The sequence below is a fragment of the Qipengyuania nanhaisediminis genome (assembly GCF_900115585.1).
Classification (GTDB): Bacteria; Pseudomonadota; Alphaproteobacteria; order Sphingomonadales; family Sphingomonadaceae; genus Qipengyuania; species Qipengyuania nanhaisediminis.
The window spans coordinates 1-55,947 of record NZ_FOWZ01000001.1 but is presented as its reverse complement, the minus strand read 5'-3'; the positions used below and the strand labels follow the sequence as shown (position 1 = coordinate 55,947).

Below are 55,947 nucleotides of genomic sequence, written 5' to 3'. Positions count from 1 at the left end.
GCCTTCGCGCGATATGCGCGGCTGGCATTCGCAAATCGCCGACGACAAGGCGATGCTGCGCGGTGCGCGCGATTTGACCAAGGATATCGCCGAACACCGTGCTTCGATCTACTGGACCGACATGGTCGGCTCGGCACTGCTGGGTTACGGCTCGCTTGCAGGGGCCATCCTGACGCAGAGCACCGCGCTGGCAGTCGTCCTGTCGATCGTATCGGTGCTGGCGCTTTATCGCGCACTTCTGTTCATCCACGAAATCTCGCACTTCCGGAACGGGGCACTGCCCGGTTTCCGCGGAGCGTGGAACGCGCTGGTCGGCATCCCGATGCTGACGCCGTCCTTCATGTACGAGCAGGTGCACACGCTGCACCACAAGCGCACCCAATACGGCACGGTCGAGGATCCGGAATACCTCCCGCTCGCCCTGATGAAACCGTGGAGCCTGCCGCTGTTCGTCATTATCGCGATCCTTGCGCCGGTGGCATTGCTGTTCCGCTTTGCGGTGCTCGTGCCGCTGGGCGCGATCATCCCTCCGATCCGCCGCCTGACCTGGCAGCGCGCCAGCGCGCTGGCGATCAATCCGGAATTCCGCCGTCGCCCGCCCGAAGGCGACCTACGTCCGCGGGTCATGCTGCTGGAGCTGGGCGGATTCATCTGGTCGTGGATGCTGATCGCCAGCGTCTTCGCCTTCGGCTGGAAACCGCTGCTCTTCGCCCTGGGCGTTGCCTCCGTCGTCGCACTGCTCAACCAGCTGCGTACGCTGGTCGCGCATCTGTGGGAGAACGAGGGCGAGGCCATGACTGTCACTGCGCAGTTCCTGGACAGCGTGAATGTGCCGCCGCCGGGTGTTATCGCCGAAATCTGGGCCCCGGTGGGCTTGCGCTATCACGCGCTGCACCACCTCATGCCGTCGATGCCCTACCACTCGTTGCCCGAAGCGCACCGCCGCCTCGTGCGCGAACTCGGCACGGAATCGACCTATCACGGTGCGAACCACGCCGGGATGGGCGTGCTGGTCGCGCGCATTGCCCGCAGCACGATGGGTGGCCGCAAGGGCTGAGCGCCCTCAGTCTAAAAACCTGATCATCGCGCAGCGTCGCTCGCGCGGGAGGCCGTGCGCGACCTCCTGCTCGATATCGGCTTTCAAGCGCGGATGGGCATCGAGGTCCTCGACCGTCTCGAAACCCAGCCGCGCATAGAAGGGCGCATTCCATGCCACGTCGGTAAAGGTCGTCAGCGTGAGCGCGGCAAACCCGCTGTTGAGCGCATCGACGCCGATGGCCCGCAGCAGCACTGCGCCGATCCCCTGCCCCTGCATGTCGGGGTGAACCGAAAGCTCGCGGATGTGCAGTTCGCGGCGGTGCGGCTGGGTCGACAGGAAACCGACGATGCGCCCGTCGCTTTCGGCCACCAGGCAATGCCCCTTGCGGATCATGGCGCGCTGCGCGTCCGCCGGGATCGGGTCCATATCGGCTATGCCGGTGAGGCCGTCCACTTCCAGGAAGAGCCTGCCGGCCGCGCGTTCGATGGCTGGCAGGTGCTCGGCATCTTCCGGCTTTGCGAGCCGGATGCTCCAGCCGGTCATTCCTCGGTCCGGATCAGGACGGTTTCACCGATCAGGAGGAAGAGGAAGAAGGGCGCCCAGGCGGCGAGGAAGGGCGGATACCCGCCGAAATTGCCCATCGCCAGCGCGGCGTTGTCGACCACGAAATAGGCAAAGCCCAGCGCCATCCCGATCAGGGCGCGCACGAAAAGCTGGCCCGATCGCGCCAGTCCAAAGGCGGCCACTGCGCCGAGCAGAGGCATGAGGAACGAAGACAGCGGGCCGGACAGCTTGTGCCACCACTTCGCACGCATTTCGCCCGTGCGCCTGCCAGCTTCTTCATAGGCGTCGATGGTCGGGCCCAGCTCCCAGAAGGGCACGGCATCGGGATCGATCCGGGCAAGGTCGATCTGGTCGGGGGTGAGGCCTTCACCCACAACGATCTCGTCACCCGTGGCGTAATTGGCCGTGGCCACTTCGAAGCGTTCGATACCTTCCAGCTTCCAGCCCGGCGCCGCGTAGGTGGCGCGGTCCGCGACGATCTGTTCGAGGATCGCGCCTTCTGCGTTGCGACGATAGAAAGTGACCTTGCGCATGGCGATGGCATTGCCGCGTCCGGCCAGTTGGGCGGCGGTCATCACGTTTTCGCCATCGGTCAGGTAGACATTGGCGCGCACGTTCGATTCTTCCGGAATAGGCCCGTATTCCGCCGCTTCCCACGCCTTGAGGGTCGCCGTTGCGCGCGTCACCAGACGCTCGTTGAAGGCGAAGCTGAAGCCGGCCACGACCAGCGCCGTCAGCAGCAGCGGGGCAAGCACCTGGTGGGCGGACAATCCGGCCGCCTTCATGGCAATAACCTCGCTGTTCTGGTTGAGCGTGACCAGCGAGATGAGTGTTGCCAGCAGCACCGAATAGGGCAGGAAGCGCTGGATCAGCTGCGGTATCCTGAGGCTGGCATAAGTCAGCAATTCGCCCTGGCCGTTGCCTTCGACCGCCAGGATCTTGCCGCTGTTCGACAGCAGGTCGAGCATCATCAGCACCAGCACCAGCATGACCAACACCGCCAGGATGCGGACCACGAACAGTTTCGCGAGGTAGAGCGTCAGCGTGCGCGAGGGGAAGAAGTCGAGTTGCATCGATCAGCCCTCCGCCGCCAGATCGTCGTCCGTGTGGACATGGTGTCGGCGCTTGCGCCTGAACAGCTTGCCGATCTTCTTGGAAATCTTTGCGAACCAGTTTTCCAGCGCGCCGATCGCCTGTCCGCCCGGCACGAAGGCCACGCGCCAGTACATCCACAATATCAGCGCGGCGAAGACCACGAATGGTCCCCACAGGGCAAGGATCGGATCGGCAAGGCCAAGTGCGGCCACGTCCTCTCCGTACTGGTTTATCTTGTGATAGGCGACGACCATGATGATCGACAGGAAGACGCCCAGCGCGCTGGTCGATCGCTTTGGCGGTATGCCGAGTGCGACGGCGAGCAGCGGCATCAGCGCCATCATCACCACCTCGACCAGGCGGAAATTGAAGCTGGCCTGGCTGGCGTCGCGCTTGTCCTCGGTCTGGTTGTCGGCCCAACCGATGCGCAGCAATTCGGGCAGGATGTATTCGCGCTCGTCCTCGCCGCGCGCCCTGAATTCCTCGATCGCAGGCAGGTCGATGGGCAGGTCGTGGCGGGTGAAAGTTAGGACACGGGGCGTCTGGCCCCCGGTGTCCTGGATGATGGTGCCTTCGGTGAGGCGCAGAATGATCGTGTCGGGATCGTCGGTCGTGGCGAGGAAGGAGCCTTCGCGCGCAGAGATCGACAGCACCTGCCCCTTGTCGTTGGCGACGCGCGCGAAAATGCCGATCAGGCGGCGGCCGTCGTCTTCGCTTTCCTCGATGCGCAGCGCCATGCGGTCAGCGAGCGTGGTGAACTCGCCCACCTTGATCGAGGCTCCGAGAGCGCCGGAGCGAAGCTCGTATTCGAGGCGCTCGTATGTGAAGCGGCTGACAGGCTGGACGAAGAATACCAGCGCCACGTTGATGGCCATGAAGACCATGGTGATGATGTAGGGCACCCGCAGGAGGCGGCCGTAACTGAGGCCGACCGCGCGGAAGACGTCGAGCTCGCTCGTGGTGGCTAGCTTGCGGAAAGCAAGGAGGATGCCGAGCAGCAGGCCCAGCGGGATCGCGAGGCTGGCATATTCGGGAACGAGCGTCGCCAGCATCTTGAAGACGACACCAATCGGCCCGCCTTCCACCGCCACGAAATCGAGCAAGCGCAGCATCTTGTCGAGGGTGAGCAGCGATGCCGCGAGGGCGAAGACGCCCAGCATCGGCACGATCACCAGCCGGAAGATATAGCGGTCGATGGCGGGAAGGAAATTGAGCACGCGGTTTCCGGTTTCTTGGGCGTTGAGGGCGGCTCTAGCGAGAAATTACCCTCTCGTCATGCCCTACCGGAAAGGAGGAGGGGAATGGCTGTCAGGCCTTTTCGAGCGTGCACTGAAGCGGGTGCTGGTTCTCGCGGGCGAAATCCATCACCTGGTTCACCTTGGTCTCCGCCACTTCATAGGGAAAGACGCCGCAGACGCCGACACCTTTCTGGTGGACGTGGAGCATGACGCGGGTCGCTTCTTCCATGTTCATGCGGAAGAAGCGCTTCAGCACGATCACGACGAATTCCATCGGCGTGTAATCGTCGTTCAGCAGCAGGACCTTGTACTGGCTCGGCTTCTTGGGCTTGGTGCGGGTCTTGGTCGCGAGACCGGTCTGGCCTTCGCCCTCGCGGGTATCGTCGTCGTCGCCATTAGCGGCGCGGATAGCGGGGAAGGCGGTGTAGTCGGTCATCAGAAGCGGCAATATCGTATCGTTTCACCAAATCGCAAGGCGTCAGTCTCCCCGTGCGCCGTCGCGGGTTAAGAAAACGTCGAAACGCGCGCCTACTGGCCCGAAAAAGGAAACGGGCCGAACGACAGTGATGTCGTCCGACCCGTCCTGTCCAACCACCGGGCGAGGGAGAGAGGAGAGAGAGCCCGGCGGATTGAAGTCAGTTTGCCTTAGGCAGCCTTGCGGACCTTTTCGGCAGCGAGGCTGAAGCGGCTCGAAAGCGGAGCGAAAGCTTCGTTGGCCAGCTTGACCATGGCTTCGGTGTTCTTCGAAGTGGTCGAAACCATCGCGTCGAAGTTACGACGTGCGATTTCACCCTGGAGCTGGAAGAGTTCGGTCGGCGACTTGATCGCAGCGAACTTCTTGACGTCGCCCTGGACGGTTTCGGCAGCCGACTTGGCTTCTTCGACATAGGTGCGGCCCATGTCCTGCATGCCGTTGGCGAGGATCTTGCCGGATTCGACGAGGGCTTCGAAGTTGCCCTTCTGGAATTCGACGACGTCCTGGGTCATTTCGGCACCCTTGTCGTAAGCGGCCTTGGCACGGGTCTGCACGTCGGCAGCAACTTCCTTCGCCTTGGCGGTGTAATCGGTGGTCTTTGCGTTCTTGGCAGTGGCCATGATGGTATCCTTCAACTTGGAAATCGGGGTGGTAGCGGTCGCGGGCTTCTTGGCTGCGGCCTTGGTCTTCGCAGGCGCTGCCTTCTTGGCGGCGACCTTCTTCACAGTGGCCTTCTTCTTGGCCGGTGCCTTCTTAACAGCGACCTTCTTGGCCTTGGCCGGAGCGGCCTTCTTCTTGGCGACCGGCTTCTTCTTTGCAGGTGCGGCAACGGCCTTGGCGACCTTGTCTGCCTTGACCGGTGCACTCGTGTCCGCTTCGACTGCCTTTTCGACGGCCTTTACGTTCACTTCGCCCTTGGCCGCATCAGCAGCCTTCTTTTCCGCTGCGTCGGCAAATGCCTTCTCTGCGGCGGCGTCAATTTTGCTCTGGCTGTCAGCCATGGGAAACCTCGTTTTGTTGCAGTGCACAAAATAGGCATTGCAACTGCGAAGTCAAGGATTTTTTGTGCAGTGCACAATAAGTCGCGACGAGGCGTGTTTTCAGCAGGTTATACCGCAATTAGCGGGTGGCGACGTAGCGTCCCGGCGCGTTTTCGATGACCTTGTCGCCCTTTCCGCCCGGCTTTCGTTTGCCGGTCGCAGGCACGGTTTCGCCGTCCTGTTCGCGCAGCCAGTCGATCCAGTCCGGCCACCAGCTTCCCGGATGCTCTTCCGCTCCCTCGCGGAATTCGGCGAGGCTGCGGGGTGAGCCGTCATTGGTCCAGTACTGGTACTTGCCGGAGGAGGGCGGATTGACCACGCCTGCGATATGGCCCGACCCGGCCAGCACGAAGCGCAAGGGCCCGCCGAAATGTTCGGTGATCCGCCAGACGCTTTCGGCCGGCGCAATGTGGTCTTCCTTGCCCGCCTGTACATAGGTGGGGGTGTTCACCCGGCCGAGATCGACCGGCGTATTGTCGACCGTCAGCGCGTCGCCTTCGACCAGCCGGTTGTCGCGATAGAGGTCGCGCAAATACTGCTGGTGCCACTTGGCGGGAAGATTGGTGACGTCCCCGTTCCAGTGCAAAAGGTCGAAAGCCGGATAATCTTCGCCCAGCAGGTAGTTGTTGACCACGTAGTTCCAGATCAGGTCCGTGCCGCGCAGCAGGTTGAAGGTCGCGGCCATGTAGCGCCCGTCGAGATAGCCGTCGGGCGACAGGCCCTTGATCGCGGCCAGCTGCTGGTCGTCGATGAAATTGAGCAGTTCGCCCGCCTTCTCGAAATCGACCTGGGCGGTGAAGAAGGTGGCGCTCCTGACCTTGTCCTCCTGCTCGCGGCGGTGGAGGATCGCCAGCGTGGCGGCCAGCGTGGTTCCGGCAACGCAATAGCCGATCGCATGGACGCTCGGCACGTCCAGCCGCTCGCGCACATGGTCGATCGCGTCGATCTGCGCGCGCACGTAATCGTCCCAGATCACGTCCTTCATGCTGGCGTCGGCCGATTTCCAGCTGACCATGAAAACGGTCACGCCCTGGTCGACCGCCCATTTCACGAAGCTCTTCTTCGCGTTGAGATCGAGGATGTAGAACCGGTTGATCCACGGCGGGAAGATGATGAGCGGCGTTTCCATGACCTTGTCGGTCGTGGGGGAATACTGGATCAGCTGGTAGAGCGTGGTCTCGTGCACCACCTTGCCGGGCGTGGTGGCGATATTCTCGCCCAGGGTGAACGCGCTTGCATCGGTGTGCGACAGCTGGCCCCGGCGCATGTCGGCCAGCATGTGCTCCATGCCCTTGACGAGGTTGTCGCCGCGGGTTTCCAGCGTGCGCTCCATCACCACCGGATTGAGGAGCGGGAAATTGGCGGGGCTCGCCGCTTCGGTGATTGCCTTGGTGGTGAAGCGCAATTGCTCGCGCTGCTGCGGATTGAGATTGTCCGCCTTCTCGACCATTTCCGCAACGCGTTCGGCCAGGAACAGATAGGTCTGGTGGATCAGGGCGTAGGCGGGATGGGCGCGCCATTTCTCGTCGGCGAAGCGGCGATCCTTGCGCGGCAGCTCGACCTCGCCGCCGTGCTTTTCCGCTGCCTTGGGGCCAAGGCCGTACTGGCCCAGCACGTCTTCCCACAGGCGCATGCCCTCTTCCATCAGGGCTTTCTGCTGTTCGGCCTGCGCCAGCGGCATCTTCTGATACCAGTCGGTCGCCAGCGCCATCCAGCGCGCGGGATCGAAATAGGGCACCAGCGCCTGAGGGTTGGCGAGTTGTTCCGACTGGTACTGCAGCCACATGGCCTGAAGCTTGGCCCCGACTTCTGCCCAATGCTTTGCATCTTCGGGCGATACTGCGCCGTCGATCCCCTTGGCCGCGTCCATCGTTCCCATCATCGGCGCGAACATGGCGCGCTTTAGCTTGGCGGGGCCTTCGTACATATTGGTGAAGGGATCGGGCGTATCGGTCATGGCAATCCTCTGGCGTCGAAGCGCGTCTTTAGTCACTTACACGATAATTCGCACACTTGTGATAGCGAGCGGCTTTGCGCTTGCATCGTGAATAGGTAATCAATGTGACGACGCAAATCACTTTCGGCCAGCGTTAAGGCCGGCGTCGCAGGAGCAATGAATGTCCGACGAATTCTACCGCATCAAACGTATGCCGCCCTATGTCATCGCAGAGGTCAATGCGATGCGCCACGCGGCACGTCAGGCGGGTCGCGACATCATCGACCTCGGCATGGGCAATCCCGACCAGCCACCTCCGCAGCATGTGATCGACAAGCTGTGCGAAGTCGCGGCCAAGCCCGATGCGCACGGCTATTCGCAGTCGAAGGGTATTCCCGGCCTGCGCCGCGCCCAGGCAAATTACTACCAGCGCCGTTTCGGGGTCGAGCTCGATCCCGAACGGGAAGTGGTCGTCACGATGGGCTCGAAAGAGGGCCTGTCCTCGATGGCGACGGCCATCAGCGCGCCGGGCGATGTGATCCTTGCCCCGAGCCCGGCCTATCCGATCCACACCTACGGCTTCATGATCGCCGGGGCGACGATCCGCAGCGTGCCGACGACGCCGGACGAACATTACTGGCGCGCGCTCGACAATGCGATGGCCTATACGGTGCCGCGCCCCACCGTGCTGGTGTGCAATTATCCCAGCAATCCGACGGCCGAGACGGTCGATCTCGAATTCTACGAACGGCTGGTGGCCTGGGCGAAGAAAAACGAGGTCTGGGTGCTGTCCGACCTCGCCTATTCCGAGCTTTACTATGACGGCAAACCGACGCGCTCGATCCTGGAGGTGCCGGGTGCCAAGGACGTCGCGGTGGAGTTTACCTCCATGTCGAAGACCTTTTCCATGGCGGGCTGGCGGATCGGGTTCTGCGTCGGCAACCAGAAACTGATCGCGGCGCTGACGCGCGTGAAAAGCTATCTCGATTATGGCGCTTTCACGCCCGTGCAGGCGGCTGCCTGTGCCGCACTCAACGGGCCGGAAGACGTGATCGCCCAGAACCGCGCACGCTATCAGGCCCGCCGCGATGTCATGGTCGAAAGCTTCACACGGGCGGGCTGGGAGATCCCTACACCGCCTGCCAGTATGTTTACCTGGGCCAAGCTGCCGCCGGGTTTCGAACATATGGGCAGCCTCGAGTTCTCGAAGCAGCTGCTCCAGCATGCCGAAGTTGCCGTCGCGGCCGGCGTGGGCTTCGGCGAGGAGGGCGAGGGATATGTCCGCATCGCCATGGTCGAGAACGAGCAGCGCATCCGGCAGGCAGCGCGTAACGTAAAGCGATTCCTGGCCGAGCACGCCCGCTAGGTATTCGTCCGGATTGGGACGGGCATAAACCTTTCATATTGGGTAAGTCGACGGGAGGCCGTAGGAGACAGGCCGTGTCGCAACCCAATTTCATCTGGCTGTCCATGTCTACCAGTCCGCCCGGCAGGTGGGACTTGCGCCTGCTCGACTGGCGAATGACGCCTGCGTTCAGGGCAGACGACACGATCGCGGGACAACCGCTGCTGATCGACTGGCGAATCGGGGGGCGTTGCCCCGACTGGAAATTCGTCGCGGACCGGAAATGCGCCGTCATCGTCGGGGCCGACGATGCCGACACCCGCGCGAGCCTCCTCGAGCAAGGCTTTGCAGACGCCCTGTCGAGCCAGGTCGCAATGGTCGAACTCGGCGCGCGCATGCTCAAGCTCGAAGGGCTGGGAGAGATGATCCCGCAACACCGCATCATCGGCGCCGTCCGGCTCGACCTGTTCTATCGCGATGCCTATGTCGACGGCCGCTGGATCGGGCTGCACCCGCGCGAATTCGCGCTGATGTGGCGGCTGGCCGCCGATCCAGGACAAAGGGTCGACAAGCCGGCCTTGCTCAAGGACGTCTGGCGCCTGCGCCACGAACCCGAAACCAACTCGCTAGAGGTGCATGTGTCACGCCTCAGGGCCAAGCTGGCCGTCTCGGGCCTCGGCTGGCTGGTCCAGACCCATCCCGACGGGGGCTACTTCATCTGCACCGAAGCGCGCTCCACCTTCCCCGCTTTCGCCCGCGAGCGCAGGTCCATGCTGGACACCGCACCCACCATGTCGCAAGGTCGCCGCTCCAGCCAGCCAGACCTTGTGGAGTGTCATGTCCAGCGAACGCGTAACGATTGAACTCGCCGATAACGGCGTTGCCCAGGTCCGCCTGAACCGTCCGGACAAGATGAATGCACTGGACCCGGCGATGTTCGAAGCGATCATCGCCGCGGGCGAAGAATTGCGCGCGATGAAGGGCCTGCGCGCTGTCGTTCTGGCAGGCGAAGGCCGCAGCTTTTGCGCAGGTCTCGACGTGTCGAGCTTCACCGCTGCGCCCGATGGAGAGCGCAAGCCCCTGACCGAGCGCACGCATGGCAATGCAAACACCTTCCAGGAAGTCGCCATGACCTGGCGCAAGTGCCCGGTGCCGGTCATCGCGGCCGTGCACGGCGTCTGCTTCGGCGGCGGCATGCAGATCGCGAGCGGGGCGGACATCCGCGTCGTCCATCCTGCCAGCCGCATGGCGATCATGGAAATGAAATGGGGCCTCGTGCCCGACATGGGCGGATACCATCTGTGGCGCGGTCTTGTGCGCGACGATGTCTTGCGCGAACTGGTCTACACCAACCGCGAGTTCACCGGTGAAGAGGCGCAAGGTTACGGCCTCGCCACCTTCGTCAGCGAAGATCCGCTCGGCAAGGCGAACGACATCGCCAACGAAATTGCCAATCGCAATCCCGAGGCCATCCGCGGCGCCAAGCGCCTGTCCGAAGCCATGCTGGAAAAACCGGGCGACGACATCCTGATGGAAGAAAGCGTCGAGCAGGCCGCTATCATGCGCAAGCCCAACCAGGTCGAGGCGGTCATGGCGGGGATGCAGAAGCGCCCCGCGAAATTCACCGACGTGTGAGACGGGCGGGCTAGCGCGCCCATGACGGTTCGGCGTCCCGCGTCAGTCCTCTTCGCCGAAATTCCAGCCCTGCAATTCTGCCAGCACTGTGCGCAGGCTTTCCAGCTTTGCGTTTCCCAACTCGCTGGCGAACCGGGTTTCGAGAGCGAGGCTCGATTCTACCAGCGCCTGTGATGCCGCCTGGCCCCGATCGGTGAGGGCGACCAATCGCGCGCGCCCGTCTGCCGGATCCTCGCGGATTTCCGCCAGGCCCTTATCCTCGAGCTGGCGGACCAGATAGGTCATGCTCTGCTTGGTGATCCCGGCACGCTCCGCAAGGTCGACGATCCGCGTGCCGCCTTCGTCGATGTGTCGGAAAACCGGGGAGTGCGAAGGCCTGACTTCCGGAAAACCCCGGTCCGCGAGATCGGCATAGGTCAGCCTTTGCCAGAGGCCGTATGACTGGCTGAGCAGGCGACCAATGCGGGGGTCCAAGGCATCACTCATATGCCGCACTTGCCATTAGACAGACATTCTGTCTATTATCTCCGGCAACAAACTGGGGATAGGGCATGGCGACGATCGAACAGAACCTCGCAACGGTGGCGGCGCATATCGAGAACGAGGCGCGCGACCCGGCGGCGATCCTGTCGCTCTATACCGACGACATCGTACAGGAATTCCCCACGCGCGGGCTGCGCTTCGAAGGGAAGGCCGCGATCGAGGCGAATTATCGCCGCATGTTCGAAGCGATCGAGGACGTCGAACTGATCCCTTTCGAACGGTTCGCCACCGAAGATCGCGTGGTCGACGACATGCTCGTCTACTTCACGCTTGCAGGCGAAGGGATGGACGGGGCACCGGTGTCCATCGGCAGTCCCGTCGCTCTGCGGCTCGTCCACGTGTTCCACATGCGCGATGGCCTCATATCGCGGGAGATCGTCCACGAGAACTGGCAGGTGCGATCGGCCGAATAACCGCCGAAGCTGCCAGTCGCATCAACGCAAATCGGAGAACAAGACCAGAGAAGAACGGGCGCGCAACCTGACCACAAATGGGAAGAACGAAATGACCAAATCACTCAAGCTATGCGCCCTGATGTCCGTCGCCCTTGCGACCAACGCCCTTGCCGAAGTGCCGCGCGACCAGCCCGACCAGTCTCTCCAGCAACTGGCCCGGCAGCTAGAGCCCTACAAGAGCGTCGAATACGCCATGGACCAGGGGTACATCAAAACCTCTGCCTGCGAAGTGCATCCGACGCTGGGCGCGATGGGCTTCCACTATGTCCGCCCCGACCTTCTCGGCCTGACCCCGCCCGTGGATGGGCGCGTGAACGGAACCGGCACCTACACCGGGGTCAATCCTCCGCCGATCCTCCTTTACGCACCAGATGGCCACGGCGGCGAAAAGCTGGTCGGCATCGAACTGCTGGTTTTTGCCGAGGCATGGCATGCCGAAACCAAGCAGGCGCCGAAATTCCGCGGCCGCGAATACGACTACATGGCCGACGATCCGGCAACACCGCAGGACGAAGCCCATGGCTTCATGCCGCATTACGACCTGCATATCTGGCTGTACGAAAGCAATCCGAGCGGCATGTACGCGCAGTGGAACCCGGACCTCGATTGCAACAACCTCGGCATCGTCCACTTCGACGATCATTGAGCCCGCAAGCGAAGCCCGTCCGTTCGCCGGGGTGGACGGACGGGCGGCTCGCGATCCGATAGCGGACCTCAAGCGGAAGAATCCTGCGGCGCGATTGCTGGCACAGCCGATGGGGTTATAAGCCGTCCGCATGTTAAGAAATGCAGTCGGCTATCTCTCCCTTTTGCGCGCGCTCTTCTTCGCGAAGAGGGGAAACGCGTCGAGGGCGAGAAAGGAGTTCCAGACAGCCCAAGCGCGATTGCGAGCACAGCCCGAGTTCGCGGATGCATTCGACGCTCGCATTCTGATGATGGAAGGTCGCGGCGATGACGCACGCCTTAAACTCTCACAGACCATGAAGGCTCTGGAAACGAGGCGCGATGACAATGGCAGATACATATCGCTCTATTGTCGGCACTTCCTTGAAATCTACGACCGCGATGGTTCGGCGAGAGCCAGGAAAACGGAAGCGGATACCCTCTCACCGAGCGGCCATCTTCTTCAGTTTCTGCCCTTCTTTAGCAAGGAATCCATATCGCGCATCATAGATGAGCAGGCCGCAACCCAGGACAGAGCATTGTAGGCGGCGATCAGCTTCATCGAGCTTTTCGGATTGCAAGAGTTTCGGAACATCGGCTTTCTCGCACCGTTGGTTGGCTGAGGCAGTGCCCAGAAAATGACAGCACGCCTTAACCCCCAAACCAGCAGACTCCTAGGAAGGAGAAAGCCATGAACCATCAAACCACAACACTCGAACGTCCGACCGACGGCGACGTCGAGCACGACGAGACGGCCGCCCTTATCGCATCCGACAAGGTTGAAGGCACGACAGTCTACAACAAGGATGGCGAAAAGCTGGGGCAGATCGAGAACTTCATGGTCGGCAAACGAACCGGCCGCGTGGAGTACGCCGTGCTTAGCTTCGGCGGCATTCTGGGTCTTGGGAAGAACCATTACCCCATTCCCTGGGACCGCTTAGACTACAACGTCCATTTGCGCGGTTATGTTGTCGATATCGACAAGGACCGCCTGAAGGACGCGCCATCCTACGATGGTGAACAGCCGCCGCAATTCGGTGCCGACTATGCGGTCGGTGTCCGCAGTTACTATGGCGTCCCATACTGAGCGTGATTCCTAACGGGCGGCGAGTGCCGCCCGTTTCGGTCCAAATCCCTATCAATTTCAGTGATTAAAGGCCGGGATCATGGCCACTGCGGAGCGGCAAGCAGACCGGAATTAGCCTCTCTCGCTCCATGATGGTACAATGAGATCTCGCGGGTGATACAAACAGGCGGACCAAGCTTCACTTCACCCGCTTTACTGTGCACTCATTTTCATGAGCTTGGCCCCGACTGGAGGCCCCATGCCTTGTCTCATACTCGAATTTCAGAACCTCGATGGCGAAGCTATCGATACGGTGACGATCGAAGGCGACAATCCGACACACGCATTGAGTTATCTCGAAGAAAGAGAGACGCCGTTCCCGGTAAAGCTGTGGCGCGAACGCTATCGCGGCCGGGAATATCTCGGTGAAGTCCAGCGGGATCGCGCTGGCGTCTGGCACATCCTGGAAACCGAGCCAATTGCTCGAGAGCGCTGATGTTCAAACTCGCAATCTTCGTACTGGTCGCGGGTGCCGCTGCCATAACCTACGCGCGCAGGAACAAGTCGCCCCCGCGAAATGCTGCGTTCGATAAAGACCAACCCCACGCCAGTCATACCGATGTCCGCGATGCCGGACCTCAGGCCATGAGGGACAAACCTCGCAGGGAATGGACGGAGACAGACGAGGATCTGGATGAGAGCTTTCCTGCCAGCGACCCACCGGGCGGATATTGAACCTTGAGGTAAACGGCCTTTCCTACTCGCGCGGAATTTGCCTTATCCTGGTGAATGAACAAGCATCAGCCCATCGCATCGCTCGTGCCGGCAGGCAAAGCCTTCGCCGCGCCCGGACACTCCACCCCTGTCATCGAGACCCAGCGCCACGACGGCTGGACGTCCGCGCGGCAGGCGGCGTTCCTGCGCGAACTGGCGGCAACGCATAATGTCACTGCCGCCGCGCAGGCGGTCGGGATGAGCCGCCAGTCCGCCTACAAGCTACGGGCGCGCCTGCGCGGACAGCCGTTCGACAAGGGGTGGGAAGCCGCCTTCGTCCAGCGTTTCGACGTGCTTGCCGAAGCCGCGCTCGACCGCGCGCTGAACGGCGTGGAAGTGCCGCACTACCACAAGGGTGAACTGATCGGCACGTCGCGCCGTTCCGACGAACGGCTAACGCTGGGGCTGCTCGCCATGCGGTCCCACTTCGTGCGCCGGCCGGAGTGGGCCGACCATCCCGCCTATGCCTACGAACCCGACGAAGTGCGTGAGCTTGCCGACCGGGTCGAGCATGGGCCGGAAAGCTGGCTCGAGGACGCCGATGCGGAACTTGAGCTGCGGTATGAGGAGGATGGGGAGGCAGGCGCCGAATGAGGCGAGTGAAAACGGGGCGCGCGGGTGTCACCCTGTCCTGCATCGGATTATCGCTCTGTTTTCAGTGCCTTGAGGTGCAAAACCGAAGGCGACACACTGTCGCCTTCGTCACCCGAAAATGGCGACGCTCTGCATTCCGTCGAGCACCTGCTTGCCGTCCGCATTCCACAGGCGCAGCCGTTCCGACGAATAGCCGTCGTCCGCGTGCTGGCTGGCGTTTTCGGACAGCCACCAGCCATCGCGCGTCGTCGGCGCAGGCTCCAGCAGGTTGAAGGACCAGTTGATCGAACTGATCGGGCCTTGGCGCTTCATGGCGCGCATGGCACCCGGCGGCATGACATCGCCGAGCAGGATAAGCTCGCTGACTGGATCGAGGCCCTCGCGGTCCTCCAGCCGCGCCCAGCGGCGCACGACCGGATCGCCGGGCCCGCGAATGTCCTGCGCGCGGCGGATTTCGAAATTGTGCTGGATGAAAGCGGGGCCCTTGCCCTTCATCGCGGTCTCCGCTTCCTCGGGCGGTCCGGGCCAGTCGGCAATCGGTGCGGCCGGGTGGGTCGCATTCGCCTCTCGCGAAGTGCCGAAGAGCCAGAAGGCGGTGAGCGTGCACTTGCCCTCGCACCAGATTTCGCTGCGTACCTGCGCGACATTGCGGCCCTGGCGCACGATCTCGCGGCGCAATTCGGCCTCAGGCGCGGTCGGGGCGACGAAGGCCACCTGTGCGGCGCGCAAGGGGGGCAGGTCGGGAAAGGCGCGGACTGCGGCCGTATAGGCGATCAGCGCCGAGGCGCCGCCATACAGCGTCCGTCCCTGCAACCAGTGGTCGAGGTTGTCGAAGCGGGTGTGACCGCCATCGGGAGTGATCGGATCGATCAGGCTGGCAATGCTCATGCACGCTTCATTGCCGCTGGTCGCGCCTTCGTCCAGACTGACGTTACGGAAGGCAGGTCGAGCAAAGGCGATTGCAATGCCAGCGCAGAATCGCTAGTGGGCCGCTTCCCGTTCCGAGAGGTCGGGCGAGGCCCGATGGCGGAGTGGTTACGCAGAGGACTGCAAATCCTTGCACGCCGGTTCGATTCCGGCTCGGGCCTCCAGATTTTCGTTTCCGAAAGTCTCCGAAAACCCCGTAAGCCTAGAGCTTGCGGGGTTTTTCTTGTTTCCATCGTTTCGGAAAATCTCTAGAAAAGTCGAGTTGCCTTGACAAAAAGAGATGGTAAAAGAGATGGCTGGAACGGGAAATCGGCTCACTAAAAGCCTCATCAAGGCGCTTCCGAACGGGACGGTGAAAGGGGATGGGGGCAACCTCTGGATCGCGTCTAGCAAGACCGGGCGCAAGCGGTGGGAGTTTCGCTATACCTTCGGAGGCAAGCGCCATTGCATGGGACTTGGTCCGTGGCCGGAGGTCGATCTGGTCGAAGCCCGCGACAAGGCGTTTGAGAACCGCAAGTTGCTCATTAGCGGGATTGATCCTCTTGCCGAGAAACAGATGCACAAACCTCGCAAGATAACGACCTTTCGTGAGGTCGCAGAGGAGGCAATCGAGCGGTTCAAGGAGGGCTGGAAAAGCGAGAAGCAAGAGCCGCAATGGCGCAACTCTCTCACGCGATATGCTTACCCTATACTCGGTGAGATGCACGTCGCTTCCGTTACGCCGGAGCACGTCCGCGATGCGATTCAACCAATATGGATCGAGAAGCCAGATATGGCCTCGCGGGTGCAAAATCGGATCGAGCGCATCCTTGATCTAGCCACCGTGCTCAAGCTGCGGGCAGGGGATAATCCGGCGAGGTTAAAGGGCAACCTTGAACACCTACTCCCGAAGGTTGAGAAGGAGGAAAAGCACCATGCCGCCCTGCCTCATGAAGACCTCGCTTCCTTCATGCGAGAGCTTCGGGCGGAGGAAGGGATGCAGGCGAGAGCGCAAGAGCTTCTTATCCTGACATCGGGTCGCACAGCCGAAGCGACCGGGGCCAGGTGGGAGGAGTTCGACTTGGACGACGCACTTTGGGTGATCCCCGGCGCGCGCATGAAGAAGAAGCAGGATCACCGAGTTGCCCTCAGCCGACAAGCGGTCACGCTCCTTCAGAACCTTTGGGAGCTTCGTGACGAAAGCAACCCCCACGTCTTCCATTCGGATATGTCCGCTGCTGGACATATCGCTGATGACCTCCGGCGGCTCCGCATTCGCATGGGTCGCACGGATATTACCACTCACGGTTTCCGTTCCACCTTTCGCGATTGGGTGAACGATGAAACCGACTATCACGATGACCTCGCTGGCAAGGCGCAATCGCACCGAGACAGCAACAAGACGCGGGCAGCTTATCGCCGCACCGATATGCTCAAGAAGCGCCGCCCGCTGATGCAGGATTGGGCAGACTTTTGCGACGGGAAGCGGGTTGCTGCGAACGCAGCCGAAGGCGGCGCAAAATGACCGGTCGCATCTACAAGCCCGGTGAGATCGATGACGACGCATACGGCCCCGCGCCGGTCGAAGCCCCCCTTCCGAAGTGGAACCCAGAAAGCGAGGCCGATCGCCGCCACTTTATTTGGTGGTGTTGCGAGATGCTAGAGCGTGACCGGCTGGATAGTGGGGAGGCGATTGGAGCTTCCGACGTTGATAGGCCTGAGGTCTATTGGCTGCGCGACTTGCTGGACAAGCCAACCTTCGAAGCCTTGCGAGCCGATCTGCCCTTCATGACGTGGGAGGAGTTCAAGCGGCAGCGGTATGGCGACGATGCCGAGCCTAGCGATCCCCCAAACAAGCCAGGGACTAAAGCCGATCCGAAGGTTGCTGCTGCCATCATCGAGAACGCTAAATTGACGAAGCTGTTTGATCGCTTCTTCGGCAGCGTCCGCCGGGCAAGCAGGCCTAGCCGCTCTGAAATCCTCCAAGTGCGGCACGGCCTATCCGAAGGCCAAGTCATCACTCTCGAAGGCTACATTTTCAAAGCCAAGTAGCGGGATCGATAACCCGGAGTTCCTGAGGCCGAACGGCTCGAACATCGGGGTTAGAGTGCATCGACCGCCCCGGACTTCCGGGCGATCTTACGGGTGTTCGAAAGGTTTACCGAAACGCCCGGAGATTTAGCATGAGTGAAGTAGTAGCGTCGCCCGGTAGGCGCGTAGTCAAACTACAGTGGATCATCGAAAACAAGTCCATGTCCAAGGCCTCGATATATCGAGCGATGGAGCATGAAGGCTTTCCTACAGCGATCAAGCTGACCGGCAGATCGGTGGGCTGGTTCTTGGACGAGGTTGAGGACTGGTTCGCCAATCGACCGCGCGGCATCTCGCCATGCGCCGACAACGACCAGTATCAAACCTCCGCCTATCTGACCTCGCGCCCCGGATCGTAATTCATGTGGCGCGATGAGGAGCCGCCGGAGCCTCGATACGATGGCCCCTTCTGCCAAATCAGCCGGGATGGTGTCTTTTACGTGGTTGCTATCGAGCCTCGCCTAGCCGGGGCCGGGGAGCCGCAGTCTTACTCATGCAAGAGCGCCGCTTGGGGACAGATGCTCGCATGGGCGCAGCAATTCCGCCTCCCGGTGCGCGACCTCACCAATCCGAAAGTCGGGCCGAGAGCCTAGGCAAAAATTCTTCGGAATTAGTGCTTCGAATTGAAGTGCTTAGGCAAAATAAGGACGCTCGAAAGGAGCGAAATATGACCCAATTCTATCGCAAAGCCGCCTGCAATATCGTGAAGCAGGGCCACCCCTCATTCGACCGTCAGGCCGAAAGCGATCAGGCCGCAGCCGGGGGCTTTCGCCCGGAGCCGTTTGCTGGCCAACTTCGCTACGGTCCGAAAGAACTTATCGCTCTCGAACACCAGCAAGCGTTGAAGGCTGAGGGCTATTCCGTTCGCCTCGCTGGCGACCGGGCCACCCGGCTTCATCGAGGCATTGTCGCCAACCCGGAAGCCGAACGCCTCGCACTGGTGACGCTCGACAACGGCAATCGGTTCGCGGTCAACTTTGACGAGTTCGACCTGACCACCGGCTACTGTTCGGGATCGATGATCCGGGAAGCCATCATCATCGACGTTCGCAACCTCCGGGCGCGGATTGCTCGCATGATCGAGGATGCCGCGGCAGTCGTGGGGGAGCCGGATGATGGCGAGTAAGAGTGAAACGCCCCCTGACCGGGGGGAGGGGCCAGAGGGCGCAGCTCACCGAAGCCAGCCCCCTTTTGCGGCCGATCCGATTCAGAAGGAAACGAGCGACAACGGGCTGTTGCCCTCCGTCTTGCTCAAGTTCCTTCGAGACGAGGGGGCGGAGGTCACGAACCTAGGAAGCGCGTCCATCTCGCGTGAAGAGGATGGCTATCCCAAGCCGGTCGGCGGCTACAAGTTCTCGGCCAAGGGCATCTCCGCTTGGGGCATGGCCGAAGCGCCGGAGGAAAAGCTGGCCGAGCAGATTACCGAGGCGCTTGCCGAAGCGAACCTGCCGAAGCCTACCGCGATGCTGGCGCTCCCGGATAATCCGCCCGGTGTCGTCATGTCCGATCCGAACACCTTCATCTGTCACAACCTCAAAGGCGAGATTGTGATGGTTCATCAGCGTTACGAAACGAAGGACGGCGGCAAGGGCTTCATCCCTTGGACCCGCTGGTCCGATGGCCGTTGGCGCAAGATGGAGCCGGAGGTCATGCCGTTTTGGGGCGTTCCCGGCGCGAAGGACAAAGCAGTTCTCTACATCCACGAAGGCGCGAAGGCCGCAAAGCGGATGCAGCGCATGATTGCGGGCGCGATCCCTTCGGATACGTTCCCGTGGTTCGAGGAGATGCGATACGGCCACCACATCGGCTGGATCGGCGGCATCTGGGCGCTCAATCGATCCGATTGGGAAGGCCTCGCAAAGATGGGCTGGAGCACGGTGATCGTGGTCGCGGATAATGATGGGGGCGGGGTGCGCGTCGCGGCTCAAGCCTCGCGCTTCTTCACCTGCCCAACCTTCATGCTCCGCTTCGGGGAAGATCACCCGGCGCGCTTCGATTGCGGCGATCCGACACCACCCAGCCTAGTGGATGAAACGGGCAACTACATCGGCCCGTCCTATGCGGATTGCCTTCACCCCTATGACCGGGCGACTGACCTAGTTCGAATGCCAGACCGGGAAGGGCGGATGCGCTCCGTTCCGGTTCTCCGAAAAGCGTTCATTGAAAGCATCGCGGTCGTGACCGAGACGCAGCAAGTGTTCCATCGATCGCATCCCGCCCGCGCGATGGACAAGAAGCCGTTCAACGATAGCGTCAGGCCGCGCTCCGACACACCCGACACCTATAGCCTTATCACGCAGCAGCCGCAGTGCGTTTGCGAGGCGAGGGTATATAGCCCTGACCGGCCTCCGGGGCCGCTAACCGATGGCGGGAGGATGGTTTGGAACGCCTATGAGCCTTCCCCCATCGCTGCGACCGCTGGCGATCCTGCACCGTTTTTCGCTTACCTAGAGCACCTGTTCCCTATCGAGGCTGAGCGGTTCGAGGTCATGCGCTGGATAGCCACGCTGATCGCGCGCCGGGACATTCGGATGCACTATTCACTGCTTCTGATTTCCAAGACGCAGGGCGTGGGTAAATCGACCTTGGGCGTGATCCTCTCCGGCCTGTTGGGCGAGAGCAACGTAGCCTTCCCCGGCCAGAATGCATTCGAGAGCCAGTTCAATTCGTGGGCGAACGGGCGGCTCCTGGTATTCGTCAACGAGATTTACACGAACGGGAATGCGAAGGTTTACGACCACCTCAAGAACTTCATCACTGACGATGAAATTGAGATCAACGAGAAGCACGTTCGACCATACCGGATCAAGAATTGGTCGGTGATCGCCGCGTGTTCGAACTCAAGGAAGGCGCTGTTCCTGCCCGATGAAGATCGTCGCTGGCTCGTGCCTACGGTGTCGGAGGAGCTACGTGACCGGGCCGAGTGGCGCGACCTCTACGCATGGCTCAACGCCGGGGGGCTAGGGATCATTCGCGCGTGGGCCGAGGAATTTGCTCGCGACCATGCCGTGAAGAAAGGCGAGCGTCCCCCGGCCACCGCTGCGAAGCGAGCGATTGTCGCTGAGAACAAGTCGGAGGGACGATTGTTCGCGCGGGACTTCGGTGAGGAGTTCGCGGACATGGATCCATCGGTCTGCCGCGTGAGCGAAATTCGCGCTTGGATCGCAGGGAAACGCGGCATCGATCTGGGCCATGCGAACCTCGAAAAAGAGCGCCTGATTATCGATGAACTGGAGGCTGTCGAGGGACTGACCATCTGGAAAGGCGATGCGCGGCCCAAGATCGGAGGGCGGCGCGGAGAGAAGGCGACGGTTGTGTTCAACTTCGTGCCGGAGCCGGGGGCGACGTGGGGCCAATTGGAGGATCGACTTAAGACACTGAAGGAGCTGGGTTTCGAGCCTCCAATGTAGAGGGAAACGACTACCACGAAGGCGTTCCCCGTTCCCCGATATACCCCCCGAAATAATTTACGCGAGGAGAACGGGAGAGAAGGGAGAAGGGGATAGAGCCGAGCTAATTAGAAACGCCCCCCCAAACGGGGAACGGGGAACGCCCCCGAAACAGAGGAAAGAGATGTGGAACATTCCATGAACGACATTGCTGATTTTGAGGAGCATATCGCTTCCCTCATTGCGGGCAGGGGTGAGCCGGATCGCTCCGATCTAGAAGTCTTCCTGCGCCGCCATCCCGGCATGACAGTGCGGGATTGGAAAGGCCTTGGCCCCTCCATCCCCCTCGATCCAGCAGGGTGGGAGAAGCCGTGGCATCGACTGCGAGGCGATGAGGTGAAGGAGGAGGCGGTTCGAGCTTTTGCCCGCGAGCTTCCCCGCAATCTGCGTCAGGCCGCAGCCCGCCACCCGGACCTGATCTGGAACCCCCTCGCTCGCAAGTATCGGGTGCGCCAGCACGGTGACCGGGAGGGGGGTCAGAAAAGCCTGAGCACGACCCACCCTCAGACCGGCGGCTCTGTCGAAGAAACTAACTAAGGTGCAGAAACATCACGAATTTTGAGGAGATGACCATGACCGATAAACCCAAAAAGCCCCGTCGCACGCGCGTGGATAGTCAAGCCGGAGTTGCTGCCGCGATGGTGGCCGGTGGGAAGAAAATCACCTTGCCCGTTGGTCTGACCCTGACCGCCGCCGAGCGGCGCGTATTCGTCGAGCTTTGCGAAGAACACAGCAAGAGCGAACTGACCAGTCACCGCATCCGTTTGCTTGTCTCGCTCGCCCGCAATCTGATTGCCCTCGACAACGAACAGAAGGCCATCGTGCGGGAAGGCTCCGTGCTCGTGAACAGCCACGGCAACGCTTACCCGAACCCCCGCGTCAAAGTGACGACCGGGCTGCACAATTCGATCCTTTCGATGCGGCGCTCTCTCGGCATCCACACCCGCGCCTTGGAAGGCGGGAGCAATCAGAAAGCCGCTGTCCGCCGCGCGCACAACAAGGCCAATGAAGCCGACCGCGCAAACTACGACAGCAACCTTATCAACTTCCCAAAGCCACAGGAGCCGCACGATGATTATTGAACCCGAAACCCTCGCCACGCGCGGAGAGGTAATCGCCATGATCCACGGCCTGCACCTCTCCCTTGCCGAGAAGTGCCGGATCGAACCGGGCGCAGACAACGAAGATGTGGCTATCGCGGCGCTCTATGGCGCGCTGGACGCTTCGACCATCCTCATGTCCGGCGACAAGGATGCGGGCATCGGTTGGCTCCGGGCTGCGCTCGATGTGATCGAAGCCGGTCAGGCCTTTGTCGCGGAGACGATCCAATGAGCGGTCCAAACCTCTCGATTGGTGACCGGCTTGAGGGTGAAAGCCGCCGGGTCAAAATTCGGGTTCTCGAACTGCTGGACGAAATGAGCGCGCCGATGTCGCGACAGGCAATCGAGGAAGCTTTGCGGCCGTCCGGCCTTACGCGGTCACAGCGGCGAAAAGCAGCGCAAGCTCTACGTCAGCTTCCGATCATAGCGATTGGTAGTCAAAATGTCTGATTCTGGGTGGAAAGCGGTCACGAGCCAACAGCATTCAATTATCGCGTCATGGTAGGCGCTTGATTGGCCACACCCCTGTCATTGAACCATTTTCTCACGCTTGGAGTAAAGAGGAGCGCGGCTGCGATCACGGTGGCTAGATCGCGTATGACTGAGACAATTCCCACAGGTTCGAAGGAGACACCGGACCAAAACAGCGAGAACAAGGCTGAGGCTGCGAAGATAGCAAAAATCCATTTCGCCACACTGTTGCGACCGCGAGAAATCAAGAGTGCGAGAGCGAGCATTGCGCCGCTGATCACTACAGCTATGGTTACGACGTAGGCTGTCTGTGTGCCGCCTTGGGTTACCTCTGGCCATGTAAGCCCCAAGTTCACAAAGCCCAATAGGATTGTCGCTATGGCAATCTTTTCGAACCATTCGATTGCAGCTGGCCTCATACCTACTCCCCCTTTTGTTGAATGTACTATAGTCGCCCAACTTTAACGTCCGCAATCGGGTCGCTAGCAGAATGTCCGCTTTTCGGAAAATTTTCTCGTAAGCGGCCTTTCCTTTGAAGCATCCTCAATAGACCTTCACCCTAGATCGAAGGCTCCGAACGGCAAGCTCCGACGCTGCCGGGACGCGCAGTAGGTCAGGCATGACTTTTGACGCTGCCGAAAACGGGTTGAGGCATCCGGCCTCGATCCCTTCACCACATTCGTTTTCGGAGCTACCGATGCAAAATTTCAACCTACCTCGCGCCCTGCGTGGCGCGGTTCGCGCTGAGGAAACCCCTCAACAGCTTTTCGCGCAGATCAACGGTGCGATTGGCGACCTTCGTCAGCGGCATGACGACAACATCAGCGATGTTCGCGAGCACGTCGATAACCTGACCACTGCTATGAACGCGATGCAGGGCCAAATTGACGGGGGCATTAAGCCTTCCGGTGGATCCATGATCGCGGTCGATGCGGATTACACCAAGACTTTCGCTAGCTTCATTCGAAAGGGCGATGGCGAAGGCAAGCTTTCCGAGCTTCAGGGTGCGGGCGACCGGGCGGCGATCCAAGCGGCCCTGTCAGTCGGCTCCGACACGAATGGCGGCTATCTTGCCCCGGTCGAGTGGGACCGTCAGATCAGCAAGGAACAGGTTTCGACCTCGCCCATGCGAAAGCTGGCGAAAGTCGTCACTACATCGGTCGGCGCGTTCAGCACGCTTTGGGAAATCGGCAATCCTGCTTCGGGCTGGGTGGGCGAGACTGCAGCACGTCCTCAAACGACTACCCCGCAGTTCGCTTCGATCACCTTTGCTTCGGGCGAAATCTACGCCAACCCGGCGGCGACGCAGCGCATTCTCGATGATGCTGCAATCGACATCGGGAAGTGGCTGGTCGATGCGCTCCGGGTCGAATTCAACCGACAGGAAAACATCGCCTTCCTTTCCGGCGATGGGGTGAACAAGCCCTCCGGCTTGCTGACCTACATTACTGGCGGGGCAAATGATGGGACGCACCCCGGCGGCAACCTCACGGTGGTCGATGAAGCCATTGCGGTCGATGCTCTTATCGACTTCATGTATGGCTTGGGCGCTCCCTATCGTCAGAACGCCACCTGGGTCATGTCGAGCCTCACGGCTGCGGCGCTCACCCGTCTCAAGGACGCTGACGGCAACCTGATCTGGCGTGAGAGCCTTATCGTTGGTCAGCCGGCCACGCTGCTGGGCCGTCCGGTCGAAATCGATGAAGGTATGCCGGGGCCGACCGCTGGCAATATCGCCATCGCTTTCGGAGATTTCCGGGCCGGGTATCTGGTGAATGACCGCTACAGTTCGCTGCGGCTGCTGCGCGATCCCTTCACCAACAAGCCCTATGTCCACTTCTACGCGACGAAACGCGCGGGTGGGGGTGTTCTTGATCCGAACGCTATCCGGCTTCTCCGCATCCCGGTCTAAGCGCCTAGGATCGTGCAGGAGCACAAATCGAAGCCCCGCCGGTAATCTCCTACTGGCGGGGCTTCTTTGCTCCTTCCAGCCTGCTTATCTCCTCGCAACATAGTTCTTGCTCTCAAGAATCTCGGCCCCTAACAACCCTGCGAGAGGGACAAGTGGCCGACCAGACCAAAGATTTCAGACTTCGATATGTTGGGCAGCGTTTCAACGGTGGGCGTTTGCCGGTCGAAGTTCTGATTGATCTTCCTGCCTTTCGGGACCTTGTGGTGGCTTTCGCTAAATCTGCGTGGAAGGAGCGGCACCCGGATCGCAAACGTGTGCCGAAGGGCTTTGATAACAGCCTTACCTTCGATCTACTTTCGATCGAAGATGGTAGCGCGATCCCACAGATCGAGTGGCGCGCTACCGAGGAGCAGCAGCAGTTACTTCCCGGCTTCGATGGTGAACTAGGCGAAGTTCTAGAGGAGGGCTACCAGAAGCTAGTCACCCTTGTTGCGGAAGCGGAGGTCGAAAATGTCGGCCAAGCTTTGTCCGCAGATCAAATTCGCGCTCTGAACAGGCTTGGTTCAGGCTTGAAAGACGAAGAGCGGATAGAGTTTGTCGGCTCCGAAGATGAAGCCGGCAATGTCATCTATCTGGATTTCGGACGAAGGCGGAAGCTGATTACTGATGCTCGCGAAACGTATGAAGTGCGGATCGAAGGCATTGGCGCGCTTGTTAAGAATGACGCTAACGGTTTCGTAACCATAAGCACGTTTGAATACGGTGACATCGTCATTCAACTCGACCCACAGGCGGTTGTGGAGGAGTTTGACGGGAATTTAGAGTATGATGTTCAATTCGATTTGAGGATTGAACTCGATCACAACGATACGTTTAAGGGCGTGGTTGAAGTCTACGACCTAACGGTGATCGATGAGCAGGTGAGTGACGCATTGGCAGTTTGTCGAAACAGACTGAATGATCTGCTAGCGAAGGGTGAAGCCATCGCTGATGGAGCAGTTGCGCCTATCGCTCATGAAGCAATCGAACTGGCTAACAAGTTCCTTGTGCGGCGTCCCGGCTTGAGCAGTGCTTATCAGTTCTTCCCCGGCGAGGGCGGTGGAGTTCTCTTGGAATTCGAGACCGACAGGTGGGACCTCTCAGTCGTATTTTTCCCGAATGGCGTAGTGGAGATGTATGGCATTTCACTCGCTGATGATGAGGATTTTGAACCCATCGAATTCCAAGCTCTTGATGACAAATTCTTCGTCGAGTTCGATCAGAAAGTCATCGCCGAATGACTGATGCAATCAATGATAATGACGAAGTGCTTCTTCGGCAGATCCATCCTGATTTTTTGCAAGATGGCGTTCCAGCGAGCAACCGGTTCTACCCCCAGACAAATGACGATGGGCAAATGTCGGTGGATCGATCAAGCATGACGACCGCCGCTGCCTCCCACGCCCTTTATGTCAGTAGCGGTAAGAAATCGGACGCGGTGTTTGGCGTTTCTGTTGGTGAATTTGGCGAACATGACGTGTCGGTTGTGCCGGACCCGGTGGAGGGCACCGAGGAGCACCCGAAGAACGATGCTCACGCGCTAGCTGACTATCGTGACCACTCGTTGAGTAAGCAAAAAGTGATCGGAAAGCGCCTGAAACGCAAAGCGATGGATCGAGGGAAGCTTCACCCCTAAGACGGCTCTTGCCCCTTCTGTTGAACCTGCCTATAGCGCCGCTCCGAAGGCGCTGGGCCTTCCGATCTCACGAGAGATGGCAAAAGAGATGGTGCGCCGATATTGTGCCTTTTTCTCCTTTGTTTTCAGTGAGGTTCGGAGGCGGCTCGGGCCTCCACTTCTCTTCGATGAGAATGTGCCGCTTTAGCTCAGTTGGTAGAGCACATCATTCGTAATGATGGGGTCAGGTGTTCGAGTCACCTAAGCGGCACCACCACTTTAGAAAGCAAAAGGACAGGCATCCTGTGGAACGCCCGTTGGGCTGGGCCTGCCTTTGGGGCCCAATTGGGTGATCTTTTCCTGTGGGACGTGAGTCATTCCCGCTCTGAACTCTTTCAATTCAGATGCTGTCTGCACTTGGGCCGACAGCGGACTGTCGACTTTCACTCGAAAACCCAAGAAATTCTCAGCTCCGAAGAAAAATTTGACGAATCTCGGGGAAACGCGCGTGCCAGCATAACTTCACCACCGCTAACGTTAGCCCCTGCATTGGGGCGCGTTGATAATAGCCTCAGAACCGAGAGGCTCTGAGGACGATTTGCAGCAGGCCCGCCTCCACTAGGATGCCGATTGCCTGCCCGCTTCCTTCCGCATGGCCCAGTCAAAATCGAAATCGTAGATTGGCGTCTCGTCGAAGAATGCTTTTTTGAACAGGCTGTTGAAGGTGCGCAAGGCGCGCGGATCATCGGCCGGTATGGCACGGTCTGGATGGTTGGTGCGCATCCTGAAGTTGCCGATTTCGTCGTCCCAAACGGGAATGAACATCGCCTGCCGGGGAGTCTTTGGCGGCAAGTCTGATCGTGAGTAGAACGACACAACGAAGTCGTTAGCCTTGGCCTCCAGTTCAAACCATTCATCCGAAGGCCTTGGTGCATCGCCCCAGCCCGTGACGGCGACCCGCCGCAACCGGGCGAGCTCACGGAACATTTCGATCAGGATGCCTTTTCCGCTGCGGGCAATACGCAGCGTACCTTCATCGCCGCCGTAGACCATGATCGAATTCGAACCGCCCGAACCGATCCATTGCGGATCGTCAGCATCGGTAATCCTGGGGCCCAATGGCATGAAAAGGTCGAGCAGCTTGCGCACATGGTAGATCGTGAAACGCGTGGTCTTGTCGGCGGAGTTCACTGACATGAAACCTCTCGCACTGGCCGGCCAGTATTCCTGCTGCTGATCGCCGTCGCGCAGGCCGAGGAGCATGAGCGGGCCGGAAATGTGGGCCCGGTCTCCGCTTTCAGCGACAGCCTTTTTCCAACGCTGACCCCAATCGATCGGCGGGGCATACTTCTGGTCAACCAGCGGGCGGAGGCTGCGATTGGGAACCTCAAAAGCAATGTGCCATCGGCCGTCACGCCGAACGGCGCGGCGCGGCCTGGCAACGACAAGCGATCCTGTCTGCACCCGGCCATCGGCCGGATTGGCGAATTGCAGCACTTCCAGCAGGCGCTCGGCTGCGGTGGATGCCGCATGTCTGCTGCTACCTACGAAATCGTCCTGCACGAAGCATTGCCTCGCTTCGCGATATTCCGGGCATTGGTCGGGTTGCTGTTTGTAGACTTTTTGCAACTGGTTCAGCACGAAAAACAGGTAGAAACTGCGCACCCGGCGCGCTTCCTGTCGCAAAGCGTGTTGCTCGCGCGGATCGACCCGCCATCCAGGGCCTTCGCTGTCAAAAACAAGCTTCAGGGACACGGCCAGGGCTTCGGCCAAATGGTTGAACCGCACCCAGCGCGGCTCATCTTGGTCGCGAGCCTCGGTATAGCGTTCGCAGGCATCGGTAAAAAACGCGCGCCGGCGCTCCATGAACCAATCGTCCAGTTCGCTGGCGCAGGGTTGCTTGGTGGACGCATCGCGCCTCAGCACGGCACCGAAGTCACCCCACAGGTCGCTGTCGAACGGCGCAAAGAAGCGTGTCTCGGGATTGGTAAGGCAGTTCGTTGCGAACGCGATCTCGGCATCACATTCCCCCTGCGGCAGAACGGCGCCGTCATAGTGCCTGTCGAGATGTGCGCGCCATTCGGTAACGGTCCGCACCATCAGGAAGGCCAGGTCGCCAGCCATGCTGGGATAGGAACGGCAACCGGCTTCCAGGCTTGCAAGCAATGGCTTCACCAGTTTCTGATGGCTCTCGTCCGGAGGCAGCGGAGCGCTCTCCCGAGTAGCAAGCGAAGTGCCTGTTTTGCGCAGCAACCGAAAATAGCGATGCCGCAAATCGTCTTCCATCGTCGCGGGATCAAGTTGCTGCAGAGCGGCGAAGGATTGCAGTGACCCGGCCAGAGCAAAGGTGTTGTCGATGTGATCGACCACGGCTTCGGGGGCGTCTTCGTCCTCGACCCCCATATCGGCAGTATCGTCGAATATCGGCGTCAGGTTCCCCCGCCGTTTATCCACCCGGTTGGCGATCCGCAGGACGCCTTCGCTTCGTTCGCTTTCAGGAGTCTCGTCAAGATAGCGATCGACAATCTTCTGGATTTCTGCGCGCAGTTCCTGGCGATTATCGTTGTTCCTGTCTGCCACGAACGTCATCAGGATTTCGAGGCACAACTGCGCGCCCAGATGCCGGTTTTCGCGGGAAAGAGGATCGGCACGCCTGTTCTCGACCATCTCTCGAATACGAGCGACAAATGGTTTGGCGCTCACCTGCTGCTCAGTCAGTCTGCTATCGAGCAGGCACGAGACGGTGTGGCCCCACACATTCAGGCCATAGCCGTCGGCAGAACTTTCCTGCCCTCTTTCAAACGCCGTAAAGATAGCTTCGAGCTGCGGCAGCGCTTCTTTGAAATGCAGGCCTTCAAGAACAATTCGCCGCACTTCCGGCTTTGCGACTACCCTCTTTGTTGCGGGATCTACTTCGATACGGCGCGTTTCAGACAGCAAGTCGAAATCGCCGAAGCCAAGGCTGGTGAGATCGTTCTTGGAAAGTCCATGCGGGAACACGCCGAGCAGGCAAACCGCCTGGCGCATCTCTGCGTCCATGCTGCCAAAGGCCCTTTCAAAAGGCGTCTCCTGATTGCCATGTCCGGTTTTCGAGAAATCCAGCGCCAGCCAATCCACGAATGAATCGCTTTCATCGCTGATGGCGTGCAACAGGTCTTCGGGCGTCTTGTGCCCGTGGCGTTGCATGAACCCTTCTGCCCTTGCCCGGACGTACTCTGCCTGGGTCTGATGCCACTCCTCACTAGTCCTTCCCAGTTTGAAAAAGGCGGTGGCAGCAAGCGAACCGAAAGCCATGGCGTGCAGGAAGGCGGGCAAACGACGTTCGGCCAGCGGGGTATTCTTGTCTGGCTTTGCGCGCCAGTCCGTCTCTGAATGCAGCTGGTAAAGAGCGGCACGCAACGGCTGCGAAGATGTCTGGTCTTCTTGACATTCAAGCAAATGGCCCACCAGGGCCCAAGCGGCTTCCGGCGCCAGGAATCCGACCCGCGTTGCCTCCTTGCGGGCTGTGGAATAGGAGGACTGATGTGCACCGCGTTCCAGGCGCATTCGTTCGTACTTGCTGCTGAGAATGTACACGCAGCGCGATTGCAGGTCGCCGCCTGTTGCCCCGTCTCGATCCAGCAGCCTGTTCAGCGCAATGTAGATGCCCTCCCGGACCGAGAGATTGTTGGAGATCTTCTGCACGTCGATCGCAATGGCAATCCGCTTGGCCGGGTCGAGGTCTGCCAGCCATCGCTCCAGGTCGAAATTGAACGCGCGGATCAGGACGTCGGGCGTCAGCTCCTTGCCTGCCGAGCTTTCTTCATCGCGCAGTTTCTCCCGGTATTGCCGCGGCGTTTCGCCAAACTTCTTGTAGAGTGGCCGTGCCTGGAAAAATTCCACTACCCTGAAAGCGCCTTTGGTCAGCACTCCTGCGTAGAGCTGCGCGAACGTGAGTGCTGCCAGAAACAATCCAATCCCGCCACGGACCAGGCCGTTCTGCCCTGGCAGTATCCGCTCCACCACCGCCGCAAGGCTGTCGGAAACCTCGTCGATCGAGACAATCCAGTCGATTGCAGCCAGCAAGCCACCGACAAAGCCGATGGCGGCCATTGCCCTTACGAGCCAACGCCACTCGCTGACGAAGCGTTCGCTTTCGGATCGCGGGTCGATGCAATGGTCGTGGAACGCACGGAACAGGCGGAAGGTGGGCTCTTTGGCATTCTTTGCCTTCGCCTCGTTTGCGAATTGTACGCGCAGGCACGCAAGTGCATCTGCCCATTGCGAGGCAGAGCCCGTGAAGACAGGTTCGTTTTGCAAGAGGTTCGCCGGATCGCCTGATGCGGCGGGCAGTTGGGTGCCAGCGAAAAAGACTTCGTTGTTCGGCCCGATGACCTTTTCCGCACGCGTCAGCAGTACCGATTTGCCGGCACCGCCGGAGCCGTTGAAGAACTGGATGTGCGGCATTTCGCGCCCGGTCGCTGCCGAAACCGGCTCTGCCATGGCGCGAAGTTTGTCTTCAAGGTCCCCCCGGACGATAATCCCGTCTTCGATCCTTACGCTTTCCATCGTCTCTCCGTCGCCTTCGCGTGCTGGCAAGTTAGAAATAGTCTGCCGGGTCCACGCACGAGCCGTAGGTTTCCTGATCGATCCGGAGCCACTGCGTGCGGGCAATTCCACGATCAAAATGAGTCTGCGACGACCAGGGGAAGGCGCTGGCCAAGGGAATTTCCCGGCCCTGGAGCTGGGAAATCGCTTCGATTTCGAAAACGACTTCGTTCAGGTCCTGGTCCTGTGAATAGATGATGGCCGCATCCAGCTCTTCGCGGCGGGCCATGCGCACCAGATCAAGGGCGATGCGAATATCGATGCCCTTTTCCTCTGCCTGCGTGATGGTTTCCACCTCGCCGTCTTCGTCGAACAACTGACGCTTGCGATAGCGCAAGGGACGAGTCGTCACGGTGACGCCTGCTCGCTTCATGGCCTGAATCTTGTTGTTCCAGAAAAGGTGCCAGCGTGGCTGACGGTTGGCCGCGGGAATTCCCGTGTAAACACGGACCGGGCCCGGAGCGAAACCGGCCATTCGCGAGACCTCGCGGTGTAGCGCCACAGGGTCGAAGTTCGGCTCCCTGTGGCCGAACAGCCGCTTCGCCTGCTTGAACAGGTTTTGTCCGTCGATAAACCCGGTTGCGACCGGGCTTCCCACCTTGGTCGTCACTTCTTGTCGTCTTCCCAGTCAGGTTCTTCGATATCGTCAGGCGGCGAAAACTCGTCTCCAGAAAGGTCGAATTCCTCGCGAAGAACATCGCTGGCCGAACGACCATCATGGTCTGGCGGAAGAGGCACTTCCGACCGGCGTTTTTCCTTCGCCCTGATGCGCTTGAGTTCGGCAAGGCTCCTTCGCTTGCGCGGCGGGTCGAAACTGTAGTGGTCAGCTTCCTTGGCAGCAGCATCGCTGTAAAAGGCATTCTCGTCGAACTGCCCGGCGAAAGCTGGATCCTTCAGGTAGTTGGGTTTGCGCGCAATTACCGGACGATCGCCCGCCAAGGCCAGCACCATCTCGTCGTACTCAAGGTCCTGCAAGGCCCGCCAGTTAGAGAAACCGGTCAATTCCGCTCCCGAACGCGCCACGCTGGCGTTTGCGAAACCGAAGCTTTGCAAGACTTCACAATTGTTCACCATCGTCTGCCAGTCGCGCGGATAGAGCATCTTCAACTGGCTCAGGTCCTGCCAGAAACTCCATGTCCTGAGGCCGTAGCCGCGCAACAAGGTGATGGCCTGCCGCAGTTGCTTCAGTTCGCCCAGTTGTGCTGCTTCATCAAGCACAAACAGGGTGGGCAACTCCGGACGACGGCTGCGGCGGGTGATCGCGCTCATCAGCATACCGATCCACAGACGCAGCAGTTTTCCGTGGCTTTCGAGCTTTTCCGGCGGCACCACGATATACAGGGTTAGCGGATCTCCGCGGGTAATCGCGTTGAGATCGATGGTGGATTGCCCAAGGGCCGCACGTGCCCCTGCACTGCGAAGAAAATCCGTATGTGATTGGGCAGTGGAAAGGATCGATGCCCACACCTTCGCCTCGGCCGTGCTTTTGACGGCACAACCCTGACGAACGGCAGGCAGCGGATTCTTGGCCATTTCCTTGAAGGTGAAATCCATGTCAGTCGCCGACTGGTTCAGCAGGTAGTGCATTTCCTCAAGGTTGCGCAGCACCGGCGGCCTGCCGTAAGCGACAAACAACAGCATTGTGGTGACAAGCGAATAGGCCCGGCTATCCCAGAACGGGTCGCGATTGCTGGTCTCTGCCACAAGCAGTTCTGCCAGTTGCGCCGCATCGTCCACCGCGTCGTGCGCGTGCGGATCGATCAGGTCGAGCGGGTTGAGCGCATCGGTTTGCTGTCCGGTGACACCGAATGGATCCAGCAGTCGCACTTCCTGGCCAAGCTCACGCCGCCTGCGCGCTGTCACCTGGTAGTTTTCACCCTTGGGATCGATAATGATCGCCGGACCACGGTAGCGCAGCAGGGCCGGGATGATGCAACCGACGCCCTTACCCGCACCTGTGCGCGCAAGGGTAATCAGGTGGCCATCACTGGTGTGAAGTATCGGCTCCAGCATGCCGCCGTCGGCATCTTCATCCTCAACAGCTTCGCCGAATTGGAAGCCCATGACGGGACGGTGGGCTGCCTCGTCCAGCGAATAGCCGATCAGGAGACCATCGGGAGAAAGCTTGGATGGAAGAGTAGGTTCACTTTTGCCCGCGCCTTCTTTCTTTGCAGACACCTGATCCTTCTTCCTCAATGTAAGACCCCCCAAGAAGACTTTCGCACGGCAAACTCACATTATAGCCCTTCGTTTGCAAGAATCTTATCGACAATCAAATCGCCGCTTTGCTGCGGCAAGCAAGAGCGTCGTCTCATATTCTCTGAACGAGGTCGCACAAACATCGACTATCGCTTATCCTGCAGCATGCTTCCTTTACGCTTTGGCTTGGCTGGGAGAATGACCGCTCTCGTGATTGCTCAAGGTGGCTTCTAAGGTCTCGTTTGGGGCGCATTGCCGTCCGGCAGCTTTCGCCAAGAGCAGCCTATCGGCTATTGGGCCGATTGCGGACAGGCAGCTTTCCGGATGCCAGACCATCGATCCAGACATTTTGCCAAGATTGCTCCGCTGCCACGACGTAGCCGACCGCGCGAAGCACTCCGTCGCGCACACGGTGCTGTCCGTCGAAACGCATCTATGAGGAATAAATGTTCGACTAGACAGGCTTTTCGAGGAAGGAGGCTTCTGAATGATACGGCACAGGCTCTTGGTCTTGTCCATCGTCGCGACGGGCCTTGTGGCTTGTAACGTGAGAGAAGAGAGCGAGAACGATCGCTCGGGCAATGCTGTCGCCGCAGAAGAGGCATCGGGCGATTACCGCGCAGGGCAGCGTCCGATCACGAATGAGAGTTTTGCGAATGCGGTCAGGTCGGGCCGTCTTGAGACGGGCGTGCCGGATGGCTGGACCCAGACAAGCGATACCGATGGCCAGTTCACCCACCGTTTTGTTGCTGGTCCAGGTGAAGGGCAGCCAACGCTGGCACTAAGCCCCGAATTCGGCAATTTCAGCACGGCCCGTATAGGAATGACGGCGCTGATAGGCGACATCCAAATCGGGACCCCCGGCTTCCGCGTGCTGCGCACGACCGACATCGACGTGCCGGGCGCAACATCGGCCGTGCGGCTCGATTTCAACTACGGCACCGAAGAGACCCGCGGCGTTTTCGGTGGCACGTGGATCGTGGCTGCAGACGAGCGAACGAACGACGCCGTCGCCGTGGCATTGTCAGCCCCCGCCCCGCTCGACCGGGCACTGGCGGATCGCATTCAGGCGAGCCTCGTCATGCATCCTCGAGAGTGATATCAGCCACGGGCAGTCTCGAAATACAAATCAAAGCAAGTCAGTCGAAAGGGAAGCGATGTTGACGGAATGGATCATGAAAAAGGCGCGGTTCGCCGGGATCGCAATCGTCGCAGGGGTTGCACTGACGGCTTGCGAAGCTCGGGACGAGAATGCGGCGCCGGCGGCCGATAACGAAATGCCGGAGGCGGCGCAGACTTCGCAGGTCACTCGGATCGACACGGACCCTGCGCCGGCTCCGGCACCGCAAGCAATCAAGACCGTGCCTTTCGCCCGTGGCTCGACAATGGACATCACCAATATCGAGATCGTCGGCGACATCATGACCGTCGAATTTCGTCTCACCGATCGCGAGGGGAATTGGACCCAAAACATCGACCTCGACCAGGTGAACTATATCGAGGACCAGACATCCCGGATGGTCAGCGTGCTGCAAAACAACGATGGCCAATATGTGGCGAGCCCTCTCACCGCCAACGGATCCAGTGTGCGGGTTCAGACCAGAGACGGCATCGGCTGGTTCAAGTTTCCCAGGCCTGCCGAAGGCGTGACCACGATCTCCCTGAGCATTCCGGAAGCCGGATCGCTCAACGGCTTGCCGGTTCCGAGCACCTGATGCGGACAGCTTTCCTCGTTCCGTTGACTGCGTCATTTGTCGCACTCGCAGGTTGCGGTGCCACATCCGAAACGCCGGACGATCGCAACGAGACCGCCGCTTCGCCAGAGGCGCCGGAGGACGAGCGATCGTCTCCGGCGACGGCGGTCGACCAGGGCCAGGGTCCGCTAAGCAACCTGTCTGCTCGAACGTCCAGCCTTACGGCGATCGCCAGTGATCTCAACTCGCGCATTGTCGGAACGAACCGGATTGTCGAGTTGCCGGCCGATGTGCTGTTCGATTTCGACAGTGCGGAATTGAAACCCGAAGCGGAAACCGCGCTGCGGCAGGTGGCAGAAGCCATTCGCGCTGCGCCTCAAGGCGGTATCGCAATTGTTGGCCACACGGACAGCAAGGGAAGTGATAGCTATAACGACGACCTTTCGCAGCGGCGGGCACAGGCCGTTCGCGACTGGATGGCCAGTCAGGTCGGCGTTCGCCAACGCGAATTTACCTTGGAAGGCGCAGGCGAAAGCGAGCCTCTTGCGCCGAACGCTAATTCGGACGGTACGGATTCGGAACATGGGCGTGCGCGCAACCGCCGTGTTGAAGTGGTGATTCCAATCGCTTGATCTTGCCGGCATCCGTCCGGAATTCGAGCCACATTTTCTGGATGTCCTGCGAACGCGCGGAAGTTCTGAGGGAGTTCGATTCGCTCGTCGAACGACAGCGTCTAGGCAGCTAAGCTGCCATCTCGATCATCCTGAACGAACGACAGCTTTTGCGTCGCAGCACGCACGCCTCAAACGGCCGAGATGGCGCGCAAAAACGAGTATCTTATATGGAGAAGCGAGCAAATCTGCCGCCCCCTCCCTCCCCCTAACCAAGGGCCCTCAGAAGAAATCCCGGGGGCCTTTTCTATTGGAGACAAGAGATGCTCATTCTCACATCGGCGGCGGCGATTACGCACGCCGTAGCTTACTGCGCCGAACTTGTGCCGGAGGCCATCCTTCAGCGCTATGCGGAGCTACTAGAGACGGAAGCAACCGCTTGGATCTTCGTCCTGCAACCGGGCGACTCTTCTGGATGCCTGGAGACCTTCCGTCGGCGACCCTTCGAGGTTTGGGAATTTATCGCACGGCAGGACGGCTGGTACGAAGCTGTGTTCATCATTTGCGATGATGGCTTCGGTCACGTGGTGCTTATTCCCGACCAGCGGGACACTGCGCCAGACCTTTTAACGATCTGCAAGGCCAACGCTGACTAGCCGATCATTCAGCCAAACACGCTCGCAGCGTCCTCACTCCGAGGGCGCTTTTTTTGTGCCCGAAAGGAAATTCACGTGCATGACCTACCTAACATGACGGCAGTGAAAGCGCTGCTCGCCCGGCCGCTCGATCCGGAGCTGAAAACACTTCTTGCCGACCGCTTGGCAGATACCATTCACTGCGGCTTGCAGAACTATACGCACATCCTTGTCGTCGAGGCGGACGATACAGAAGCGGAGATTGTCCAAGCGATTGGCTTCTCTCCGCTGCAAACTCGAACTGAAAAGGTCAGGAACTGCCTCGATTGCGACTGGCTTGAGCACCACGACGGTTGGTGGGAGATGCTCTACACGGTGGGCGACGACGGGTTCGCCTACATCGTGCTGGCAGAAGACAGAGAGGGAAGTGAACTGGCACGCCTTTGCCGCCGCGCTGAGGTGCAGCTGTGAAGCTTCTGGGCGCCCTCTTGGCTTTAGCATTTCTACTAGCGGCTCTTCGGACTGCGCTAGCCGCGCTGCTAGCCGTCGGCTTGCTGGCGTTTGGGTTAAGCCTTGTCAGGGCCCCGGGCGAGACTTTGAGCGTGCTTGCCGGCTTAATAGCAATCGGCGCATTTGCGGCGCATCCCGTGGCCGGCTTCACGTTTCTTACCGTAGTGGCAATTTTATCTGCGCTTGCAGCAAAGTGAATGAGGGGTGGGGCGAAGGCAGGAGCTTCGTCTCACTTCACTGCCCTGCGGCGGGCAGCGACGCCCTGGCATCGTTGAGAAGTTCGATGACCTGCTGGGCGATTGGAAGGAACTGCCTACCGTAAACTGTCAGCTCAAGAGGGACGTCGTCGGTGGTAAGCGGCCTGGAAAGCCAATCTTCTAGGTCCATGATGTACCGGCTCACATTTGATCGGTGCACGCCTAGCTCCCGAGCAGCTTCAGTCACGCTGCCCTTTTCCGCAGCAGCAACGAAGGCAGAGAGCTGGATCAGTCGCAGTGTCTCCATCCGTTTCTTCGACATCGCGGCTTTTGCTGCCTCCAAATGGTTGGCCTGATTCGCTGTACAGGTGAGTAGAGCACCCGTGCAGCTACCGCAACAAACGGCATTAATCCCCATAGCTCAGGATGATGCGACAGACGAACCTAGCCACATTTGGGCGCAAAATTCGATATTCTGGAGCCACATCCTGAGGAGCCGAACGACAGAATTGGCGCAGTAAGTGGATGGCGGTGCTCCCTACCGGAAATGCGAGCAGGTGCGACGGTCAACGCGCTTGGTTCTTTGACAATTCCCTGACCAGGAAATCGACTGACGGGTGAGCGGACACCCGAAATATATCCGCAATCCATAAAACAAAAAATAAGGAAAATTACATGAAAACAGATATTTCAGCGAAGTTCGGCTTCGGCCTTCGCACTCGAATGCAAGCGCTAAAGCTAGAGTTCGATGCGGCCGGCGCCCAGGGCCAAATCAGCTTCGTCAAGGCCACGGTCCGCTCCGGCACCACGAAGATCGAAAAGGTCATCGAGGAAGTCACAAGGCTTACCGGCGGCCACATCTACAGCGAGATCGAAGATCTGATCTACGCGCAGATGGGTGTGCATTGGACGCAGACAGTCAACGGAGGTTTGCATGTCATCGCAGAATAAGCACGCCGAGCGCGCAGGTGAACTTGCGGAGCTGAAGCCTAAAGCCACAGCGGCCGCCAAACGCCAGAGTTTTCCGGATCAACCGCTGCATCCAAACGGACACGTGCCCACCACCTTGGCGAACTTCCGCCACCTGCTGACCGAAGCTGACATTTCGGTTCGGTTTAACCTCATCAAGAAGCGCGCCGAGGTTGAGTATCCCGGCCTCGTGACAAAGAAGCAAAACCGGGACGAGGTGGTGCTCACTTACTTACAGAGCTTGCTGATCAAAAATGGTCTCTCAACCGGTCAAACAAGTGCTTACCTTCTAGCCGTGGCCGACAGCCAGCCGTTCGACCCGTTTGCAGACTGGGTGCTCAGTAAGCCGTGGGATGGGACATCTAGGCTCGCAGCGATAGCCGGCACGATCGTTCCGGTAGACCACTATGACCTGGCGTTTCAGCAAGTGCTCGTGACGAAGTGGCTGCTCAGTATTGTCGCGGCCACGTTTGCTGGCAATGGTTTCCGGGCTCGCGGGGTGCTCACGCTGCAGGGCGCACAGGGGCTGGGAAAAACAAGCTGGATCGCCAGCCTGATCTCTCCGCCGAAGCTTCGAGATGACATAGTGAAGCTCGGGCATAGCTGGGATGGCGGCCGAAAAGACGCCCGGCTCACAGCTCTCCGGCACCGGATTGTCGAGCTTGGCGAGCTCGAAGGTTCATTCCGGAAAGACATTGCGAGCTTGAAGGCCTTTATCACGGAAACCACCGACAAGATCAGGCCGCCCTACGGTAGGGTCGAAGCCGAGTATCCAAGGACAACGATCTTCGCTGCGTCTGTGAACGATGAGCAGTTCTTGCTCGATAGCACGGGGAACAGCCGGTTCTGGACGATCCCAGCCGCTGGCATCGACTATCAGCACAACATCGACATGCAGCAGGTGTTCGCAGAGCTGAAGGTCAAACTTGATAGCGGCGCACAGTGGTGGCTCACCTCCAACGAAGAGCGGCAGCTAGAAGAAGTGAACCGAAAGCATCGGGTCATTTCTGCGATCGAAGCGAAAATTGAAGAGGCACTCGATTTAGATCGGAAGGACAAGCCTAATCTGCCGCGCATGACCGCAACCGAGGTGCTGAAAGCACTAGGTTTCTCACGACCAACTAATCCGCAGTGCAAGGAGGCCAACGTGGCCCTGCGAGGGCTTCTCGGTAAGTCAAAGCGGTCCGGCGGATACAACCGGTGGCCGATCCCTTGGCGAGATGAGTTCGCGACCACAATAAGGGAAGGGGGCGAAACCTACGCAACCGTCGACGACGACGACCTCTACTAAGCAACAAAAACCGCTGCCCCGTCCCTACCCCCCCAGAAACGCCGAGCCAGGGGGTGGGGAGGGGGTGGCAAATCCAACGGCCCGCCGAGGCAATGCTGGTGAAGTGCCGCGCAAGCCCCATGGCCAGCGCGCGGTTCGCATCCCAGCGGTGAGCGGTCCCTAGCGGGGCTCCTCTGCAGGCCAGGAAGCAAAACTCGGCGCGGCGGGTGGCCCGGGCCATAGCGAGGCCGCCGAAGGGCCCCTGCTGCGTTTTTCGCAACCAAAATTGAAAGGAAGAACCATGCCCAAGCGCAAGCTTGATGCGGCGTTTTGTCTCGCCGCGGCTTGCCCCTACGGCAAGAACAAAGAGACATACTGGGACACGACCACAACCGGCTTTGTCCTCGAAGTCCGTCGGAGTGGCGGCAAAACCTACTACCTCCGCTACATCGATGGAGCCAACCGGCAAAAGCAGCTCAAAATCGGCCGCTACGAGGATATCACGTTCGCGCAAGCGCAGAAGAAGGCCAAGCGCCTCAGGTCGGAGGTCGTGCTGAACGGAGACCCAGCCGAGCGGAAGAAGCAAACCAAAGCTATTCCGACCTACGCCAAGTTGGCAGAGCAACACCTCGACCATGCCCGGACCTACCAAAAAAGACCGGAGAACACGCAAGCGGTCCTGGAACGGCACTTGATCCCCAAGTGGGGCAAGTTCCGGCTGGACGAGATCACGCCTCAAGCTGTTTCTCGCTGGCTTGCGGAAAAGCGCAAGAGCTACGCGCCCGCCACCGTCGAGAAGCTTCGCATGATGTTGGGACGCTCGTTCGAACTAGGGCGGCAGTGGAACGTGCCGGGCGCGCAGATCAACCCGGTCCGAGCCGTGCCGCGCTTCAAGTTCGACAATGCGCGTGAGTGGTATCTGACTAAGGAGGAAGCGAACCGCCTGCTCGTAGCCTGCAAGGCATCCAGCAACCCGCAGCTCTTCGCGATTGTAAGCTTGCTGCTTTTCACAGGCGCGCGAAAGTCTGAACTTCTGCAGGCCAAGTGGCAGCATGTGGATGTCGAGCAGCGGTCCTGGCTGATCCCGGACAGCAAGACTGGCAAAGCACGCCGGGTTCCGTTGGCCTCAGCTGCCCTCAGCGTCATAGCGGACTTGGTGCACATACCTGGCTGCCCGTGGCTTGTACCGAACCCGGAAACGTTGAAGCCCTACAACTCGATCAAACGAGCTTGGGACACAGCGAGAAGGGAGGCTAACTTGCCTGGCCTGCGCATTCATGACCTGCGACATAGCGCCGCCTCGTTCATGGCCAACGCTGGCACGGACCTTTTCGCAATCGGCCGGATACTCGGGCACGCCGATCACCAGTCGACGATGAGGTATGCCCACCTGGCAAATGACACCTTGCTAGCGGCGGTAGAGGCAGGAGCGTCGGCCTTCCACAACAGCCCGCCTGGATAACACTTTCTGGTCACTCACCCTTCGTACTCCCGCTCGGGGGCTGCGAGGGGTGAGATAGCCTTACTAATTTTTTGCCGCCAGACGCGGCGCAAAGGACATAATATGAAAAAAGAAAACGGTGAGCCTTGTGGGTGCAACCACCCAGAAAAGGCGCAAACGCCTGAGCAGGAAGAGGCACTGCTGCCTGAGCTCAGGGCGCTAGCCAACACCTGTGGCGAAGAGACGAGCAAACACGACCTGGTTCGAGTTCTCGTTGCCGCATGCATCGAGGCTGGAGTGAACGAGGGAAAGCAAATAGTAGCCCTTCTAACTCGACTGAACTGCAATCCGAAGCACGTGGGCATGACGCTGAAGAACTTCGCCCACCCTGACCGTTCGCGCGGCGACTGGTTCAAGGGTTCCTCTGGCGCTTATCGGCTCCATCCACTGAGCTAGGGAGGCCCGGCCCTTCTCGGGAGTGATGCCCGGCACTTACCAATTGTATAAAATCGCCAAAGTTATGCATTAACTAAATTTTTCCCTTCTGCATTCGCTTTTCTTGGTAGGTAGCCTGCTTAGTGGGTGGGATCGCTTAAAGGGGGAAGTAAATGTACAAGTATTTTTTGCTGGCGGGTGCCGGACTGATTGGGGCGTCGCCGGTAGCGGCGCAGGAGGCTCCGCTACCTGTCCAAGCGGTGCGAGCGCCGGCTCATCCCGAAACCGTGCTCCCTGCTGGCACGGAAATCGCGCTGCAAATGAGCCAAACCGTGACAACGAAGGGGCGGGGCTGGGAAGAAGGCGACCAGTTTGGCCTTACGGTCGCCGCCCCTGTCATGCTGGGTGACTTCGTAGTCATTCCCAAAGGCACAAAGGCAGTCGGTCGGATCACCTGGCTCACCAGCAGGGGTGCGTTCGGTAAATCCGGCAAGATGGACATCGAACTTGAGCACCTGGAGCTTGGCGGTAGGCGCATCAACATCGACGGTACGTATCGCCAAGAGGGCAAGGGCGCGACCCTAGCGACCGTGGGCGGCGTCATTGCGGCTGGCGTTTTCGCGGGCTTCATTACCGGCCGCAGCGGAGAAATTCCGCAGGGAAGAGAGCTCATGGCGACGCTGGAAAGCGATCTGCCGGTTGCGCTGCCTGAAGGTGCAACGCTTGCTCCGAAGCCAGTGACTGCGAGTTATGTTCCGGGAAGCGTGCAGGCTGAAGAAGCTCGGCAGGCAGCAGTAGAGGTTGAACAAGCTGAAGCTGCGGAGGCTGCTCGTCCGGCAACCGAAATTAAGATCCAGACAAAGAATGACTGAGTTCCGTGAGCCGTAGGCAGGTCTTCGCTGCGGACGTCCCCTGCAGAACCCGGACGCCTGCGGCTCACGGTTCATTTTCCACTTTCACAGGAAGAAAGAATGAAAAAAGTAGTTTTTGCATCGTTCGCCATAGCCTTCGGTATGGCCTCTACAACGGCCCAGGCACAGTCGACCGAAGAAGGTGCTGCTGGGCTCCGGGTCGAGGCCCTGGCCGGCTGGGACCGTATCGATCTCAGCATCGATGAAGCCAATGACATTGAAGATAACGACAGCGGCATCTTCTACGGGATCGGTATTGGGTATGATCTGCCTTCCGGCCCGGTGCTCGTAGGGGTGGAAGCGGAGCTGTCCAGTTCAACCAACGGCGTAGAAGAGCAAGTCTCCGGTGTGGAGATCGACGGTTCGGTCCTCGATGGAACGCTAAGCGTAGAAGATGGGCTCAACTGGTACGTCGGTGGCCGGCTGGGCACCTGGGTGGGTGAAAGTACGGCTTTCTATGGCAAAGTCGGTTACGCACGAACCACGATCGACATTGACGCTGAAGGTACGGTCGACGGTGTTCCCGCTTCCGACTCTGCTGATCTCGACTTCGGCGGCTGGCGCTTCGGCGTTGGTGTAGAGCAGCGCTTCGGCACGAGCGCCTTTGGCAAACTCGAGTACCGGTATACCAGCTACTCCGACGCAGAGGTCGAGTACGATGGCACTTCCGTCGAGGTCGGTGAAATCTTCGACACCGTGGACCTTGAGCGCCACCAAATCGTGGCCGGTGTCGGTTTCCGTTTCTAAATCTTAAGGGGCGGGGGGTGCAGTACCTCCGCCCCAACTTGTACTTAGTGTCAGTGAGATTCCCCGAATGAGATGGCTTCTTTCCCTGCTCCTGTTCTTGCCTGCTGTGTCGCACGCGCAGGTTCTTACGGGGCAAGGGAAAGCTGTCGATGGGGACTCCATGGCCATGACAGGCTTCGACGTCCGCTTGGCTGGTATCGACGCACCAGAAGCTCTGCAGACTTGCCTGCGCGAAGGAGAAGTGTGGGCATGCGGACAAGAGGCAAAGGCTATGCTGTCTGCGTTGGTCGACGGAAAGATACTCTCCTGCCATCAGCGTGGGTCCGACAAATACAACCGAGTTGTTGCCTCCTGCAAAGTGGGAAGAACTGATGTCGCGGAGGCGCTTGTCAGGGCGGGCTTAGCGTTGGCCCTTCCTCAGTTTAGCGACGAGTACGTTTTTGCTGAGGCGCAGGCTAAGTCGCAAGGCGTTGGCATCTGGGCAGGAGAATTCATGCAGCCTGCTGACTTCCGTGCGGCGAACCCAAGCTCTGCTCCGACTATCAGGACCGAGAGGCAACCGCAGGCAACAACAGCTCAAGCTTCAAACAGTGTCTATTTCCGAGGATGCCGCGAGGCGCGAGCTGCAGGCTATGCTCCGATGTACCGTGGTGAGCCAGGCTACCGGCCAAGGCTGGACGGCGATAACGATGGGATTGCTTGCGAACCATATCGAGGGCGCCGCTGAAGCCGAGCGGTCTTAATCAATTGGCGGTTCGATCTTTTCCGCAGCACTTAGTGAAACGGAACGAACTGATAATGCGGTTTATGTGAAGCGCTTCCGGCGCCCGTTGCGAAGGGCAGCTAAAGGGAAAGGCACACGGCCAGCTGCCATTCTGCTAACGACCCGATTTCAGCCATTCACCCGGAGGGAACCTCTAAATGAAAGCGGACCGGCAGATTACTACCCTGTTCCGATGCTCTCTTCTTCATTCTAGCGCCCGCCCACGAGCTGATGCTTCCGGAGGCGGCGCCGGTGGAATTGGAAACGGGGGAGCTGGCGATGGCGGACCCGGCGGTCCGATTCCGCTAATAAAAGCAGGAGCCGCCCCACATTCCACAGCTACAGGGTCGTCCCGAAGCGATTTAACTGCGTCACTCTTCTCATCGAATCCGCTGACAGCCCACTCATGAGTAAATAAGGCTCGCATAGGCTCTACTGAATACAGTTGACCCTCGGGCATGATCGGAAGGAAGCGACGACCGTCAGTTAGAGTGAAAATGACGCAACCACCTTCATGAGAGAAGCGGCCATCGGTCAGGGTGCCGTCGAAACTGTTCGGTTTGGCCCATTCGTAAGCAACTCTGCCTTGAGCGTCCTTTTGCAAGCCGCCCTCGCTGCATCCGTACAAAACGAGAAGCCCCGCTGCTGGCCAGCTTAACTTTCGAATCCGCTTGAACATGCAACCGCTTTGATGTTCCTTTACGCGCATGACAAGAGTTTAGGTACACGTCAGCAATCCACCCCATCTCGTGACGGTTTCACCGAGCCAGCGATGTGCCAGGAGCGGACCGGCAGTGATCGACCCCATAGCCGCCGCTCGATCTCGCGCGGGCAACAAGCACGAGAGAAGAGCGGCGGACATTTCTGTGATCATAGAAATATGGGTTGACCAAGCTCGCGTGCGCCGATATTTCGACGTTCATGGAAATGAATTCGCCAGCCGCAGTTGAAGCTCTTGGAGCTCTCGCGCAGGAACATCGCCTCGCCCTGTTCCGGCTGCTCGTCCAAGCCGGGGGGGAAGGGATGCCAGCAGGTGCAATCGCTCAAGAGCTTGGCATCCCAAACTCGTCACTGTCGTTTCATCTGGCGCACCTCACTCGTGCGGGGTTGATCCAGCAGCGACGCGAAGGTCGCTCGCTCATCTACACCGCCGACTACGACGCGATGAACGCGCTGGTCGGCTTTCTCATGGAGAACTGCTGCGGAGGCACGACTTGTGCCCCCGAGAACACTTGCGGCGCAGATGCTGCTCAACCTCAAGGAAAGGTATCGGCATGAAGCGCTTGCATGTCCACGTTGGAGTGAACGATCTTACCCAGTCGATCGGCTTCTACTCGTCCTTGTTCGGCGCCGAGCCGACGGTGACCAAGGCTGATTACGCGAAATGGATGCTGGACGATCCGCTCGTCAACTTCGCGATTTCCTCCGGCAACGCTCACAAGGGCGTTGAGCACCTAGGCATTCAGGTGGAGAGCGAGGGCGAGTTACAGGAAGTCTATGGCCGCCTGAAAGCTGCCGACCGGCCGGTGCTCGAGGAGGGTGCCACCACCTGCTGCTACGCCAAGTCCGAGAAGAGCTGGATCGCCGACCCGCAAGGCGTCGTCTGGGAGGCCTTCTTCACCAACGGTGAGGCGACCGTCTACGGCGATAATCCCGAACTGTCGGCTCTCTCCGCCAATGCCGCGGAGACTGCCTGCTGTGCGCCTGCGCTGTCCTCGAAGGTGGCGTGCTGCGGATGAGCCTCACCATCTATCACAATCCCGCCTGCGGCACTTCGCGCAACACGCTGGCGCTGATCCGAGCCACCGGCAGCGAGCCCGAGGTGATCGAGTATCTTGTCCAACCGCCTTCGCGTGATGAACTCTTGTCGCTGATCGAGCGCATGAACATCGCGCCGCGCGACCTGTTGCGACAGAAAGGCACGCCCTATGCCGATCTCGGCCTCGATAACGAGACGCTGACGGACGACGAATTGATCGATGCGATGATCGAGCACCCTCTGCTCATCAACCGTCCCATCGTTGTCGGCCCGCGCGGCGTTAAGCTGTGCCGGCCTTCCGAGCTGGTGCTCGACGTGCTCGACCAGCCGCTGCGGGAGCCGTTTGTGAAGGAAGATGGCGAGGTCGTGAGCGCAAATGGCTGACGCGCAGCGACAGGCGAGTGCGCTTGGTCTCTTCGAGCGTTGGCTCTCGCTGTGGGTAGCGCTGGCCATCGCGGCAGGGCTGATGCTCGGAAACCTTCTGCCGGAGGTCTTCGCCGCGCTGGCAGCGCTTGAGTATGCTTCCGTCAATCTGGTGGTCGCGCTGCTGATATGGGCGATGATCTTCCCGATGATGGTGGCGGTCGACTTCGCCAGCCTGCGCGACATCGGGCAGAAGCCCAAGGGACTGGTGCTCACCATCGTTGTGAACTGGCTGGTGAAGCCGTTCACCATGGCCGGCCTTGCGGTGCTGTTCTTCGAGGTGGTCTTCGCCGACCTGATCGCGCCGGCCGATGCGCAGCAGTATATCGCCGGGCTGATCTTGTTGGGCGCAGCGCCTTGCACGGCGATGGTGTTCGTATGGTCGCAGATGACCCGCGGCGACCCCGCTTACACGTTGGTTCAGGTCTCGGTGAACGACGTCATCATGATCTTCGCCTTCGCGCCGATCGTGGCGTTCCTGCTCGGGATCACTGACATCGCGGTGCCGTGGGAGACGCTGCTGCTCTCGACAGTGCTCTATGTGGTCGTCCCGCTCCTCGCAGGCGCGTTCACGCGGCGATACCTCCTGACGAGGAGCGCCGGAAATACTGACGCTGTGATCCGCTTCACGTCGTCCTTGAAGCCGGTGTCGGTGCTCGGTCTCTTATTGACAGTAGTCTTGCTGTTCGGCTTCCAGGGCGAGGTGATCGTCTCGCGCCCGCTGCTGATCGGGCTCATTGCTGTTCCGATCGTGCTCCAGAGCTACGGCATATTCTTTGCCACTTACGCCGCTGCGTGGGCATGGCGAGTGCCGTTCCCTATCGCCGCGCCTTGTGCCTTGATCGGCACTTCGAACTTCTTCGAGTTGGCCGTGGCCGTGGCGATCGGGTTGTTCGGCTTAGGGAGCGGTGCAGCACTCGCGACGGTAGTGGGAGTGCTGGTAGAGGTCCCCGTCATGCTCTCACTTGTGGCGATCGCTAACCGGACACAACGAAGCTTTGATCATCGAGCAAGACCGGATCGAACCTCTTCGAAGGCGTGAAGGGCAATCCACTGATGAAGCAATGAGCCAAACTCACCCCAACCGCCTCGAGAGACAACTCGGGATCGGCGGCGCCACGATGATGGGCCTCGGCTCTATGGTCGGAACCGGTGTCTTCGTCAGCATTGGGATCGCAGCAGGGGTCGCAGGTCCCGCTGTTATTCTAGCGATTGTTCTCGCCGCAGGGGTCGCAACCTGCAACGCTCTTTCGAGTGCGCAGCTTGCCGCCAGTCATGCAGTCAGCGGCGGCACCTACGAATATGGCTATCGTTATCTCAATCCGTCGCTCGGCTTCACAGCGGGATGGATGTTCCTTTGCGCCAAGAGTGCGTCTGCGGCTACCGCTGCTCTTGGGTTCGCAGGCTATTTCCTGCGCCTGATAGGCGGCAGTCTTGACCACATGGCATGGGTTGCCGTCGCCTCGATAGCGTTGTTCACTCTGCTCGTCCTCGGCGGGATAAGGCGCTCAAGTTGGGTGAACATTTCCATTGTTTCGGTCACGCTGCTGACCCTTGGCTTGTTCGTGGTCTGGGGCATTCCGAGCGCAGCTGCTGACGGTCCCGACAACCTCATGCCCTTCTTCACGAGCAGTGAAGGTAGTCTGCTGGAAGCGTTCCTCTACGCGACTGCCCTGATGTTCGTCGCCTTCACCGGTTACGGGCGCATCGCCACTCTGGGCGAGGAAGTGAAGGAGCCCAAGCGCACCATCCCGCGCGCCATCATCGTCACCCTGATTGCAACGGCCCTGCTCTATGTCACCGTCGCCGCAGTAGCGATCAGTAGTGTCGGCGCGGACAGATTTGCAAATGCGCCGGGCGCGCAAGTAACGCCGCTGGAACTTGCCGCCCGAGCGATGGACGCGCCGCTGCTGGCGCGGCTGGTCGCGGTTGGAGCGATCACGGCGATGCTCGGTGTTCTGCTCAACCTCATCCTCGGTCTGTCGCGGGTTCTCCTTGCCATGGGTAGGCAAGGAGATGTTCCCCCAGCGTTTGGCCGCCTTTCGGCGAAAGGCGCGGCGCCGGCCGCCGCCGTGATCGCTGTAGGTGTCCTCGTCGCGGCGCTCGCCTCGGTTGGCAGCATCGAGACAGCTTGGGCATTCAGCGCGTTCACCGTGCTGGTGTATTACGCGATCACCAACTTTGCCGCTCTGCGACTGCCGGAGAAGGAGCGTCTCTATCCGCGCTGGATTGCGATCACCGGCCTCGCCGCTTGCGTGTTTCTGGCGTTCTGGGTCCCGGTGCCGGTCTGGGCAGCGGGCTTGGGGCTCATCGCCATTGGCCTTCTGTGGAAGCGAGTTCTACCTGCCTTCTGGCGATAGGGGGCAGGCACCTCCACGTTATCGGCGTTGCGTCTGCTTCCCACCCATGTCGTGACGGTTCCACCGAGCTAGCGGTGTGCCAGGAGCGGGCCGGCAGCTAACGACCCGAATGCAGACATTCCGATGGTATTACCAGCACGAAGGGAGACTACCGTTCCAACTGAATGCGTCGCTGGACGACATCATCGTCGAACCCGCACCCTTCGAGCACTCTCGCTGCTAGTTGAAGGCTTGCCTCAATGGTCTCGGGGACCGCGGCGGTCGCTCCCGCATTAGTTAGCCGCTCGGCTTGATCACCGTCGCGCGCTCTGACGAACAGCGGAACATGCGGTGCCGCCTCTCGCATTCTCGCGGTCAGCCTCTCGGTAGGTATTTCATCCCCGAGAGTGACTACCAGCGCGGTCGCGTGCCTGACGCGCGCGGCTTGTAGGACGTCAAGCCGCGATGCGTCACCGAACCTGACAGGCAGGCCCATCGATCGCGCCTGCGCAGCGACCGCCGGATCTTTGTCGATGGCGATGTAGGAGAGACCTTCGCGATCAAGGATAGAGGCAATCAACCGACCCACGCGCCCGAACCCGCCGATGACGACATGGCCCTCAAGCGCTTCGGTTGCCTCCGCTTGCTCGGTAGCACCTCGGGCCGTTTGCTCCTCGATCAAAGCCCCAGATTTGCGCGCCATGAGCTCGAGGACGGGGGTAAGCATCATCGTCAGGCTCGCGACGATGAGCATGAACTGGCCTGTCGGTCCTGGCACGAGCCCCAGCGACATCGCAAGTCCGACTACGATGAAGGCGAACTCTCCTGCCTGCGAGAGTAGCAAGCCGGCCTCCACCGCACGGTGACGGGGCAACTTCCAGAGCAGAAAGAGGCCGATGTTTACGACCGCCTTCAGCGCGATGAGACCGACTACGGACGCCGCTATCCAGAATGGCGACTCTCCCAACACGCGCCAGTCGATCCCCATTCCGACCGACATGAAAAACAGCCCGAGCATCAGGCCCTTGAACGGTTCGATGTCGACTTCGACCTGGTGCCGGTACTCGGTCTCGGCAATCAGCAGGCCAGCGAGAAACGCGCCGAGCGCCATCGATAAACCGACGACCCCCGTCACCGCCGCCGTGCCAAGCGCCACTAAGACGATCATGGCCATGAACGCTTCGCGACTGCCGGTCTGGGCAATCAGGCGGAAGATCGGCCGCACGAGAAGACGACCGACGGCGTATATGACGACGACCGTGACCGCCGCCTCTCCGAGCGCCAAGGCCAGATCCCAGGCGATGCTCTCTCCTGCGGAAACCGTCCCGAGGACGCCGACAATAAAGAGGATGGGGACGACCGCCAGATCCTGCATCAGGAGCACCGAGAACACCGAGCGCCCGACCGGTGTGGTGAGCCTGCCCTTCTCGATCAGCAATTGCATGACGATGGCTGTCGAGGACAACGCCAGACATGCGCCCAGGACGAGCGCCGCCGACCCCGAATTTCCCCATGCATAAGCGATGCTGCCGATCAGCATGCCGGTCAGGACGATCTGCGCGGTCCCGAGACCGAAGACGAAGCGGCGCATCGACCACAATCTGTCCAGCGACAGCTCGAGCCCAATCGCGAACAGGAGGAAGATGACGCCGATCTCAGCAAGAGCACGAACCCCATCGAGATCGTCGATCACAACGTAAGACGCTATAGGATAGTCATTGGCGAACAGGCCGAGCCCATACGGTCCGATCAGCCCGCCGATCAGAAGGTAGCCGAGAACCGGACTAAATTTGCGCTGAAGCAAAGGAACCGCGAAACCGGCCACCGCCAAGAACACGATCACTTCGCGAAGGTAAGGAATGTGAAGTTGCGATTCCATCGCTTCGACACTCGGCAAAATCGACCCTATTGTCGATAGCCGAAGACCAGAATTCCTTGAGGGCCCATGCTGGTATCGATAGGGTCGTCTGTGCACGAGGAGGCGTAGAGGAGACTGGGTTTATTATGGTAGGCAGAATTGTTGTCGGCACCGATTTTCGCGCCGAAGCGGACCGCGCGATTGACCGCGCGCTGAAACTGGCAGAGCAATGGGATGCCGAAGTCGTGCTGGTGCATGCTCTCGATCCCGCCTTGGGCGAGCCACCACCATGGAGCGAGCTGGATCGCAGGATGCGCTCGGTTCTCCCAGAAACAGATACAAAAATTACTTTCCGTTACCCGATCGAGCGTGCGGACTACGCCATTGCGAGCGTGGCGGAAGAAGTGGAAGCGAGCCTGATCGTGATCGGGGTGGCTCGTTTCAACAGCATGAAGGATTACCTGCTGGGAACGGCGGTCGACTATGTCATACGCCACTCGCCGGTTCCGGTGCTCGTAGTCAAGAACCGGCCCCGATATCCCTACGACAGCATCGCCTGTGCGACTGACTTCTATCCGCCGTCACGCGTCGCACTGAAGAAAGCCGCGGAAATGTTTCCGAAAGCCGGTATCCAATTGATCCATGCCTATCACGTACCATTCGAAGGCTGGCAGAACGCCGATTACGTACGGAAGGATGTTGAGAAGGCCGAGCGCAAGGTGTTCAGCGAGTTCTTGGATGAGCTCGATGGTGAAACGCGTAAGCGGGTCACATCGCATCTTGTCTACGGCAGCACGGGGGGCGCACTGCGCAAGGACCTGCGCGAGAGCGAGGCCGAGTTGCTGGTGCTAGGGACGCATGGCGAATCCGCCCTGCGGCATGCGACGATCGGCAGCACCGCCAACGAGCTGCTCGGAAGCCTGCCGATCGACACTCTCGTCGTGAAGGGAAACGAATAGGGATCCTGGCTCGCGGCTGACAATGTCTGAGCACACCCTTTAACAACCAGATTTGGATCGTCCGCTTTCCACCCAATATTGGACATTCATGACCACCTGGTCGACGGGAAAGCGGCCCTTCCGCTTTGGGGAGGGCCGCCAAGCGCTCTTGGACGGCCCAATTGAGCGTGGCTTTCACGGAAGTGATGTATTTGTCCCGGACTGTAACTGGGTCTCTGAGCCGACCGGTTCGTGTGGTCTCTGAAAGCAATTCGTTCTTCCAAGCCAGGAGATCATCAGCGGTCAGGCGGGTCGCATCATCGTGCCCAAGCCACTCTACTAAGCGAGCCACATAGCGCCGCCATTCGTCGCGTACCCCTGGGGTCATGTCCGGCTTCGCAGCATAACCTTCGAAAGTCTCCATCAAGGAAACCTTGGTCTTCGCCGTGTGGGGCTTGTCGGCAACTTCGACTGGCCTTGTCGGAGTGGCGGGTGTCAGAACTTCTTCGCCATCAAGCCGATCCAGTTTCGCTTCAGCCGCCTTGATCGATGCGTCGTTGAGTGCCCGGCAAAGGTTCTGCATTGCGTGCACATCCGAGGGGGCGATCACGAAACCATGCGCTTCCAATAGGAGCTCAGCTTCGACCTGAAGGCTCCGCACGATACCTTCAAGATCGCCAGCGGCGCGAAGTCCTCTACGGTGATCGAGGCTCCACGACGCTGCTTCGCGTGTCTTTGAGGCCCACCTCAGAGGATCGTCAGGATGCCAGCTTGCTGTGGCAGCCGCTTCTCGCTGCTCGAGGTCTTTCGCGGTCCTGCGGTACAGTTCGCGCTCTTCAGTATCCCATCGGGCCTCTTCATCCGCCTCAAGCTCCTCAGCGACAAATGTCTCTGCGAGCCATGCGATAGTCGGAGCGTCCAGCGCATCGTAGGCCTTGTCACGGGCCTTTTGCGCCATTTTGGCCAGCCGCTCGTATTCTCGGGCTGCTTCTCGATGCAGGCGGTCGAAGTCAGGGTCATCGACCTTCCCCAGCGACCGCTTCACGAGCTTCAGTTCGCCCGGGACAAAAGGGACAAGAGCGGTTGGGAAGTAGCGCCGATAGTCACACCGACCCGACGCGTGCTCAACGATGTAGCGCAATACGAGACCCACTTTTTGTACCTCCGCTTTGTACCGTCGCGGAGCAAGAAAGCCTGATTTTCCGTACTTTTTTAGGGAAAGCAATCCCTTAGAAGAGCGTGGTGCCGCTTACGTGACTCGAACACGTGACCCCATCATTACGAAATCCTGGGGAGAATGTGCGGGACGCCTATGTTTCCATCGGCTTCACTATATTCGGGCCAATGCTGACCCCCGTGACCCAAGCAGTTCCCAAAGTCTCTAGAGGGCGACGCACCAATTCTAAAGGGCGAAACTGCCTTGGGTCGATCATTTCCGCCCTTGCATCCCACTCCTATCCACTTGGACTGCTACGATGACTCATCCAGTGGCTGATTTCGATGCTGCGACAGCCGCTCATCTTCGCCCGACATTGGGTGGAACGCGGTAGTCGCTCTCCACGTCAGTCCGTCCTTGCTGAGATCTTGCTGAGATCTTGCTGAGATCTTGCTGAGATCTTGCTGAGATTGCCGGACCGTTCACCTTCTCGACAACGCCTCACTGCTATCAACGAAGAATGAAGTTGCGCAACTTTTCAATAACACCACTGATGCTGCTATCTGCTTCCGCCCTGGCCTCGGAGCGAGGCGCCGATTGGCAAATCGGCCCGGAAATCCGTGGAAAGAATTACTCGGTAGGAGTGCCTAGGGTGATGGCCGACAGTGATGATGGACCGGCTTTCGTTTTTCCTGCCGATCCACGTGGGCAAGTGAAGTATGTCACACGAGAAACAGGCTCTCTTGCCAATGCACGAAGTTTGACCATTCGATACCGTATCGATGCGTCTGAAGGGACGCGTTTTGTAGCCAATGAACGTCCAAGCTCGCCTGCGATGATCAGCCTATATTTCCAGAGGCGTGGCGACAACTGGTCTGCCAAAAACAGGCATGCCTCCTACCGGTGGTATTCCGTGAGCGATAAGACTCTCCCGCTAACGCCTGGAGAACATACGATCACGCTCAATTTTCGTGATGAGTGGGGCGCTGTTATGGGCGCGCAGTCCCGGGGCAATCCGGCATTTGAAGATGCCCTAGAGAATGCTGAACGAGTCGGTTTTGTCTTCGGGTGGTCAGGAGGGCGTGGTCACGGCGTTCATGCAACTGGGCCTGCTCGGTTCACCTTGCTTGACTTCGAGATACGTTAGCGGGAGCGGAATTGGCTTCGCGCTGGTTGTCATGAAATTGCCTCATCACTAAGGGCGCATCGATGCTCAGTTGGCTTACGAAATACTCCGAGACGAAATCGGCGCTGGGCGATTATCTGGGTGCCTCAGAAGCACTACTGCATCTTCACGCCGGACTCCTGATCTTTTTCCTCAGTTCACTTCTGTTTCGTCGCCGAATGCGCTCGGTGGTGCCAATAGGACTCGTCTACACTTTCGCGATTGGTAACGAGCTCATTGATGTGCTGACGCCAGACTACGTCGCAAACGCTTTCGGAGCCTTGTTAGACATTCTCAACACGGTTGCATGGCCCACGCTTCTATTTTTGCTCGCTCGCCGACGCCTCCTGAGGGGTTAGTGCGGCCGGTTGACTTAAAGCTTCCACCTTATGCTCGGGCGCTATCCGGCATGTGTGCGTCCGCAATCGGGGAGTTGGCTGCCTGTCCGCTCCTGGCACATCGGTGGCTCGGTTAAAGCGTCGGAAAATGGGTGGAAAGCGGACACTTGGCTAGAGCATCTAACCTGATCTGGAATAGGCGTCTTTGACCCAACCCTTGGCGTCATCATCGAAGTCAGAGACTGCCTCCAGACGGATCCTGTGACTGCACATGGCATTGTAGGTTTCCAGCCTCGCAGTCGGCTCTTCCCCTTTGAGTGCTACGCCCAAGTCAATGCGTGTCTTGGTGGCTGGAGTGATCAAGGCGAACTGCTTCTTTCTACGAAGACTGACGCTCGTCTTCTTGGGAGCGATCTCGACATCGGAACCGAGCGACTGAGCGAACTTCACAATGTCTTCGTAAAGGGGGCGCAACGACTCTTTGGGTCCCGCATATTGAGCGGCGACCAAATCTACTTCCTCGCCCGTTTCGCGCGCCTTTGCCGCGATCAGGTTGGCGAAGCCGTGTGTTACACCGTGTTCTTCCTTGAGTAGCTTGAGGATGGCTCCGTGTTTTTCCAGACCACTCTTCGCGATGATCTCAATCCATTCCGACAGCGGTTTCCCTGTCTTTTCAGGAATGTTCGCCATCATGGTGGCAAGTTGGTCTTCTGGTGAACTCCCCATTCTCCGATCTCCCGTGTGACATCTTGCTCCGTGCCGCAGGACCATTGTGCCATGGAAGTAAAGTATTTGCGAGATGGGGCGATTGGGCGCTTGTGAGACTGCCTGCCTAACGCGGAGAGGGCGCCCTCCGGGTGGTTAGCCGCCCGTCCGCTACTGGCACATCGCTAGCTCGGTGAAACTGTCGTCAGATGGGCGGAAAGCGGTTATTTATCGTTGTCTGGTGAACTTGCTCGTCTGAGGCGCTTGGCCTGCGCTTTGGCGCTGCTGATGGCCTCTTCCGAACAATCCGCTTCCGCCAAGCTGTCGATCTCGTCGGCTGCCCGCTCGATCAAGCCTTTGAGCGCAAGCTTCTCCTGCTTAGCGTTCTTGAGCTTGTGGCGAAGTGACTGTTCTACATCTTCCATGTTCTCAGACTATGAAATATTCTTGGTCCCTGCAAATAGCAGCCAAACGACAGAGATTCCGACGAAGAGCTCGTAGAGCCGAAACTTCTTTTGGGTTCGTTCGTAGCACGGATCTATGGAGTTTTTCGTGCCCGAGACGATGGATTGGGGAGATGCGGCAATGCGCTTCGCTTTCGCCACCGTCCTCCCATTCCTCATCGGCCTTGAGCGATTTCTAAGACGCAAGCCCATCGATTTCCGACCATTTGTTATCATCTCCGTCGGCTCATGCGGCCTCGTTATGGCATCGATAGAGATGCTACAAACTATCAATGACACCAATTCTAATATCGACCCAACCAGGGTCATCGAAGGCGTCATTACAGGTATTGGATTTCTGGGTGCTGGCGCCATGTTTCGGGAAGGGAATTTCGTCCAAGGCGCTGGGTCGGCGGCATCCATCTGGGTCGCTGGCGCTATTGGTCTGACGTGTGGGATGGGTGAGCTTTGGCTTGCTATCGCAATTTCAGCAATCGTGCTCGTCTTGCTAGTTGCTAGCGCCCCTTTCACATCAAAGTGGGACCCGGACCACAAGAACGACTAGTACGCACCGCGGGGCATGTTTCCAATGACCGCAATCGGGTCGTTAGCCGCCTGTCCGCTTCTGGCACACCGCTAGCTCGGTAAAAGCGGCTTCATATGGGTGGAAAGCTGACAAAAATGGCAGTTAATGATAACGCCTCAGAAATGTCAGAAATGAGAGTTACATTTTTGTGTTTCGCTTTTGGTGCGATCTTGATTTGGGGCTCCGCAATATTGATGGTGGGCTGGCACGCCGTGAGCGCAATCCTGAGGTTTGATTCACCCCTTTATTCTGCGATTATGCTCTCAATCGCCGCAGCGCCGTGGCTGTATCTGTATCTTGCGAAGAACAAGCGAAGGTAAGGTCCGCAATCGGGTCGTGAGCGGACAGTCCGCTCCTGGCACATCGCTGTCTCGGTGAGAGCGTCATCAGATGGGTGGAAAGCTGCCGTCAGTCCTCAGTTAGCTTAAAGTCCGACACTCGATCGGCTTCATCCAGATCGATTAGCAGCCACTCGTGGTCGATCGGCATATATTCTGTGGGGCCTAGAACGTAGATCATGTCCCAGTCCGCCCACATGTCGGTAGGCGTGGGTTACCCCAGCAACTCGATAACCTGTGAACGCTGCATGGCATCAAGCGAGTGTTTTGCGAGCAGATTGTCCACAATCTCCGCGCGGTCTCTGGTCGAAAGGTCAGCATTCTTCCACCGTTCGCTGTCGAATGTGCCACTTGGCGAACATCCAAAGAGCAGAAGAACTGATAGGAATATCGGTTTTCTCATCGGTTCCAGATGGGCGTCCAATAGATCTTCCGCAATCTGTCTCTTAGCGGCTGGTCCGCTCCTTGGACACGCCAAGCTCAGCAAATCAGTCACGAACTGGGTGAAAAGCGGACCTTATTTAGCTCGCTCAAAGCTCGACGCTGGCTTGCTTTGCGGCAACATTTCTAGAGCTTGCGAAACTACTTCTGACGTGCTCCCCTGATTGTTACCATTCAGAGGTAGAGTCTCGCTCCTTCATGATTGATGTTTGATGGGATGGCAACGTGTCTGGGGGCATGCCCCCAGACACGTTCGCCGGCGATCTCGGCGGGGGTCTTCCCGCCCAGTTTCGAGTGTGGCCTGACCGTGTTGTAATCGTGCCGCCATGCAGCGAGCACGAACCGGGCATGAGCCAGTGAGGTGAACAGCGTCTCGTTGAGGCATTCGTCGCGCAGACGGCCATTGAAGCTTTCCACGAAGCCATTCTGCATCGGCTTGCCGGG

Annotated in this window: 58 protein-coding genes and 2 tRNA genes (1 of these 60 only partly in view); 44 read left to right on the top strand and 16 right to left on the bottom strand. The window is 59.5% G+C overall.

Annotated elements, in window-relative coordinates:
* Positions 1–1,057: the 3' portion of a fatty acid desaturase family protein gene (locus tag BM173_RS00330; RefSeq protein ID WP_090476268.1), read on the top strand. The gene continues 38 nt to the left of window position 1, outside the view; 1,057 of the gene's 1,095 nt are visible here — the last part of the coding sequence; its start codon lies off the left edge, out of view; the stop codon is at positions 1,055–1,057.
* Positions 1,058–1,063: 6 nt separating this feature from the next.
* Here the strand turns inward: BM173_RS00330 and BM173_RS00325 are convergent, their stop codons facing one another.
* The 6 genes from BM173_RS00325 to BM173_RS00300 form a co-directional block, all read right to left on the bottom strand.
* Positions 1,064–1,582 carry a GNAT family N-acetyltransferase gene (locus BM173_RS00325; protein ID WP_090476266.1) on the bottom strand — a complete coding sequence of 173 codons (519 nt, stop codon included), beginning with the start codon at positions 1,580–1,582 and terminating at the stop codon, positions 1,064–1,066.
* Complete coding sequence (gene lptG, locus BM173_RS00320; RefSeq protein WP_090476264.1) at positions 1,579–2,676, bottom strand: LPS export ABC transporter permease LptG; 1,098 nt, start codon at positions 2,674–2,676, stop codon at positions 1,579–1,581. The genes BM173_RS00325 and lptG overlap by 4 nt, the downstream gene beginning before the upstream one ends.
* Positions 2,677–2,679: 3 nt before the next feature.
* A complete protein-coding gene (locus BM173_RS00315; RefSeq protein ID WP_090476262.1) occupies positions 2,680–3,915 on the bottom strand; it encodes an LptF/LptG family permease in 1,236 nt (411 codons plus the stop codon).
* A gap of 91 nt (positions 3,916–4,006) precedes the next feature.
* A complete protein-coding gene (gene clpS / locus BM173_RS00310) occupies positions 4,007–4,372 on the bottom strand; it encodes an ATP-dependent Clp protease adapter ClpS (protein ID WP_090476260.1) in 366 nt (121 codons plus the stop codon).
* A gap of 209 nt (positions 4,373–4,581) precedes the next feature.
* Positions 4,582–5,412 carry a phasin family protein gene (locus BM173_RS00305; RefSeq protein WP_090476258.1) on the bottom strand — a complete coding sequence of 277 codons (831 nt, stop codon included), beginning with the start codon at positions 5,410–5,412 and terminating at the stop codon, positions 4,582–4,584.
* Positions 5,413–5,530: 118 nt separating this feature from the next.
* Positions 5,531–7,408 (bottom strand): PHA/PHB synthase family protein, encoded by a 1,878-nt coding sequence (locus tag BM173_RS00300; RefSeq protein ID WP_090476256.1) that lies wholly within the window; start codon positions 7,406–7,408, stop codon positions 5,531–5,533.
* A gap of 160 nt (positions 7,409–7,568) precedes the next feature.
* Between BM173_RS00300 and BM173_RS00295 the strand changes: the two genes are divergently transcribed.
* The 3 genes from BM173_RS00295 (at position 7,569) to BM173_RS00285 (ending at position 10,367) form a co-directional block, all read left to right on the top strand.
* Positions 7,569–8,753 carry an LL-diaminopimelate aminotransferase gene (locus BM173_RS00295; protein ID WP_090476254.1) on the top strand — a complete coding sequence of 395 codons (1,185 nt, stop codon included), beginning with the start codon at positions 7,569–7,571 and terminating at the stop codon, positions 8,751–8,753.
* Between the two features lie 74 nt (positions 8,754–8,827).
* On the top strand, positions 8,828–9,595 hold the full coding sequence (locus BM173_RS14705) for a winged helix-turn-helix domain-containing protein (RefSeq protein WP_245755707.1): 768 nt from the start codon (positions 8,828–8,830) through the stop codon (positions 9,593–9,595).
* Positions 9,570–10,367, top strand: coding sequence for a crotonase/enoyl-CoA hydratase family protein (locus BM173_RS00285; protein ID WP_090476252.1), 798 nt, complete (start codon positions 9,570–9,572; stop codon positions 10,365–10,367). The genes BM173_RS14705 and BM173_RS00285 overlap by 26 nt, the downstream gene beginning before the upstream one ends.
* A 42-nt stretch (positions 10,368–10,409) precedes the next feature.
* Here BM173_RS00285 and BM173_RS00280 read toward each other — a convergent pair whose 3' ends face one another.
* On the bottom strand, positions 10,410–10,853 hold the full coding sequence (locus BM173_RS00280) for a MarR family winged helix-turn-helix transcriptional regulator (RefSeq protein WP_090476250.1): 444 nt from the start codon (positions 10,851–10,853) through the stop codon (positions 10,410–10,412).
* A 65-nt stretch (positions 10,854–10,918) separates the two neighbouring features.
* Here BM173_RS00280 and BM173_RS00275 point away from each other — a divergent pair, with 65 nt between their 5' ends.
* The 6 genes from BM173_RS00275 (at position 10,919) to BM173_RS00245 (ending at position 14,462) form a co-directional block, all read left to right on the top strand.
* Complete coding sequence (locus BM173_RS00275) at positions 10,919–11,323, top strand: nuclear transport factor 2 family protein (RefSeq protein ID WP_090476248.1); 405 nt, start codon at positions 10,919–10,921, stop codon at positions 11,321–11,323.
* Positions 11,324–11,414: 91 nt separating this feature from the next.
* On the top strand, positions 11,415–12,011 hold the full coding sequence (locus BM173_RS00270; RefSeq protein ID WP_143089538.1) for a hypothetical protein: 597 nt from the start codon (positions 11,415–11,417) through the stop codon (positions 12,009–12,011).
* Positions 12,012–12,141: 130 nt separating this feature from the next.
* Positions 12,142–12,573, top strand: coding sequence for a hypothetical protein (locus BM173_RS00265; RefSeq protein ID WP_090476244.1), 432 nt, complete (start codon positions 12,142–12,144; stop codon positions 12,571–12,573).
* Between the two features lie 146 nt (positions 12,574–12,719).
* Positions 12,720–13,115, top strand: a complete 396-nt coding sequence (locus BM173_RS00260; protein WP_090476243.1) for a PRC-barrel domain-containing protein — start codon at positions 12,720–12,722, stop codon at positions 13,113–13,115.
* Between the two features lie 238 nt (positions 13,116–13,353).
* Complete coding sequence (locus tag BM173_RS00255; protein WP_090476241.1) at positions 13,354–13,590, top strand: hypothetical protein; 237 nt, start codon at positions 13,354–13,356, stop codon at positions 13,588–13,590.
* A 293-nt stretch (positions 13,591–13,883) separates the two neighbouring features.
* Positions 13,884–14,462 carry a hypothetical protein gene (locus tag BM173_RS00245; protein ID WP_090476239.1) on the top strand — a complete coding sequence of 193 codons (579 nt, stop codon included), beginning with the start codon at positions 13,884–13,886 and terminating at the stop codon, positions 14,460–14,462.
* 108 nt (positions 14,463–14,570) lie between these two features.
* Here BM173_RS00245 and BM173_RS00240 read toward each other — a convergent pair whose 3' ends face one another.
* Positions 14,571–15,350, bottom strand: coding sequence for an acyl-CoA thioesterase (locus BM173_RS00240; RefSeq protein WP_090476237.1), 780 nt, complete (start codon positions 15,348–15,350; stop codon positions 14,571–14,573).
* A 129-nt stretch (positions 15,351–15,479) separates the two neighbouring features.
* Between BM173_RS00240 and BM173_RS00235 the strand changes: the two genes are divergently transcribed.
* The 14 genes from BM173_RS00235 (at position 15,480) to BM173_RS00165 (ending at position 26,319) form a co-directional block, all read left to right on the top strand.
* Positions 15,480–15,553: transfer RNA gene (locus BM173_RS00235), tRNA-Cys, on the top strand.
* 116 nt (positions 15,554–15,669) lie between these two features.
* Complete coding sequence (locus tag BM173_RS00230) at positions 15,670–16,893, top strand: tyrosine-type recombinase/integrase (protein WP_090476234.1); 1,224 nt, start codon at positions 15,670–15,672, stop codon at positions 16,891–16,893.
* Positions 16,890–17,420, top strand: a complete 531-nt coding sequence (locus BM173_RS00225; RefSeq protein ID WP_090476232.1) for a hypothetical protein — start codon at positions 16,890–16,892, stop codon at positions 17,418–17,420. The genes BM173_RS00230 and BM173_RS00225 overlap by 4 nt, the downstream gene beginning before the upstream one ends.
* Positions 17,421–17,551: 131 nt before the next feature.
* Positions 17,552–17,818, top strand: a complete 267-nt coding sequence (locus BM173_RS00220; protein WP_090476230.1) for a helix-turn-helix transcriptional regulator — start codon at positions 17,552–17,554, stop codon at positions 17,816–17,818.
* 308 nt (positions 17,819–18,126) lie between these two features.
* Positions 18,127–18,585, top strand: coding sequence for a hypothetical protein (locus tag BM173_RS00210; RefSeq protein WP_090476225.1), 459 nt, complete (start codon positions 18,127–18,129; stop codon positions 18,583–18,585).
* Positions 18,586–18,706: 121 nt separating this feature from the next.
* A complete protein-coding gene (locus BM173_RS00205) occupies positions 18,707–20,869 on the top strand; it encodes a DUF5906 domain-containing protein (RefSeq protein WP_143089536.1) in 2,163 nt (720 codons plus the stop codon).
* A 177-nt stretch (positions 20,870–21,046) separates the two neighbouring features.
* Entirely contained in the window at positions 21,047–21,445 is a 399-nt protein-coding gene (locus BM173_RS00200; protein WP_090476221.1) for a hypothetical protein, read from the top strand.
* A 35-nt stretch (positions 21,446–21,480) separates the two neighbouring features.
* On the top strand, positions 21,481–21,990 hold the full coding sequence (locus BM173_RS00195) for a hypothetical protein (RefSeq protein ID WP_143089535.1): 510 nt from the start codon (positions 21,481–21,483) through the stop codon (positions 21,988–21,990).
* Positions 21,980–22,240, top strand: coding sequence for a hypothetical protein (locus BM173_RS00190; protein ID WP_090476216.1), 261 nt, complete (start codon positions 21,980–21,982; stop codon positions 22,238–22,240). Before BM173_RS00195 ends, BM173_RS00190 begins: the two co-directional genes overlap by 11 nt.
* Complete coding sequence (locus tag BM173_RS14665) at positions 22,237–22,458, top strand: hypothetical protein (RefSeq protein ID WP_143089534.1); 222 nt, start codon at positions 22,237–22,239, stop codon at positions 22,456–22,458. The genes BM173_RS00190 and BM173_RS14665 overlap by 4 nt, the downstream gene beginning before the upstream one ends.
* A gap of 718 nt (positions 22,459–23,176) precedes the next feature.
* Positions 23,177–24,391 (top strand): phage major capsid protein, encoded by a 1,215-nt coding sequence (locus BM173_RS00180; protein ID WP_177201761.1) that lies wholly within the window; start codon positions 23,177–23,179, stop codon positions 24,389–24,391.
* A gap of 152 nt (positions 24,392–24,543) precedes the next feature.
* Complete coding sequence (locus BM173_RS00175) at positions 24,544–25,671, top strand: hypothetical protein (protein WP_143089533.1); 1,128 nt, start codon at positions 24,544–24,546, stop codon at positions 25,669–25,671.
* Entirely contained in the window at positions 25,668–26,066 is a 399-nt protein-coding gene (locus tag BM173_RS00170) for a hypothetical protein (protein WP_090476206.1), read from the top strand. Before BM173_RS00175 ends, BM173_RS00170 begins: the two co-directional genes overlap by 4 nt.
* A gap of 177 nt (positions 26,067–26,243) precedes the next feature.
* Positions 26,244–26,319: transfer RNA gene (locus BM173_RS00165), tRNA-Thr, on the top strand.
* A gap of 344 nt (positions 26,320–26,663) precedes the next feature.
* Here the strand turns inward: BM173_RS00165 and BM173_RS00160 are convergent.
* The 3 genes from BM173_RS00160 to BM173_RS00150 all read right to left on the bottom strand — a co-directional run bounded on the left by BM173_RS00160 (position 26,664) and on the right by BM173_RS00150 (position 32,810).
* Positions 26,664–30,527 carry a hypothetical protein gene (locus BM173_RS00160; RefSeq protein WP_143089532.1) on the bottom strand — a complete coding sequence of 1,288 codons (3,864 nt, stop codon included), beginning with the start codon at positions 30,525–30,527 and terminating at the stop codon, positions 26,664–26,666.
* Between the two features lie 97 nt (positions 30,528–30,624).
* Complete coding sequence (locus BM173_RS00155) at positions 30,625–31,242, bottom strand: NYN domain-containing protein (protein ID WP_177201760.1); 618 nt, start codon at positions 31,240–31,242, stop codon at positions 30,625–30,627.
* Complete coding sequence (locus tag BM173_RS00150) at positions 31,239–32,810, bottom strand: type IV secretory system conjugative DNA transfer family protein (RefSeq protein WP_143089531.1); 1,572 nt, start codon at positions 32,808–32,810, stop codon at positions 31,239–31,241. The genes BM173_RS00155 and BM173_RS00150 overlap by 4 nt, the downstream gene beginning before the upstream one ends.
* Before the next feature lie 508 nt (positions 32,811–33,318).
* On the opposite strand from BM173_RS00150, the gene BM173_RS00145 reads away from it, so the two are divergent.
* From BM173_RS00145 to BM173_RS00125, 5 genes are all read left to right on the top strand, one after another.
* Positions 33,319–33,930 carry a hypothetical protein gene (locus tag BM173_RS00145; protein ID WP_090476198.1) on the top strand — a complete coding sequence of 204 codons (612 nt, stop codon included), beginning with the start codon at positions 33,319–33,321 and terminating at the stop codon, positions 33,928–33,930.
* Between the two features lie 76 nt (positions 33,931–34,006).
* Positions 34,007–34,546: a hypothetical protein gene (locus tag BM173_RS00140; RefSeq protein WP_143089530.1), complete on the top strand. Its 540-nt coding sequence runs from the start codon at positions 34,007–34,009 to the stop codon at positions 34,544–34,546.
* Entirely contained in the window at positions 34,546–35,157 is a 612-nt protein-coding gene (locus tag BM173_RS00135; protein ID WP_090476194.1) for an OmpA family protein, read from the top strand. The genes BM173_RS00140 and BM173_RS00135 overlap by 1 nt, the downstream gene beginning before the upstream one ends.
* A 302-nt stretch (positions 35,158–35,459) precedes the next feature.
* Complete coding sequence (locus tag BM173_RS00130) at positions 35,460–35,792, top strand: hypothetical protein (protein ID WP_090476192.1); 333 nt, start codon at positions 35,460–35,462, stop codon at positions 35,790–35,792.
* A 75-nt stretch (positions 35,793–35,867) separates the two neighbouring features.
* Positions 35,868–36,242: a hypothetical protein gene (locus tag BM173_RS00125; RefSeq protein WP_143089529.1), complete on the top strand. Its 375-nt coding sequence runs from the start codon at positions 35,868–35,870 to the stop codon at positions 36,240–36,242.
* A 273-nt stretch (positions 36,243–36,515) separates the two neighbouring features.
* Here the strand turns inward: BM173_RS00125 and BM173_RS00115 are convergent, their stop codons facing one another.
* On the bottom strand, positions 36,516–36,785 hold the full coding sequence (locus BM173_RS00115) for a LysR family transcriptional regulator (protein ID WP_177201759.1): 270 nt from the start codon (positions 36,783–36,785) through the stop codon (positions 36,516–36,518).
* A 368-nt stretch (positions 36,786–37,153) separates the two neighbouring features.
* On the opposite strand from BM173_RS00115, the gene BM173_RS00110 reads away from it, so the two are divergent.
* The 12 genes from BM173_RS00110 (at position 37,154) to BM173_RS00055 (ending at position 47,556) form a co-directional block, all read left to right on the top strand.
* The gene (locus BM173_RS00110) at positions 37,154–37,429 is read left to right on the top strand and encodes a hypothetical protein (protein WP_090476184.1); all 276 of its coding nucleotides are present in this window, start codon (positions 37,154–37,156) and stop codon (positions 37,427–37,429) included.
* Entirely contained in the window at positions 37,413–38,738 is a 1,326-nt protein-coding gene (locus BM173_RS00105) for a VapE domain-containing protein (RefSeq protein WP_090476182.1), read from the top strand. The genes BM173_RS00110 and BM173_RS00105 overlap by 17 nt, the downstream gene beginning before the upstream one ends.
* A 280-nt stretch (positions 38,739–39,018) precedes the next feature.
* Positions 39,019–40,179, top strand: a complete 1,161-nt coding sequence (locus BM173_RS00100) for a site-specific integrase (protein ID WP_090476180.1) — start codon at positions 39,019–39,021, stop codon at positions 40,177–40,179.
* Positions 40,180–40,281: 102 nt separating this feature from the next.
* Complete coding sequence (locus tag BM173_RS00095) at positions 40,282–40,614, top strand: hypothetical protein (protein WP_090476178.1); 333 nt, start codon at positions 40,282–40,284, stop codon at positions 40,612–40,614.
* Positions 40,615–40,766: 152 nt separating this feature from the next.
* Positions 40,767–41,465, top strand: coding sequence for a hypothetical protein (locus BM173_RS00090; protein ID WP_090476177.1), 699 nt, complete (start codon positions 40,767–40,769; stop codon positions 41,463–41,465).
* Positions 41,466–41,564: 99 nt separating this feature from the next.
* The gene (locus BM173_RS00085) at positions 41,565–42,251 is read left to right on the top strand and encodes an outer membrane protein (protein ID WP_090476175.1); all 687 of its coding nucleotides are present in this window, start codon (positions 41,565–41,567) and stop codon (positions 42,249–42,251) included.
* A 67-nt stretch (positions 42,252–42,318) separates the two neighbouring features.
* The gene (locus BM173_RS00080; RefSeq protein ID WP_090476173.1) at positions 42,319–42,978 is read left to right on the top strand and encodes a thermonuclease family protein; all 660 of its coding nucleotides are present in this window, start codon (positions 42,319–42,321) and stop codon (positions 42,976–42,978) included.
* Between the two features lie 963 nt (positions 42,979–43,941).
* Positions 43,942–44,292: an ArsR/SmtB family transcription factor gene (locus BM173_RS00075; protein WP_177201808.1), complete on the top strand. Its 351-nt coding sequence runs from the start codon at positions 43,942–43,944 to the stop codon at positions 44,290–44,292.
* Positions 44,289–44,753, top strand: a complete 465-nt coding sequence (locus BM173_RS00070; protein WP_090476171.1) for an ArsI/CadI family heavy metal resistance metalloenzyme — start codon at positions 44,289–44,291, stop codon at positions 44,751–44,753. The genes BM173_RS00075 and BM173_RS00070 overlap by 4 nt, the downstream gene beginning before the upstream one ends.
* Positions 44,750–45,157 carry an arsenate reductase (glutaredoxin) gene (gene arsC, locus BM173_RS00065; RefSeq protein WP_090476169.1) on the top strand — a complete coding sequence of 136 codons (408 nt, stop codon included), beginning with the start codon at positions 44,750–44,752 and terminating at the stop codon, positions 45,155–45,157. Before BM173_RS00070 ends, arsC begins: the two co-directional genes overlap by 4 nt.
* On the top strand, positions 45,150–46,238 hold the full coding sequence (arsB, locus tag BM173_RS00060) for an ACR3 family arsenite efflux transporter (RefSeq protein WP_090476167.1): 1,089 nt from the start codon (positions 45,150–45,152) through the stop codon (positions 46,236–46,238). The genes arsC and arsB overlap by 8 nt, the downstream gene beginning before the upstream one ends.
* 22 nt (positions 46,239–46,260) lie before the next feature.
* Positions 46,261–47,556 carry an APC family permease gene (locus BM173_RS00055; RefSeq protein ID WP_090476166.1) on the top strand — a complete coding sequence of 432 codons (1,296 nt, stop codon included), beginning with the start codon at positions 46,261–46,263 and terminating at the stop codon, positions 47,554–47,556.
* Positions 47,557–47,704: 148 nt separating this feature from the next.
* Here BM173_RS00055 and BM173_RS00050 read toward each other — a convergent pair whose 3' ends face one another.
* On the bottom strand, positions 47,705–49,414 hold the full coding sequence (locus tag BM173_RS00050; protein ID WP_090476164.1) for a monovalent cation:proton antiporter-2 (CPA2) family protein: 1,710 nt from the start codon (positions 49,412–49,414) through the stop codon (positions 47,705–47,707).
* Positions 49,415–49,443: 29 nt separating this feature from the next.
* Between BM173_RS00050 and BM173_RS00045 the strand changes: the two genes are divergently transcribed.
* Both BM173_RS00045 and BM173_RS14365 read left to right on the top strand, forming a co-directional pair.
* Positions 49,444–50,352, top strand: a complete 909-nt coding sequence (locus BM173_RS00045; RefSeq protein WP_177201758.1) for a universal stress protein — start codon at positions 49,444–49,446, stop codon at positions 50,350–50,352.
* 1,655 nt (positions 50,353–52,007) lie between these two features.
* The gene (locus BM173_RS14365) at positions 52,008–52,634 is read left to right on the top strand and encodes a hypothetical protein (RefSeq protein ID WP_143089528.1); all 627 of its coding nucleotides are present in this window, start codon (positions 52,008–52,010) and stop codon (positions 52,632–52,634) included.
* 536 nt (positions 52,635–53,170) lie between these two features.
* Here the strand turns inward: BM173_RS14365 and BM173_RS00030 are convergent.
* On the bottom strand, positions 53,171–53,716 hold the full coding sequence (locus tag BM173_RS00030; protein WP_090476156.1) for a DUF4287 domain-containing protein: 546 nt from the start codon (positions 53,714–53,716) through the stop codon (positions 53,171–53,173).
* 203 nt (positions 53,717–53,919) lie between these two features.
* Complete coding sequence (locus BM173_RS00025; protein WP_090476154.1) at positions 53,920–54,120, bottom strand: hypothetical protein; 201 nt, start codon at positions 54,118–54,120, stop codon at positions 53,920–53,922.
* A 127-nt stretch (positions 54,121–54,247) separates the two neighbouring features.
* Here BM173_RS00025 and BM173_RS00020 point away from each other — a divergent pair, with 127 nt between their 5' ends.
* Positions 54,248–54,703: an MgtC/SapB family protein gene (locus BM173_RS00020; RefSeq protein ID WP_245755705.1), complete on the top strand. Its 456-nt coding sequence runs from the start codon at positions 54,248–54,250 to the stop codon at positions 54,701–54,703.
* A gap of 974 nt (positions 54,704–55,677) precedes the next feature.
* Here BM173_RS00020 and BM173_RS00005 read toward each other — a convergent pair.
* The coding region (locus BM173_RS00005; RefSeq protein WP_245755704.1) for an integrase core domain-containing protein at positions 55,678–55,947 on the bottom strand (270 nt) is incomplete at its 5' end.

What these genes read in the sequence shown, in the direction of transcription:
- BM173_RS00095 (WP_090476178.1), top strand. Translation starts at nt 40,282, where the DNA reads ATGAAAAAAGAAAACGGTGAGCCTTGTGGGTGCAACCACCCAGAAAAG.
- BM173_RS00105 (WP_090476182.1), top strand. Translation starts at nt 37,413, where the DNA reads ATGTCATCGCAGAATAAGCACGCCGAGCGCGCAGGTGAACTTGCGGAG.
- BM173_RS00295 (WP_090476254.1), top strand. Translation starts at nt 7,569, where the DNA reads ATGTCCGACGAATTCTACCGCATCAAACGTATGCCGCCCTATGTCATC.
- BM173_RS00085 (WP_090476175.1), top strand. Translation starts at nt 41,565, where the DNA reads ATGAAAAAAGTAGTTTTTGCATCGTTCGCCATAGCCTTCGGTATGGCC.
- BM173_RS00055 (WP_090476166.1), top strand. Translation starts at nt 46,261, where the DNA reads ATGAGCCAAACTCACCCCAACCGCCTCGAGAGACAACTCGGGATCGGC.
- BM173_RS00180 (WP_177201761.1), top strand. Translation starts at nt 23,177, where the DNA reads ATGCAAAATTTCAACCTACCTCGCGCCCTGCGTGGCGCGGTTCGCGCT.
- BM173_RS00255 (WP_090476241.1), top strand. Translation starts at nt 13,354, where the DNA reads ATGCCTTGTCTCATACTCGAATTTCAGAACCTCGATGGCGAAGCTATC.
- lptG (WP_090476264.1), bottom strand. Translation starts at nt 2,676, where the DNA reads ATGCAACTCGACTTCTTCCCCTCGCGCACGCTGACGCTCTACCTCGCG.
- BM173_RS00025 (WP_090476154.1), bottom strand. Translation starts at nt 54,120, where the DNA reads ATGGAAGATGTAGAACAGTCACTTCGCCACAAGCTCAAGAACGCTAAG.
- BM173_RS00030 (WP_090476156.1), bottom strand. Translation starts at nt 53,716, where the DNA reads ATGGGGAGTTCACCAGAAGACCAACTTGCCACCATGATGGCGAACATT.
- BM173_RS00080 (WP_090476173.1), top strand. Translation starts at nt 42,319, where the DNA reads ATGAGATGGCTTCTTTCCCTGCTCCTGTTCTTGCCTGCTGTGTCGCAC.
- BM173_RS00210 (WP_090476225.1), top strand. Translation starts at nt 18,127, where the DNA reads ATGACCCAATTCTATCGCAAAGCCGCCTGCAATATCGTGAAGCAGGGC.
- arsB (WP_090476167.1), top strand. Translation starts at nt 45,150, where the DNA reads ATGGCTGACGCGCAGCGACAGGCGAGTGCGCTTGGTCTCTTCGAGCGT.
- BM173_RS00245 (WP_090476239.1), top strand. Translation starts at nt 13,884, where the DNA reads ATGAACAAGCATCAGCCCATCGCATCGCTCGTGCCGGCAGGCAAAGCC.
- BM173_RS00145 (WP_090476198.1), top strand. Translation starts at nt 33,319, where the DNA reads ATGATACGGCACAGGCTCTTGGTCTTGTCCATCGTCGCGACGGGCCTT.
- BM173_RS00130 (WP_090476192.1), top strand. Translation starts at nt 35,460, where the DNA reads ATGCTCATTCTCACATCGGCGGCGGCGATTACGCACGCCGTAGCTTAC.
- BM173_RS00200 (WP_090476221.1), top strand. Translation starts at nt 21,047, where the DNA reads ATGAACGACATTGCTGATTTTGAGGAGCATATCGCTTCCCTCATTGCG.
- BM173_RS00100 (WP_090476180.1), top strand. Translation starts at nt 39,019, where the DNA reads ATGCCCAAGCGCAAGCTTGATGCGGCGTTTTGTCTCGCCGCGGCTTGC.
- BM173_RS00325 (WP_090476266.1), bottom strand. Translation starts at nt 1,582, where the DNA reads ATGACCGGCTGGAGCATCCGGCTCGCAAAGCCGGAAGATGCCGAGCAC.
- BM173_RS00270 (WP_143089538.1), top strand. Translation starts at nt 11,415, where the DNA reads ATGACCAAATCACTCAAGCTATGCGCCCTGATGTCCGTCGCCCTTGCG.
- BM173_RS00135 (WP_090476194.1), top strand. Translation starts at nt 34,546, where the DNA reads ATGCGGACAGCTTTCCTCGTTCCGTTGACTGCGTCATTTGTCGCACTC.
- BM173_RS00190 (WP_090476216.1), top strand. Translation starts at nt 21,980, where the DNA reads ATGATTATTGAACCCGAAACCCTCGCCACGCGCGGAGAGGTAATCGCC.
- BM173_RS00275 (WP_090476248.1), top strand. Translation starts at nt 10,919, where the DNA reads ATGGCGACGATCGAACAGAACCTCGCAACGGTGGCGGCGCATATCGAG.
- BM173_RS00220 (WP_090476230.1), top strand. Translation starts at nt 17,552, where the DNA reads ATGAGTGAAGTAGTAGCGTCGCCCGGTAGGCGCGTAGTCAAACTACAG.
- BM173_RS00115 (WP_177201759.1), bottom strand. Translation starts at nt 36,785, where the DNA reads ATGGAGACACTGCGACTGATCCAGCTCTCTGCCTTCGTTGCTGCTGCG.
- BM173_RS00090 (WP_090476177.1), top strand. Translation starts at nt 40,767, where the DNA reads ATGTACAAGTATTTTTTGCTGGCGGGTGCCGGACTGATTGGGGCGTCG.
- BM173_RS00050 (WP_090476164.1), bottom strand. Translation starts at nt 49,414, where the DNA reads ATGGAATCGCAACTTCACATTCCTTACCTTCGCGAAGTGATCGTGTTC.
- BM173_RS14365 (WP_143089528.1), top strand. Translation starts at nt 52,008, where the DNA reads ATGAAGTTGCGCAACTTTTCAATAACACCACTGATGCTGCTATCTGCT.
- arsC (WP_090476169.1), top strand. Translation starts at nt 44,750, where the DNA reads ATGAGCCTCACCATCTATCACAATCCCGCCTGCGGCACTTCGCGCAAC.
- BM173_RS00240 (WP_090476237.1), bottom strand. Translation starts at nt 15,350, where the DNA reads ATGAGCATTGCCAGCCTGATCGATCCGATCACTCCCGATGGCGGTCAC.
- BM173_RS00260 (WP_090476243.1), top strand. Translation starts at nt 12,720, where the DNA reads ATGAACCATCAAACCACAACACTCGAACGTCCGACCGACGGCGACGTC.
- BM173_RS00225 (WP_090476232.1), top strand. Translation starts at nt 16,890, where the DNA reads ATGACCGGTCGCATCTACAAGCCCGGTGAGATCGATGACGACGCATAC.
- BM173_RS00285 (WP_090476252.1), top strand. Translation starts at nt 9,570, where the DNA reads ATGTCCAGCGAACGCGTAACGATTGAACTCGCCGATAACGGCGTTGCC.
- BM173_RS00230 (WP_090476234.1), top strand. Translation starts at nt 15,670, where the DNA reads ATGGTAAAAGAGATGGCTGGAACGGGAAATCGGCTCACTAAAAGCCTC.
- BM173_RS00070 (WP_090476171.1), top strand. Translation starts at nt 44,289, where the DNA reads ATGAAGCGCTTGCATGTCCACGTTGGAGTGAACGATCTTACCCAGTCG.
- BM173_RS00305 (WP_090476258.1), bottom strand. Translation starts at nt 5,412, where the DNA reads ATGGCTGACAGCCAGAGCAAAATTGACGCCGCCGCAGAGAAGGCATTT.
- BM173_RS00075 (WP_177201808.1), top strand. Translation starts at nt 43,942, where the DNA reads ATGAATTCGCCAGCCGCAGTTGAAGCTCTTGGAGCTCTCGCGCAGGAA.
- BM173_RS00265 (WP_090476244.1), top strand. Translation starts at nt 12,142, where the DNA reads ATGTTAAGAAATGCAGTCGGCTATCTCTCCCTTTTGCGCGCGCTCTTC.
- BM173_RS14665 (WP_143089534.1), top strand. Translation starts at nt 22,237, where the DNA reads ATGAGCGGTCCAAACCTCTCGATTGGTGACCGGCTTGAGGGTGAAAGC.
- BM173_RS00280 (WP_090476250.1), bottom strand. Translation starts at nt 10,853, where the DNA reads ATGAGTGATGCCTTGGACCCCCGCATTGGTCGCCTGCTCAGCCAGTCA.
- BM173_RS00110 (WP_090476184.1), top strand. Translation starts at nt 37,154, where the DNA reads ATGAAAACAGATATTTCAGCGAAGTTCGGCTTCGGCCTTCGCACTCGA.
- BM173_RS00300 (WP_090476256.1), bottom strand. Translation starts at nt 7,408, where the DNA reads ATGACCGATACGCCCGATCCCTTCACCAATATGTACGAAGGCCCCGCC.
- clpS (WP_090476260.1), bottom strand. Translation starts at nt 4,372, where the DNA reads ATGACCGACTACACCGCCTTCCCCGCTATCCGCGCCGCTAATGGCGAC.
- BM173_RS00195 (WP_143089535.1), top strand. Translation starts at nt 21,481, where the DNA reads ATGACCGATAAACCCAAAAAGCCCCGTCGCACGCGCGTGGATAGTCAA.
- BM173_RS00160 (WP_143089532.1), bottom strand. Translation starts at nt 30,527, where the DNA reads ATGGCAGAGCCGGTTTCGGCAGCGACCGGGCGCGAAATGCCGCACATC.
- BM173_RS00170 (WP_090476206.1), top strand. Translation starts at nt 25,668, where the DNA reads ATGACTGATGCAATCAATGATAATGACGAAGTGCTTCTTCGGCAGATC.
- BM173_RS00140 (WP_143089530.1), top strand. Translation starts at nt 34,007, where the DNA reads ATGAAAAAGGCGCGGTTCGCCGGGATCGCAATCGTCGCAGGGGTTGCA.